Origin of the sequence: Chitinophaga sp. SYP-B3965 (genome assembly GCF_009647655.1) — a bacterium.
Lineage (GTDB): Bacteria > Bacteroidota > Bacteroidia > Chitinophagales > Chitinophagaceae > Chitinophaga.
In genome coordinates this window covers 1,845,487-1,903,157 of record NZ_WJFD01000001.1, presented here as the reverse complement: position 1 = coordinate 1,903,157, position 57,671 = coordinate 1,845,487, and the positions used below count along the sequence as shown (strand labels likewise).

Sequence of the window (57,671 nt, the reverse complement as noted above, 5' to 3'; positions counted from 1 at the left end):
GGTGGGAGATGTGAAGATCAGCCGGGCTATTGAAGCCCCGTTGTACCGTGCTGGTATCACCACACCGGAAGAATGGAAAACACAGCTGCAAAACAACAAAGCGCCCTGGGGAGAGCTGGCTACAGGAAAAGTAGTGCTCACCATTCCGGATTCCATTTTGCAACAGGTAACAGATCCTGCTTACGTGATGAAGATATGGGACCTGATCATAGGCGGAGAAGCAGAACTGGCCCAGATCCCGCAACCTTTCTACCGTCCGCAGCGCATGGTGATAGATGAACACATTGGCGGCGGATTCATGCACAGCGGGTATCCCGTGATGATCCATCATTCACCTACCCGCAGGTTATTGTCTGCCGATGTGATCGCTAACCCGCTGAAACTCATGGTGGGCAGTAAAGGCGGCGCTAACTGGGGTTTCTTCCATGAGATAGGCCATAACATGCAGAACCTGGATTGGGTATTTGGCGGCACCACAGAAGTGAGCTGTAATTTCTTTTCCCTCTATATGTTCGATCGTTTATTAGGCGGACGCGATGATGCACATACCGGTGTATCAAATAAAGAAACACAGGACATGATGAAGAAATATTTCAGTGAAGGCGCTGATTATGAAAAGTGGAAGTCCAGCCCCTTCCTGGGCCTGATCATGTTCCGCCAGTTGCAGGAAGCGTTTGGCTGGGAAACGTTTAAGAAGTTCTTCCGGGAATACCAGGCCCTGGCAGCCAAAGACCCGGATGGTGCCTATGCTAAAACAGATGTGCAGAAGCGGGACCTCTGGGCCAGTACCTTTTCCCGTGTTTCCGGCCGTAATGTGGCGCCTTTCTTTGAAAAGTGGGGTATACCCATCAGCGATGCCGTAGAGAAAGAACTGAGCAGTTTGCCGGAGTGGATGCCGTATAATTTCACCCCGCAGCAATAAGAATTAATTTGTATTTTGGAGCTATTCCACAAAAATGAAAACATGAAAAACTTTCTGACACTCATTATGTTTAGCTCTTTTCTTAACATCGCGGAAGCACAAACAAAAGATGAAACTGCCGTAGCGCAAGCTGTAGAATCATTGCGCAAGGCTATGATAGATGGAGACAAAGCAGGCCTTGAGAAGATCACCGCGCCCGCATTAAGTTACGGGCATTCCAGCGGAACGATCGAAGACCGTGCTACTTTCATCAGTAATATTTCCAGCGGCAAATCAGATTTCGTAACGATGGACCTCACGGCACAAACCATTTCCGTAACAGGGCATACAGCCATTGTACGGCATACGCTCAGTGCACAGACCAACGATAGTGGAAAGCCCGGTACGGTGAACCTCTATGTGATGCTGGTTTGGGGAAAGGAGGGCAGTCAGTGGAAACTGATAGGCCGCCAGGCAGTGAAGATCCCGGTCCCTGAGAATAAATAAAAACAAAAAAGGCATGAATTTCATGCCTTTTTTTATACAAAAAATGCAGAGATAATAAGCCTGGTGAAAGGGTGAACATTCTTTTGTTAATGTTAGGTATTGGGAAAGAACCCAAATAATTTATTACCTTATCGGGAAATTCAAATCGTTCTCTCTACTACCTACGTACATAAGGTCAATCAAACCAATCACTATGAAATGGATCTCTACACAACATCCAAAGATCGACAGTATTGCATGCGCCTGGCTTATCCTCCGTTTTATTGATCCCGAAGCAACGTTCCTGTTTGTTCCGGAAGAGGAAGTAACAGATAAGGCCGTTGCCCTGGAAGCTACACCCTTCAATGTTCCCGGCACAGAATTGATGGCTTATAAAGATCTCACCACCTACGATTACCTTTTATACGAATACAAATTGGCTGATCCTGCACTGGCTGAAATAGCCCGCATCATAAAAGGCGCAGATAAAGACCGGCACGACCTTGCTCCGGAAGCTGCAGGCCTCTGGGCCATCGCTTCAGGTATGGCTGCGAATATTAAGGACGACCAGGAATTGCTGCAACATAGCTTACGCATATACGATGGGTTATATACCTGGGCCAAACAACTGAAGCAGGTAAAACATACGTACGATTATTCTTCCCTGCGTTTAATGGAAGTTTTTCACCAGTTCCTCTCCCTGAAGTATAGTGAAAGGATGGAGCAGCCACAATGGTTGACAGAGATGAAATCAATTGTGCAGGACCAGGTAGATACCAACCTCACCATGGATGTAAAAGCTTTATCCCGCCACCTGGATGTGAATCCGGAACATCTCTCCCGGGAATTCTCTCATTACTGGGATGATCTCAAATTTGGCGAATACATGCGGAAGCTGCGCATAGAGAAAGCGCTGGCCCTGATCCATGAACAGAAATATACCTTAATAGAAATCGCTTACATGACGGGTTTTTCCGATCAGGGGCACTTTGGCCGCATTTTCAGGGACTATACCGGTAAAACCCCTTCCGGTTATCTGAAGACCCTGCCACAGCCATAATATCTGTTTCATTTCCTGAAAGATTTACATTATCTTGATTTGCAGACAATCGTTTGCATATTACAGACCACGTATGAAATCCCCTCAGGAATGCTCCAGATCAACAACTCATTACAGCCACATCAGCTGGCAGCTTTGCTGCAGCAATTCTGGCAACTATCCGCCAGCAAGATCCTTCACATTGAAAAGCACTACAACACAGCGTTGGGCGCTCCTGTATTTACCCGTGAGGGACAATACACCACAAGAGGATGGACGGAGTGGACGCAGGGCTTTCAGTATGGTTCAGCCATTCTCCAGTTTGATGCCACAGGAGATGATGCCTTCCTGGACATCGGCAGGCAGAAAACAGTAGCCGTAATGGCCCCGCATGTAAGCCATACCGGTGTACATGACCATGGCTTCAATAATGTGAGCACCTACGGCAACCTCCTGCGCCTGATGAAGGAAGAACGTATTCCGCATAATGAATGGGAACAAAACTTCTATGAACTGGCCCTGAAAGTTTCCGGCGCAACACAAGCTGCCCGGTGGACGCCCATCAAAAATGGAGGCTTTATTCATTCTTTCAACGGCCCGCATTCCTTATTTGTAGATACCATCCGCTCCTGCAGGATCCTGATGCTCAGCCACCGGCTAGGGCATGTATTACAGGGAGATAATGATGTGAGGACAGACCTCCTGCAACGTGCTATCCAGCACATGAAAGCTACGGCAGACTTTAATATTTATTATGGAGAAGGCAGGGATACCTATGATGTGGCCGGCCGCACAGCACATGAATGCATCTTCAATGTAAAGGATGGCAACTTCCGTTCTCCCAATGCACAACAGGGCTTCTCCGGTTTCACCACCTGGACGCGTGGTCTGGCATGGGCCATGCTGGGTTTTGCAGAAGAATTGGAATTCCTGGCAAAAGAACCTGCTGCACAGGAACACCTGCCCTGGATGGAGAAAGCGGCAAGAGCCACTTGTGATTTTTATATCGCCAACACACCAACGGATGGTGTTCCTTACTGGGATACCGGCGCACCACAGCTGGCACATTTTGAAGGTTATTTAAACCAGCCCTCCAATCCCTTTAATCCATTTGAACCGGTGGATAGTTCTGCTGCTGCCATTGCCGCACAGGGCCTCATCCGTTTAGGGAAATACCTGAAAGAAGATAAGTATTTCCAGGCAGGGCTTACGGTGTTGCACACACTGTTACAACCGCCTTATATCAGTATGGACCCGGAACACCAGGGCCTGTTGCTGCATGCCATTTATCATCAGCCTAACGGCTGGGACTACACACCTCCCGGCAGCAAGATACCTTACGGAGAATCCTGCATGTGGGGAGATTATCACATCCGCGAACTGGCCCTTACCGTACAGCGCCTGATCACGGCAGAACCTTATTACACGTTCTATAATGGTGTGTTATGAACTTAAGCCGACTATGTGTACATACGATCACAACAAAACCTTTAAGTATTGAAGATGCCGCTAAACTTTACAGCCGCGAAAACATTGCTGGCATAACGGTTTGGCGGGATGCGCTGGAAGGAAGGGACATACGCGCCACAGGTGATATGATCAGGGCAGAAGGATTGGAGATCGTTTCTTTATGCCGCGGTGGTTTTTTCCCGCAGCTAACGGCCGGCGCAAGAAAGGATGCTATAGACGATAACTTAAAAGCAATAGAAGAAGCCGCTGCATTAGGTGCACCCATGATCGTACTGGTATGCGGCGCAGCACCAGGGCAATTCCTGGAAACCTCCCGTGAGCAGATAAGAGAGGGTATTGCAGCTATCGAACCTTATGCAAAAGCAGCAGGTATAAAACTGGCGATAGAACCTTTACATCCCATGTATGCAGATACCCGCTCTGCCATCAATACACTGGCGCAGGCCAATGATCTTGCAGAAGCATTACATTCTCCATGGGTAGGCGTAGCGGTAGATGTATATCACCTCTGGTGGGATCCCACATTAGAACAGGAGATCAAACGCTGCGGTAGCAATCTGTTTGCATTTCATATCTGCGACTGGCGGGTGCCCACGCGTGATATTTTATTAGACCGGGGTTTAATGGGAGAAGGATGTATACCCATCGCAGAGATCCGTGGATGGGTACAGGAGACAGGGTTTAATGGCTTCGATGAAGTAGAAATATTTTCCACTGAATACTGGTCTGGCGATCAGGCATTGTTCCTGCAAAAGATCAAACAAGCATATCTAAATCTCTAACAAGATGACAAAGATCCATCGCATCGGTATTATCATGAACGGCGTCACAGGACGAATGGGTACGAATCAGCACCTGCTGCGTTCTATTGTACCCATCATACAGCAAGGTGGCGTAAAGATCAGCGATACGGAATACATTATGCCGGAACCATTGCTGGTAGGCCGCAATGCTGCGAAGCTGCAACAGCTGGCAGAGCGAACAGGTATTGCCTTAGCTTATACCACAGATCTGGACAGTGCGCTCAGCGATCCCAAATACAGCATTTATTTCGATGCGCAAACAACTGGCCGCCGCGCGGAAAGTATCCGTAAAGCCGTAGCGGCAGGTAAACATATTTATTGTGAAAAGCCAATAGCAGCAGACACGGCTACTGCTTTGTCGTTATATGAACTGTGCAAAAATGCCGGCATCAAACATGGCGTAGTGCAGGATAAATTATGGTTGCCGGGCATGTTGAAATTAAAGCGGTTGATGCAGCAGGGCTTCTTCGGACGCATCCTGTCTGTAAAAGGAGAATTTGGCTACTGGGTGTTTGAAGGACATTCCATTCCTGCACAACGCCCTTCCTGGAATTACCGTAAAGAAGATGAAGGTGGCATCATACTGGATATGCTTTGCCATTGGCGGTATGTGCTGGATCATCTCTTTGGTAAAGTGAAAGCCGTATCCTGCCTGGGCGCTACACATATCCCGGAAAGGATAGATGAACAGGGAAAAGCGTATAAATGCACAGCAGATGATGCAGCATACGCCACTTTTGAACTGGAAGGTGGTGTGATCGCACAATTTAATTCTTCCTGGGTAACACGCGTACGCCGTGATGACCTGCTGACGATACAGGTGGATGGCACACATGGTTCTGCCGTAGCCGGTTTGCGGGAATGTTATGTGCAGCATTACGGGCATACGCCCAAACCTGTATGGAACCCGGATATTGAACAACCCGTTAAGTTCTTCGATGGCTGGGCGAAAGTACCGGAACAGGAAGTGTTTGAAAATGCTTTCAAAGTACAGTGGGAACTTTTCCTCAAACACATTGTAACAGACACACCTTTTCCATGGGACCTGAAAGAAGGTGCGAAGGGAGTACAACTGGCAGAGAAAGGAATGGAAAGCTGGGCAAAACGTTGCTGGGTAAATATTGATCCGTTATGAAAAGAACAGCACTCATCACCGGCGGCAGCCGCGGTATTGGATTAGGCATAGCGCAACAGCTGGCACAACGTGGTTTTGATCTCGCCATCAATGGTGTGCGGGAGAAAGATGCAGTAGCGGATACGATCACACAGCTGAGATCATTTGGTGGTGATGTGATCTATTGCCGTGCAGATGTTGGTGATGCAACACAACGCGCTGCCATGTTGCAGCAGATACTGGATCATTATGGCACTTTGCATGTGCTGGTGAACAATGCAGGTGTGGCGCCGAAAGAAAGAAAAGATCTGCTGGAAACTACAGAAGAGAGTTACGACCGCTTAATGGATATGAACCTCAAAGGCGCTTTCTTCCTTACACAGGCGGTAGCGCATGTGATGATCAAACAGCAGGAGGGATGTATCATCAATGTATCGTCCATTTCTGCCACGATCGCTTCTGTTAACCGGGGAGAATATTGCATCTCGAAAGCAGGCCTCAGTATGATGACCCAGCTTTTTGCCGTACGCTTAGGTGAGTATGGCATACCGGTATACGAAGTAAGACCAGGTATCATAGCCACGGATATGACAGCTGGCGTAAAAGAAAAATACGACCAGCTGATCAGTAAAGGATTGCTGGTACAATCCCGCTGGGGATCACCGGAGGATGTTGGAAAAGCGGTAGCCATGCTGGCAACCGGAGACCTGCCTTATTCAACCGGGCAGGTGATCATGATAGACGGAGGACTGACCATTCCACGATTATAAAATAAATGTATGTCTGTTATACCTGAAAAGAATTCCACTGCAAAAGAATTGCTCCGCCTGCCCGTTATCATCGCCGCATTTGGCTATCTCGTTGATATGTATGACCTGTTCCTCTTCAGCGTAGTACGTGTGCCCAGTTTACAATCTCTTGGATTGCAGGATGATGAACTGTTACATAAGGGGGCTTTACTTCTCAATATGCAAATGGCCGGTCTGCTGATCGGCGGCATTATCTGGGGAGTACTGGGTGATAAGAAAGGGCGCTTATCTGTATTGTTCGGTTCCATCCTGATCTACTCACTGGCAAACATTGCCAATGGATTTGTGCAATCCGTACCGCAATATGCAGCGATGCGTTTTATTGCAGGCATTGGCCTGGCAGGTGAACTGGGAGCAGGTGTAACACTGGTAACAGAAGTGTTGCCCAAACGCATCAGGGGATATGGCACCACGCTGGTTGCCACACTGGGGGTAATAGGGGCTATTTTAGCGTACTTTATGGCTGATCTGTTCCAATGGCGTATCTCTTACTTTATAGGCGGCGGATTGGGCTTATTATTGCTTGTTATGCGGATCCGTGTTTTTGAATCGGGTATTTATCTCAGAACAAAAGTGATGCAGATCTCCAGAGGGAATTTCCTGTCCCTTTTTGCGAACAGGAAGAAATTATTAAAGTACCTGCAATGTATTGCCATCGGTTTACCGATCTGGTTTGTAGTGGGGATACTCATCACTTTCTCGCCGGAGTTTGGGAAGGCCATGGGGCTCTCGGGACCAGTGGTGGCAGGCAAAGCAGTGATGCTTGCATTTGCCGGGCAGGTGGTGGGAGATATTGCCAGTGGTTTATTCAGCCAGTTCTTTCACAGCAGGAAAAAGATCATTGGCCTGTTCATCGGGATGGTGGCCATCATGATCAGTGTATACCTTTTATTGCCTTTCCGGGAAGTGGGCAGCTTTTATCTTGTTTGTGTATTGCTGGGATTTTCCAATGGCTACTGGGCTTTGTTTGTAACGGTAGCGGCTGAATTATTCGGTACCAATCTCCGTGCAACCGTAGCCACTACGGTACCTAATTTTGTAAGGGGCGCCACTATTCCTTTAACGATGTTATTCCTCTGGCTGAAACCCCATTGGGGCATTGTTTACAGCGCAGGCGCCGTAGGATTGCTCACTGTAATGCTGGCAGTGGTTGCCTTATGGTGGATGGATGAAACTTTTGAAAAAGACCTTGATTACTTAGAGTGAAAAGTGTCCGTCTTCGAACATTCCTGTGCGGGATCGAACAGGAGAAGATAAAGACGTGTATTGATAATGAATTAGTTAATGATGAAAATGGACTGGCACCAAACTTGCCTGCTTCCAACACATTAACGTTAGCGAAATTTTAACACCCTGGCACCCCAAAAGATATTGCTACCGTCAGGGCTAAAATTGCAGAGACCACGCTTCGCGCGTGGTTTTATTTTTGGGTGAGTTCATTGCGCAGCATTTCCAATACTTCTTTTTCCCTGAAAGGTTTCAGGATATAACTGTTGATACCTGCATCCAGGTACCGGTCCAGGTCTTCCTTCACAGCATTGCCGGTGATAGCAATAATAGGGAGGTTCGCTTTATCCCTGTCCTTTAACAGCCGGATCTTGCGGGCAAGGGTAAGCCCGTCCATTTCAGGCATCTGGATATCTGTGAACACCAGGTCAAAATCATGTTGTTCCAGCAGGTGTAATGCTTCTACGCCATTTGTAGCAGAGTGAAAAGTAGTATTGATCTTCAGCAGGATCATTTCCAGTACTTTCCTGTTCATGTTATTATCATCTACCACCAGTATATTCATCATTCTTGGTAAAGGCTGATCAGCAGGTGTTACCGGGATATCATTACCGGTTGTTACGGCAGGCGTGTAAGGAATAGAAAAACTAAAAGTAGAACCCTTGCCCGGCACACTGTCCACATGCAGTTTGCCGCCATGCAGGTCTATAATGCTTTTCACGATAGTGAGGCCCAGACCTGATCCGTCTTCCCTGGCATGACTATCATTCGCAGAAGATACCTGTGTGAATTCATCGAAGATATGCCGGATATGTTGCTTGTCTATACCCGAGCCTGTATCTGTAATAGCAACAGACAGTTCCATTTTATCACCCTGCTTTTGCAGGCCTGCTTTGATGGTCACACTTCCTTCCGTGGTGAACTTGATGGCATTCCCTACAAGATTGAACAGTACTTGTTTCAGGCGGAATTCATCTCCTTCCACCATCACTGCTTTATCAAAACTGCATTGTGTTTCCAGTTTGATCTCTTTCCTGTAAGCCTGTATATACATGCCTTTGGCAATGTCTTCAATTATTTTCTTTGGTGAGAAGATGCTGTTGTCCAGTGTGAGTTTATTCTCTTCCAGTTTTGAAAAGTCCAGCACATTATTCACAACTGATAACAACATGTTGGCGGAGAGATTGATGGCATCCAGTATGTCTTCCTGTTCCTGGTTCAGTTTTGTTTTACCCAGTTGTTCTGAAAACCCGATGACAGAGCCAAGCGGTGTTCTGATCTCATGACTCATACTGGCCACGAAATCACTTTTCAGTTTGGAAAAACGAACGGCCTTGTTACGGGCCTGATCCAACTGTAATCCATTTCGGTAACTGTACCAGATCAAAACGAGGATGGCAATGGCCAGCAGGATGATCAGGAATGCGCCGTAACGCGTTTCCCAGTTTAGTTTATTGAGCAGGATACTGATATCATTGTTGAGGGCAGACCGTATCTGCATCGCAGCTTCCAGCCTTTCATGTTTTAATACATGCAGGTCTGCCAGCAGTGTTCTCAGCAGCTGATCGTTGGAGGCGATCATCTCATACTCCTTCTGATTGAGATTGGTATGGCCGGCGGTAATATTCCTGAAGAGGTTGCTGTAATATTCATTGATGTTTTCCAGCTGTTGCCGGTTGTTCCTGGCATCCGTCGAAATGGTCGTCTTCACAATAGCCGGGGCGATTTTATCCCGCTGTTTGTTGGAAATAGCATCTGCTACCCGCCCGAATAATTTTCTTTTCTTACCCGGTTTTCCTGCATCCGGGAAAACAGTGTCTATCTGCACCTGCTCTTTAAACTGTGCATAGGCGGGAGGGGAGAGTACTGCTCTTTCTTTCGTGGTGTCCCAATGCTGGTTCATAGCCAGCAGGGAATCTGTAGCCGCTTTAACCTTCATGAAAATACTGGCCTTGTTCTCTTTATCCAGCAGCATGTCTTTCAGGCGTTTGTCTTTCATACCTTCTGCTTCCAGCGTATCCAGGTCGGCAGACAGTTGTTGCAGCGCTTTGCTGTACCGGGCAAAGTGAACGTTCTGATAGGTAAGGGTGAAAAAGCGGAAGTAGTTCTCTGCTTCATACATGGTCTGAACGGCATGGTCTATCCGCTCCATATTGGTTTCTGTATGGGCCAGTTCATTAACGGAGGAATTCAGTTGTTTGATCCGCTGCTGTTTGAAGAATCCGAAGAGCACCACACTCACCAGTAAGATCACTAAAATAGCTAATAAGATATATCCATATCTAAGTCGTTGGCTCATTAGTAGGTGTTGTTTGTCGATTGAATGCCTGTCTGGTTAACCATGGGGGTGTGTTTCAAATATAGGGATTATGAAGAAAGAGAATTGTTAATGGGAGGAAGGCTAACAAGTGTAGAATTGTTAATAAAAAGGAGAGCAGCGGGTACTGCTCTCCTGATATCTTTAATGGTGACCTCCTTTGCCGCCTCCACCGCCGCTTTGCTGCAGGCGGAAGTTGAGGATATCCCGGTCAAACAGGTAAAGGCCGCTCTTGTCCTCACCGATCATTTCCAGCTTTTCATTGAGCGTACGGGCCAGTCTTTCTTCTTCGATCTGTTCCGAAACGTACCATTGCAGGAAATTATGGGTAGCATAATCTTTCTCCTGTAAGGACATATGTACAAGTTCGTTAATGCTTTCTGATACCTTGATCTCATGAGAGAGGAATTCCTCGAACACGCGTTTGATAGAGAGGAAGGTGATAATAGGCTGCCCCAGGTGAGGTACTACGCCAAAACCGCCGCGTTCATTGATGAACTTGATCAGCTTCAGCATATGCACACGCTCTTCATCAGATTGTTTGTAGAAGAATTCGGACACGCCGGGAAGGCCGGGTTGAATATCTGCCCAGGATGCCATGGCCAGGTATGCCTGTGAGGAGGCTGCTTCCAGCGCCACCTGTGCGTTCAGCGCTTCTTGAATTGTTTTACTTAACATATAGTTCGTTCTAGTTGATTTAAATATACGAATTATAAGGATAGATGACGGCTTTTCACCGCTTCTTCAAAGAAGATCCCCGCCTGTTTGTCGAAAGTCTCGGTATCGTCCGTGGTATAGAAAGTACGGCTGCTGCCGGTGCTGCATTTTGCGGCCATTTCCGGATGCCTTTCCAGGTAATCTACCAGGCTGTGGCTCAGGATGGGGCCCTGAGAAAGCAGTGTAACATTGGGAGGCAGGTGTTGCTGTATCTTATCCATCAGCAGAGGGTAGTGGGTGCATCCCAGCACGATGGTATCAATGTCCGGTGATTGCACCATCAGCTGGCGGATATACTTATTGATGAAATAATCCGCGCCCTCACTGCTATATTCATTGTTCTCCACCAAAGGCACCCACATCGGGCAGGCCTGCTGGTAAACGGTGATATCCGGGTAGAATTTTTCTATTTCGATAGGGTAACTCTGGGAAGTAATGGTACCATTAGTGCCCAGGATACCCACTTGTTTAGTTTGTGTATAATTGCCCACAATCTCTGTGGTAGGGCGTATGATGCCTAACACGCGGCGTTCCGGATCTATCTTTGGCAGATCGTTCTGCTGGATGGTGCGCAGTGCTTTTGCGGAAGCCGTGTTACAGGCCAGCACCACCAGGTGGCAGCCCATGTTGAATAAATGCTGCACACATTCCAGCGTGTAATGATAAACGGTTTCAAAAGAACGACCTCCATATGGCGCACGGCCATTATCTCCCAGGTAGATATAATCGTATTGCGGCAATTCTTTCACGATCTCCTTCAGCACCGTTAAACCGCCATATCCTGAATCAAATACGCCTATTGGTCCTTTCTTTTTATCCATGCCGCAAATTAAGTATTTTTTAGGCTACGGGCACCTCTGCTACTTTAGCTGCTTTCCGGGGCGAAAGGAAGAAGGCCGGAAACATGGCCAGCGCCAGTAATCCTGCCGCCACATAAAATCCATATTGCAGTGCCTGGTGTTCTGCTATTGCTTCCAGGTAACCTTTCCCCACAAAGTGTTCATGCACGCGCTGGTGTACAACGGATAAAATGGCCACGCCTACCGCGCCGCTTACCTGCAACACAAGGCTGTTCAGACTTGCGGCTTGTGTGACATCAGATGGCTTCACGGAATTCACCACAGATACGGTGAGCGGGGTTACCAGGCAGCCCAGGCCAATACCACGGATCAGCATGGCGGTGATGATAATGGCAGTGCTGCTGCCCAGGTCCAGCCTGCCGAAAAGGATCATGGTCGTGATCAGTAAAACGAGGCCCGTTACGATGATCGCACGTGGGTTATGATTATCTACCCATCTGCCGGAAAGGGGCATCATGATAGCCAGTGTTAAAGAGGCGGGCAGGAGCAGTAAACCGGCCTGCATTTCTTCATAACCCATATGGCGCTGGAGTAAAAAGGGCAGGAGGAACACACCACCGAATAAAGCGGCCGAGCGCGCGGAAGTAACCAGCAGCGCAGATACTAACTGCACATTGGCAAAGAGCCGGATATCGAAGATGCCGTTGCGGCGTTTCCTTTCCCAGATGATGAACCCGATAATAGATATTAACGCCACGGCAAAGTAGGCGATGAAACCCCAAAGCGTATCGCTGTCTTTTTGCAGCCTGGAAATACCCAGTTGCAGGGTGACCAGGAAAATAGTGAGCATGATAAAACCGGGGGTATCAAAAGGCAACTGTACTTTCTTTTGCGAACGCAGGAAACCCATGTACCGGAAGCTCATGCCAATGGCTGCCAAACCAATGGGCACATTGATGTAAAAGATGGAAGGCCATCCCAGGTGTTGGGTGAGGATGCCGCCCAATGTAGGACCTAATGCAGGGCCGAGTACAACACCGAGCCCCCACCATCCGAGCATCTTTCCTCTTTCATTGGCAGGGAATACAAAACTGAGTATAGCCATCACCGTGGGGGTGAGGGCGCCGCCGCCAATGGCTTGTATCACGCGGCTGATCACGAGCCATTCCAGGCTGGTGGATAAACTGCATAACAGGGAACCAAAGGTGAAAATGCTGAGGCTCATAACATACAGGGCAAAGAACCCAATACGGTCTTTGAGCCAGTTGGTGAGCGGCATGAATACAGAGAAAGCCATCATATAGGCGGTAACTACCCATTGTACTTCGTCCAGGCGGCAGTTGAACTGGTCCTGCATAACGGGGAGGGATATATTTACAATGCTGGAATCAATAGCTGCCATGATGGTTCCGAGCATGAGTGTGATCAGTATGCCTGCTTTTGATCTCATGATTGAAGCTTCCTCATTTTAATTAAGCAGATAAAGGTATAAAAAAGCCAGAGGGCAATGAGATGGAATAATTCCGGGAGGCGGTCTGAAATGTGTGCGCCTTGTTGTACGATACCCTGGTATAAGGAAAGAAAAGGTGTGATAGGCAGTATCCCGGAAACTACTTTCAAAGCATCCGGTAGTTGCTGAATAGGCCAGGTGTAACCGGTGATGAGGAAAATAGGATAAGTACTGAAAGCCATCAGCTGCGTGCATAATAGTTGTGAACGGAATAACAGGCCTATGAAGACGCCCATGGGGATGAGGGATAGCAGGAATAATGCGGTAACAATGGCAAGCTCCCATGGATTACCCAGGAGTTTGAGGTCCAGCACGCCAAAGTTGACGGTAAGGAAGAAGAAGGCGTAACAGCTGAAGAGGATGAAGTAGAAGAGGCCTTTGCCGTAGAGGGCTATGGAGAGGTTTTTTCCGGCAACCTGCATCCAAGTGCCCAGAGATGGGTTTTTTATTTTGGGAGGGGTTTTCTTTTCAAAAGAGGCCCCAGTTTTTTCCTGAAAAGAGGGCCCCTTTTTTTTCTCAAAAAAAACACCCCCTCTCTGCCTTTCCGCTGCAACTCCGCCAGCCAAACCCAATAACAAAGTCTGCTGCAAGATCATAGCCAATAACCCCGGCAGGAGAAAAGTCCCATAATCCGTTCTGTTATTAAAAAGCGGCCGGAAATCCGGCTTTACGGGCATCACTTCCTGCATAGAAGCCTCCGTATTCATCCCTTTCTTTTGCAGGTACTGCAAACGTACCCCAGCCCCCACAGTTAACCCCACCTGCGTAATAGTCCCCATCACATCACTGGAAGGCAGAAAGCGCGCAGCATTCACCGCTAATACCATATCCGCCTGCTGCAGGGACAGTACCTTTTTCTCCATCCCTTTCTGAATGTATAAAAACCCCTGCACCTCTCCACGCAACATCTTTTCCCTGGCACTGGAAAGATCAGTGATAGTAGCAACCTGCACCATCTGTGTATTATTGATCTGTTGGATCATTAAACGGGATAAGCCGGAGTGATCTTCATCCACTACAGCAATGGGCACTTCTTCCTCTGTTTTGTAGGAATAAATACTGCCGTAGAAGAAGGCGTATAGCAAAGGTGCAATGAGGAGTGTAAGCAGCAGGCTATGGTCTTTAGCCACCAGCTGCACCTCGCGGAGTAATAAAGATCTAAACTGCCGCATATCTCACTGATTTATTCAACCGTATCTGTAAAAAGAACACAGCAATGAAAAAAGTAAAGCCGATGAAAAGTAATAACCGCGTGATCTCCGGCATGGCATACCGCAAAGGCAACTCCATGAAATAGAGCTTAAAGAAAGCATCCAGGAAAGGCGTATAAGGCATCAGGCTGGCATAATACTGATCATACCAGGGCATCCCCCAGCGGGGAAATGTAAACCCACTGAACACGAATGCCGGCGAAGTATAGAACAACCCCGCATCCAGCGACAGCATCACATCACTCGCTATCACAGAAACCATCAGGCCAATACCGATGCAGGCCAGTGATAGTAAGTTGAATAACAGGAATAACTGCGGCAGCGTGCCCGGATGGCTTAAAGAAAAGAAGGGAAAGATCACCCCCGTCATCAACACAAAGTTCACCCAGGAGGTAGTAAGGTGTGCAATGGTTTTACCCGTAATGATCAACCCTGCGCTACCAGAAGCAGTAACCCGCAGGGATTCCATCGTACCTTCTTTCCATTCCTGGTTAATGATCAGCACCGCCACCATGATGATCATCATTTGCAACGCCACCGTGATCAGGCCGGGTACGAGGTAATGCTGGTAGTTATAAGTAGGATTGTATAATGGATATACGGTGAGGCTCACCGGCATAATAAGTGCCATGGCCTTCTCTGCAGGCATGCCGGTCTTCATGAACTTTTGCAGGTTCACGCCGGAGCCTGCCGTGATGATCACAGTAGAGGCATCTTTATAAATCAATTTCCCCGGCACAAGAGAAGCCGCATTGGTATAAATAGTAACACTCACAGGATGGCGACTTTTAATATCCCTTTCCATGCCTTTAGGAAAATGAATAGCGCCAATGATCTTTTGCTCTTGCATACGCTGCTCCAGTTCCGTCTGACTGCCTACCTGTTCCGTGATGTGAATACTGGCCGTTTGTTCCAGCAGAAAAGTGATCTGCCGGGAAATGGGGGAGTGGTCTTCATCCCAGATGGCAACGGGCAGATCTTCTGCCTGTTGTTTGTTGTAGATGAATGCATAGAAAAAGAAAAGGAGGGGAGGGATCACCAGCAGCACAAGGTTATGCTCCGGGCGGGTGAGAATGCGTTTCCATTCCCGCAGGGTGATCTGTGCGAGGGCCTTTATCATGGCATTATCAGGGCTGCGGTCATACCCGGCCGGAGGCCTTGTATAGCGGTTACATCAACAGGTTTGCATTCTACAGTGAAAGTGCGCAGTTCAAATTTCCCTTTCTCTTTCACCGGTACCCAGTTGGCAAATTCCAGGGAAGGCGCTACGGCGGAAACATATACTTCAAACTCTTCCGGCTGGCAGCCCGGTGCTTTCACGCGGGCTTTGGCACCCAGCGGTAAAGCACCGGCTTTATCCTGCCGGATATTGAAGCGGATGAAATAAGATAAGTTCTTCTGCAATGTCATCATGGGATAACCAATGCTCACGATCTCTCCTTCATGGATCACTAAGGAAGAAATGATACCATCTGCGGGTGCGTAGATGCGTGTGTTATCTGTGAGTGCTTTGGTGAGTTCATATCCTTGTTCCGCCTGTTTTAAGATAGCAGCGGCGGTTTGGATGATCTCCGGTTGCGTGCCTTTTTCCAGCATTTCCTGGTTGAGCCTGGCAATTTCCATTTCTTTTTTTGCAGCCTGGAATTTAAAATAGATGAGGTCTTTTTCTGTGCCGGATATCACGCTGTCGTTATACAGGCGTTCCATGCGCTGGTATGTTTTCTGTGCGAGGTTATATTGTTCCTGTGCAATGTTGTAGAGGTTGCCTGCATTTTTGATGATCTCCGGCCGCGCGCCCTTTTGCAATAATTTAACCTGTGAGGATGCGGCTTCTATAGCGGCCTCTGCCTGGCGGCGGATGGCATTGATCTCTGTGGTTCTTAATACGCCTAATAGCTGGCCTTGTTTTACCGTGTCGCCGCTTTCTACCAGCAGCGTATCCAGCCTGCCGGGGAATTCTGCGGCTACGTCTACATAGGAAGCATCCACCATACCCAGGAAAGTGTTCTCATTACTGGAAGGGTTGCGCATAAGGAACAGGAGCGCAATCAGCAGGATGATGACGGGGATGAGCAATGCCCAGTATTGTGAGAAGAATTTTTTCATTGTAGCAGCGTAGTGATTTGTTGAGGTGTTCCAAGAATGTTATAATATTCCGCAGCTGCCAGCAGGTAGCCGAACAGCGCGGTGTAATAAGCTTTGCCTATTTCTTCTTCTAAAAGCAGCGCATCATTTACATCTTTCACGGAAGAGAGCTGGTTGGATAATCTTTCCTGTATCTGTGCTGTGGTGAGCTGTGCCTGTTCTCTGGCCTGTGAGAGGGATTGCATATCCCTTTCCAATACTGTTACTTTATTCCTTACTACTGCGGCGCCTGCTTCCAGCATAGCCTGTGTATTATCCGTGGCGATCTTTACTTCGTCTACCAGTAACTGCGTGGCCTTTACTTTTTTCTGATGAGAGAATCCGCTGAACAGCGTCCATTGCATTTCCACGCCTACCAGCCAGGGCGGTGTGGTGATGGGAAGATCGCGTTGATAAAGATTGAGGCTGGCAATACCAAAGATATTGGGCAGTGAAAGTGATTTGCTGGCTTTCACCGTACTTTCTGCAAGCGCCGTTTTACTGGCTACTGCTTTGTAAGTAGGATTGCCTTTATAGAATTCAGCCGGAGGAAAGATAGCATTCAGTTGTTTATAATGCAGTGTATCCGTGATGGTGAGTACCGTATCCTGTGGTAATTGCATGAGGCGTTTCAGTTCCACCATGGAATTGATCTTTTCCAATGCGAGGTTTTGATGGCGGGAGCGTGCGAAAGTAAGTGCAACAGTAGCCCAGTTCCTTTGATAAGGCGGTATGATCTCATTATCCACCAGTGAAGTAGCAAAACGTTCATTGCGTTCCATGGAGGCCACGATCCTTTCCTGGGAAAGTAATACCGCATTGAGATATAACACACGTATGTAAGCGGCAGCCAATAAGAAGTCCATTTGCTTTTCCACCAGTTCCACATTCACGATGCCGGATTCATATTCTGCTTTTGCAATATCACGGGCGGTGGCGAGTTTGCCGCCGAGATAAATGGGCTGCCGCAAACCCAATGCGGCGGTGAAGTATTGCTGTTTGCTGAGCGGTGGATTATAATTGGGATAAACCGTATTGATGATGCCTTTGGTAGTATTATAGATCCCTTCCTGCACAGGTTGGGGAAGCGGATTGCCGGTGATCTGCTGGTACACGGAATTGGCGGTGGATACGCTTTGTTGTGATGATCCTTCTACAATACCATTCTTCACCTGTTGCAGGTTGATCTCGATGGGCCTGCTGAGATAATTATACCCTGCCAGCAGATCAACTTTCGGGAAGTAGGTGCTTTGCTCTGATTTGAGCTGGTACTGCCTGGCCTGCAGGGAGCGTCGGGCCTGCTCTACCGCGAGATTCTTATTCCTGGCTATGCGGAAACAATCAGCCAGGCTCAGTTCTCCGGATTGTGCAATAGCCGGGGTACAGGCTATTAAACATGTTAGTAGGATATATGGGTTCATATTCAGGATATTAACGTCCCCCCGGCGGAATTGTTCGTCTAATTCACATATTTATGTGAGTGGCGTAACATGCAGATACACGTAATTTTGCCAATTAAACCCCATTCTGATGTTTAGGAAATTATGCCTGTTTTTAGTCATTTTTACAGCCTGCAAAAAAGACCCCGCAAAGCCCAAATTACTCTCTGGTACCTGGCAGGGCAGATACGGTAATATAAATTCACCTGATCCGGGCGATACCGCATTCGGTCCGCTCACTGCCATGTATACGATCGATTTTAGAGATAACGGTACCATGACCGTATACGACGGCCGTAAGGAAGATGCATCATTAATGGCGCATGGTATCTATAGCCTGAAGAACGGGGAACTGTTTGGTGAATATACCTATGTGCGTGGCTCTACCAGCACTTTTTCCTTACAGGCAATCCTGCACAAGCCGGACAGCTTAGCCGGCATCTGGCGTATAGGTTCCTGGGGATCTACAGGCGGTAAGTTCTTTCTGAAAAAATAAAGAAGAAGCATTGGTTAAACCAATGCTTCATATAATATTTCAACCGGGTGTTTTGCTTTTGCACCGGTACCATCTTTGATCTGATGCCTGCAACTGGTGCCCGGTGCTGCTATCAGCGTTCCCTCTTCAGCACTGCGCACTGCAGGGAATAATACCAGTTCCCCGATCTGGGCAGAGATCTCGAAATGTTCTTTCTCATACCCGAAAGATCCCGCCATGCCACAGCATCCGGAAGGGATCACTTCTACGGTATAACCCTCCGGCAGGCTCAGCATCTTTTTGCTGTGCAGTACACTGGATAATGCTTTCTGCTGGCAATGTCCATGCAGTTTAATATGTTGTTTGCTGCCTTTGAACATATCTTTTTTGATATGCCCCAGGTCAATCTCTTTGGAAATAAATTCATCGATCAGCAGTACGTTCTTCGCCAGCATCTTAGCGGTATCGCGCAGATTTTCTCCTACAAGGTCCGGGTATTCATCCCTGAAACTTAAGATGGCGGAAGGCTCTATACCTATCAAAGGCGCTTCTCCTGTAATGATGTTACTGAATAAACGCACGTTCTTTTCCGCGATCACTTTCGCTTTTCTTAAGAATCCTTTAGAAAGCAAGGCCCGCGCACTTTCCGGATGTTCCACCGGGATCACTTCATATCCTAATTTGCGCAACAGGTTCACCGCTTTGATACCAACATAGGTATCATTGTAATTGGTGAACTCATCCACGAAGAGATGTACTTTCCGTGTTTGCACACCCTGTTGCGGATTTTCACGCAGCCACTTCCGCAATGTTTTCTTTTCCAGCGTAGGCATGGAACGATCTGGTGCAAAGCCAATGATCTTTTTGATCAGTTTGGAAGTGAACGGTGTTGTAACAAGCCAGTTGTAAATGCCGGGTGTAATGGCAGCGAGGCTGGTCATCATCCGGAAGTTACCGATCAGCCAGGTACGCATGGGCACGCCATTCGCATCATGATAATGCTGCAGGAACTCCATCTTCAGTTTAGCCACATCCACATTGGAAGGACATTCTGATTTGCAGCCCTTGCAAGCCAGGCAGAGATCTAATACTTCATAGATCTCTTTATGATCAAACTTATTTTCTTTAGTAGAATGTGTGAGGAATTCACGGAGGATGTTAGCCCTTGCACGGGTAGTATCCTTTTCATTGCGGGTGGCCATGTAACTCGGGCACATGGTGCCGCCGCTCAGTTCTGTTTTGCGGCAATCCCCGGAACCGTTGCATTGCTCTGCGTGTTGCAGGATGGTCTGCTGCGGAAAATGGAATACCGTTTTCAGGTCCGGCGCTTTCTTGCCTGGTTCGTAACGCAGGAAGCTGTTCATGGAAGGCGTATCTACGATCTTGTGCGGATTGAAGATATTCTCCGGGTCCCAGGTATATTTTACTTCCCTTAATAACTGGTAGTTCTTTTCACCGATCATCTGCTGAATGAACTCACCACGCAAACGGCCATCTCCATGTTCTCCGCTGAGGGAGCCATGGTACTTCTTTACGAGGATGGCTATCTCTTCCGCAATAGTCCTGAATAACTGGTTGCCTTCTACTGTTTTCAGGTTGATGATTGGGCGAAGGTGAATTTCCCCACTACCTGCATGCGCGTAATGCACAGCGTACAGGTTATGTTTCTTCAATACTTCATTGAAGTCTGCAATAAAATCAGGCAGGTCTTCCACCGCTACCGCAGTATCTTCAATAACCGGCACTGCCTTTTCATCGCCGGGCAGGTTGCTGAGTAATCCTAAACCTGCTTTACGCAGCGTCCAGATCTTTTTGGTATCGTCACCAAACAGCAGGGGGAAGTGATAGCCTAAACCGGCTTCTTCCATGGCTGCTTTCATCTGGTTGGCAATAGCCGTGATCTCTTCCCGGTTATCCCTGCAAAACTCTACCACGAGGATAGCGCCGGGATCACCGAGTACAAAGAAGCGGTTTTTGCTTTGTTCGATATTATCTTTTGTGCATTCCAGTATGTAATGATCTATCAACTCGCTGGCGCTGGGTTTAAAGCGCATGGCAATGATATTGGCCCGCAGGGATTCGTCGATGGAGTTGAAATGTACACACATCAATCCTGTTTCCTTTGGCGGCAGCGGGGATATATTCAGTTTGATCTCTGTCAGAAATGCGAGGGTGCCTTCTGAACCTGCTATCAGTTTGCAGAAGTTAAAGTCTTCCTGGCCAGCCGTGAAAGGAGCGCTTTCCAGCAGCATATCCACCGCATAACCTGTATTCCGGCGCAGGATGGAAGGTTTGGGGAATTGCCTGCGGATCTCACTTTGGTTATCCGCATTGCCCAGTGTTCTCCTGATCTGCCGGTAAATGGTGGTTTCCAGGCTATCGTCTGTTGCTTCACATTTTGCATGGAATGCATCCGGGGAAAGGGTAGAGAAAGTAGCTTCAGACCCATCGCTCAGGATGGTGTTCACGGAAAGCAGATGCTCCCGGGTACTGCCATATACCACAGAATTGGAACCGCAGGAGTTATTCCCTACCATCCCGCCGATCATAGCGCGGTTGGCGGTAGATGTTTCCGGTCCAAAATAAAAGCCGTATGGTTTCAGGAAGTAATTGAGTTCATCGCGGATCACGCCGGGTTGCACCCGTACCCAATGTTCCTCTGTATTGATCTCCAGGATGGACGTGAATTTCCTCGATACGTCCACAATGATCCCATTTCCAACCACCTGACCGGCCAGCGAGGTACCCGCTGTTCTCGGGATCAGGGAAGTCTTATGTTCCCGGGCAAACCGGATAAGGGTCTTGATATCGTCAGTATCCTCCGGGATAGCTACTGCCAAAGGCATTTCGCGGTAAGCAGAAGCATCAGTGGCATAAAGGGTACGCATTGTATCATCCAGGTACAGCTCACCCCGTAATTCCCGGCTCAGCTGTACCAGCTTTTCACGCTTGATCATAATGGTGCGAAAATAATATTTAAACGCGTGACTTAAAAGAGTGTATTATCCCGGTGAATAACAGGTTTAGTCAGTTTAAGCCCGGAAGCCGCTTCCAGCTTGCTTGCGAGATAAATGCTCATTTCCGGGACTGCCACATCATCATGCATGTGCAGGAAGAAATAGATCTCTTCCAGCCCGTTTTCCAGCCAGAAGTGCAGGCGGTTCACCCAATCATCTGCCCGTACATAATCTGTAGGATGTAAACCATTGCCCACAAAACGGATGAATGCTTTAGGAATGGGGAGGTGCATATGCGCACAATCCCTCCGCCCGGCGGTATCTGTGATCACCAGGCCAATACTCAGCTGCCGGAGCGTATTGTATAGTTCCACCGGGTTGATGAACCATTCCGGGTGGCGCAGTTCCACAAAGAAGGTAAGATCGGTGGGAAGGGAAGCCAGGTAATTAAAGAGCTGATCTTTGCGGGCAGGAGAGAACTGCTCGCCTACCTGTAAAAAGATAGGCCCCAGGTGTTCTTCAAAAGCGGCAACGCCTTCCAGGAAAGCCGTGGTAGGTTCTTTAGTATTCACCAGGTTGCTGTAATGACTAATACTTTGCGGGAATTTGGGGCAGAAGCGGAAATCACGGCCCTTTACTTTCTCTGCCCATTTGCGGATAGTTTCCGGCGGATAGATCTTATAATGCGTGGCATTTAACTCCACGCTGTTATAATGTTTGGCATATACTTCCAGGAAATCCTTTTCTTTGGTGCCTTTTGGAAAAACACTGCCTACCCAGTCTTTCCGGTTCCAGCTGGTGGCGCCGAGATGAAAGGAAGGCTTCAATGCCGGCTTGCCGGACAGCACACCCTGGTTGAAAACCGGTTCTGCAGGGAGTTTGAAGTCGATGTCGTTTAATAAGGCCAGGTCTAAGCGTCCGAATTGCATGTTGTTAAAGTATTATATTTTCACCAACTGAGAGTGTACCATTTGATCTTTGTTTATCAATATTTTAGCCATCCCTTTGTAATCTGGCTTTTCCGGTTTAAATTATAAACGAATATTAAAAGCATGGAGATCTTACACGTAAGCGCGGAGTGTTATCCGGTGGCAAAAGTAGGTGGTTTGGGCGATGTAGTGGGCGCCCTGCCCAAATATCAGCAGGAGGCAGGAACAATTGCCAAAGTAGTGATGCCCGCATACCGCACGGCGTTCCGGGAAGCACATACTTATGAACTGGTGCACCAGGGCGGTTTATGGCTGGGGCATGCATGGTTTCATTTCAATGTATGGAAAGAAGACTCCAATGAACTGGGCTTTGATCTTTACCAGGTGGATATCCCGGGTTTACTGGATACCCCCGGTGTGTATGGATACATGAATGACACAGAACGTTTCCTGGCATTCCAGGTAGCGGTGCTGGACTGGCTCAATGAATGGCAGCATCAACCGGATGTGATCCATTGCCACGATCATCATGCCGGCCTGATCCCTTTCCTCGTCCGCTTCGGTTACAAATACAGCAGGCTGCGGGATATTGCTACTGTGATCACCATTCACAATGCACAATACCAGGGCCAGTTTGGATGGGATAAACTATTCCTCATTCCTTCCTTCGACCTCTGGAAGAGCGGCATGCTGGACTGGGGCGGCAGTATCAACCCACTGGCCTCTGCTATCAAATGCGCCTGGCGGGTAAATACCGTTTCGCCCAGTTATATGGAAGAACTCTTCCATAGTGCCAACGGACTGGAAGCACTGCTAAGCACAGAAAGGAGTAAAGCCACAGGGATTCTGAACGGCATTGACGACAAAGTATGGAACCCCGGCAAAGACACCATGATCGCGGCAAAGTACACCACGAGCACCCAGCTGAAAGGAAAGAAGGCAAATAAGCAGCATTTATGCGAAACCTTCAAACTGGATCCTGAACTGCCTTTGTTCGTATTCATTGGCAGGCTGGTAGGTGATAAAGGAGCAGACCTGCTGCCGGAGATCATCGGCCGTTCCCTGTTTGAAAACCCCGGTGCATTAAATTTTCTGATCTTAGGCAGCGGAGATGCACATACGGAATGGATGTTGCAGCAAACAAGGCAATATGCCGGCGAAAACTTTAACGTTTACATTGGTTATAATGAGACGTTGTCTCATCAGCTATATGCAGGAGCCGACTTTTTACTGATGCCTTCCCGCGTGGAACCCTGCGGCCTCAACCAGATGTACGCCATGCGGTACGGCACAATACCCATTGTACGTACTACAGGCGGCCTGAAAGATACCGTCATCGACTTTGGCGATGAAGATGGTTTTGGGATCCGTTTTTATCATGCCAGCGTGGGGGATGTGTGTCACGCTATCAGCAGGGCGTTGGAATTATTCCACACCAAAACCAAATTTTCAAAGATCAGGAAAACGATCATGCAGCTGGATCATTCCTGGGATAAAGCAGCGCAACAATACTTAGATCTATATACCAGCCTAAAATAAAATATACGTTATGTCTAACGCAGTGATCTCAATCATCCTTGGGGGAGGAGCCGGTACGCGGCTGTACCCGCTGACCCGCAGCCGTTCCAAGCCCGCAGTACCCGTAGCAGGGAAGTACCGCCTCGTGGATATCCCCATTTCAAATTGCCTGAATGCCGATCTGCATCGTATCTTCGTGCTGACGCAATTCAATTCTGCTTCGCTCAACAAGCATATCAAAAACACTTATCAGTTCTCTCATTTCAGTAAAGCTTTTGTAGATATCCTGGCTGCAGAACAGACGCCTGACAACCCTACGTGGTTCCAGGGCACTGCGGATGCTGTACGCCAGACCCTGCGCCACCTGGAGAATTTTGAGTTTGAATATGCGCTGATCCTCTCCGGGGACCAGCTATACCAGATGGACTTCCGGGAAATGATCAAGCACCATATTGATAATGGCGCAGATATTTCCATTGCCACCATCCCGGTGAATGCAAAGGATGCTACGGACTTTGGCATCCTGAAAACAAATGAGGAGAACTTCATCACTTCATTTATAGAGAAGCCAAAGAAGGAACTTTTGCCGGACTGGTCATCTGTTGTAAGCCCGGAAATGCAAAGAGAAGGAAGGGAGTACCTGGCTTCCATGGGTATTTACATCTTTAACAAACAGTTATTATTTGACCTGTTGGCCGCTTCGCCGGAAGCATCAGATTTTGGCAAAGAGATCATCCCTAATTCTATTGACGAGCACAAGGTGCTCAGTTTCCAATATGAAGGTTACTGGACAGATATCGGGAACATTTCTTCCTTCTTTGAAGCCAATCTTGGCCTCACAGACGATATCCCGCAGTTCAACCTGTTTGATGACCATAAAACGATCTTCTCCCGCGCCCGTATGTTACCACCAGCCAAGATCTCCGGTACTACATTGGAGAAAACGGTGATAGCAGATGGCTGCATCATTAATGCCAGTCGTTTGGAGCGTTGTGTAGTGGGCATCCGTACCCGTATTGGCAAAGGCACTACCATCAGTAACAGTTACCTGATGGGGAATGATATTTACCAGACGCTGGATGAGATCAATAACGCACGGAGTAAAGGCCGCCCGCCTATCGGCATTGGGGACCGCTGTTTTATTAATAATACCATCATTGATAAAAATGCCTGCATTGGAAACGACGTAAGGATCAATGGCGGCAAGCATATGGCAGATGGAGATTTTGAAAAGTACACCGTGAAAGATGGCATTGTAGTTGTGAAGAAAGGTGCGGTACTCCCGGATGGTTTTGAATGCCTCGCATAGGCCACCGGGTTGATTTGTTATTGATTAAACCAAGTATATGCGATTATCTATCGAAAGACAGGCAACAAAGATCACCCCGGACCTTAAACGCGTGGTAGCACGGTTTTTTTTTAACGGGGATGCAAGAGCGAAAGGAATTATTTTGAAGGTTTTGGAAATGTCTGAAGTAGAAGTAGATATTACCATTACGCCTATACTAAGGGATTTCTCCAAACGTCATCGTAACATCACCCGCATTTTTGAACGGCATGCAGAGAAGCTGCGTAATCTCTTCCTGGCGTTGAACATTGATTACAGCACAGTAGAATATAAAAAGAAACTGCTGATCGGTTCCTTCTTCACCAATGAATTCTCTATTGAATCCGCCGCTTTCTTTAATCCTTCCATTGTGGAGGATGTGGATCAGAGCGGACTGGAAGATGGCGAAAAACGGGTGATCATGAGTTTCCGCGCAGTAGGGGAAGGGCACGTTTCTTCCATTGTTTTCCGCCGTGGCCTGATAGACAGGAACAACGATGTAACCTTTGTGCCAGCCGGTAATTATGTGGATGAACCAGAGATCATCCGTAATGCTGTTTACCACAAGGAAACGTTTTTCCAGAATGCTGTTTCCATCAGGCTGCCGGATTCTGTGCTCAGCGAGATCAAGAGCATGTTGCAGGATACCTTTGAGTATGTGGCCCTGAAACAGGCCATCCGGGAAATGCAGCAACGTTACCAGGTGGATCATTTGCTGAAAAGGAACCTGGAACGGCTGTTATGGCTGGGAGATTCTTACTACGACATTAACTTTTCACTGGATACCGATATTTCTGACCGGGTGATCTTCCCTTATTCCGAAGCAGAAAGCAGGGGGATAGAAGATGCACGGTTTGTGAAGTACACCGGGGATACAAGCGGGGTTACCTATTATGCTACTTACACAGCATTTGATGGTATTACCATTCAGCCCAAACTGCTGCAAACGCGTGACTTTTACAGTTTCAAGATCATGCCGCTGTATGGAGAAGGCGCACAGAATAAGAACCTGGCGCTGTTCCCGCGTAAGATCAATGGCAAATACGCCATGGTATCCCGCATAGACGGGATCAACAATTACATCATGTATTCCGATAAGATAAATGTATGGGAGAACCCGCAGATCCTGCAAACACCTAAGTATCCCTGGGAGTTTGTGCAGATAGGGAATTGCGGCTCTCCGATAGAAACACCGGAAGGATGGTTGCTGCTCACACACGGTGTGGGGCCCATGCGTACTTACTGCCTGGGTATGACGCTGCTGGATCTGGAAAACCCGACCATTGAACTGGGCCGGTTGAAGGAACCGCTGATCGTTCCCAATAAGGATGAGAGAGAAGGGTATGTACCCAATGTACTGTATTCCTGCGGCTCACTGATCCATAATGATGAATTGATCATCCCTTATGGTTTATCTGATTACGCCTCTTCTTTTGCTACGGTAAACCTGGCCAAACTGCTGGAAAAGATCAAAGAAGGTTAAGCGATTCATAGATCCGCACATAATCCTTCACCATCTTTTGCATACTGAATTGTTCCATAGACCATTTTCTACACGCTGCCCGGCTTATTTCGGGCAGCGTTTTTATTTTCTCCGCTGCCTCATTCAGGTCATTCACCAGGTAACCGGTTTCTCCGTTGATGATCAGTTCCGGCATAGAACCCCTGCGGTAAGCGATCACGGGTGTGCCGCACATCATGGCCTCTGCCACACTTAAACCAAACGGCTCCTCAAAATAGATAGGATGCAACAATGCTTTCGCTTTTCCCAATAAAGCATTACGCTCTGCCGGGCCTGCGGGGCCAATGTACTTTATCTGCTCGCCATCTAAATGCGGCGCTATTTTCTCTTTAAAGTATCCTTCGTCCTGTACTATACCGGCAATGACTAAACGATGACCTGTTTTCTTTGCTAGCGTGATAGCATCATGCGCACCCTTATGCGGATGGATGCGGCCGAAGAACAGGAGGTAATCATCCGGTGTTTCGTTATAATCAAAACCCGCCGGGTTGATGCCATTGTATACCGTACCTGCATAATTCAGTTCCGCATGGCGGTCTGAATTGCTGATGGATACATAATGATTGATGTCGTTATACCGCTTGTACACCGGGATGATCTGCTCAGAAGAAAAGCCGTGAATGGTGGTGACCATGGGCGTTTTGATCAGCCGGGAATAGGTGAGGGGCAGAAAATCAAAATGATTGTGAATGATGTCGTAATCAGCCGCCTGTTCCATCAGGTAACTGATATGCATACACTCCATTACTTTGGCGTCCTGTGTTTTGTCTTCTTCATATCCTGTAGCACAAATGGCCTTCAACGTACCTTTGGTCTGCGAGTTGCCCGTGGCAAAGAGTGTTACGTCCCAACCATGGTCTACCAGCCCTTCCGCTACGTTAGAGGCCATTTGCTCCCAGGGACCGTAGTGCTCCGGCGGAGTACGCCAGGCTACGGGGGAGAGTATTGCAATCTTCATATCTACTGTCTAAATGATCTTACTTACCATTCCTGCTGAAATAACAGCCGTTTTGATGATCTTCTCTGGTTTGGGTATGGCTTCACAGCTCTTCAGTACACTGAGGTGTGAAATGAAATAAGCTAATGTGCTTTCTGCACCCTGGTTGCGGTTGAGACCTCTTGCTTCCAGCCCGTCGCAGCAACCATGTGTTTCCGTATCATATAAAGAGAGGCGTAGTGCATTGTCTCCCAGGAACCATTTGTAACAGGTGTACATCCTTTGCAGGTATGTTCTGTTGCCGGTTACAGCATGGGCCTGCTGATACAAAAGCACCATGGCCATTGTTTCAATTGCCTGCTGATCAAACAAAGGGCAGTCCCCGCCTTCGCAATGCCAGCCTTCATTACCCACAGGTGTAAAGTAACCGTGGCTCATAGTGAGATTTTCCAGGAAGGTGAGACTTTGCAAACCAACCTCTTTCCAGGTTTCATTACCTGTGATCTCTGCTGCCTGCAGTAATGCCAGCGGCAGGATCCCGTTATCGTAGGTCATATCTTTTTCAAACCACTGCCATTGGTCATTGCTATTCTTTGCCCAGCCATCCATCAAAGGCTGGATGAGGGTTTGCAATGCCACAAACAGTCTTTCGTCTGAAGGATGATAATGCAGGTAATGGCAAACACCGATGATCGCATTGGCGCGGCCGCGGAAATGTTCCAGGTCTTTAAAATGCCGTGTAGCGGAATGGAACATCTCCTGCGCAAATTCCCGGTAGGAATTATTAGGCGCAAAGCGGATCAGGTATCCCAGTGCCCAGATGGTACGGCCAAAGGAATCTTCAGACCCTACTTCATCCAGGTATTGGCGGCTGAAGCTGAGGAAGTTCCGGAAGTTGCCATCCGGCAATTGCATATAATGGATGAAGCTGAGATAGATAGGCAAGAGGTCCAGGATCTCTTTGCTCGGGCGGTGCGGGTGAGCCATAAGGGTCATCATCAGCGCGCGGGCATTATCATCCAGGCAATAACCTTCTTTCAGATTGGGGATGCCGAACTTGGCGTGTTGTATGATCCCCGTATCATCCGTTAAACGGCGGATATGGGTGAGATTTAAATGCTGCAACATAGATGGATCCGGCAGATTACGTGTGGTCATCACCGTTGGTGGCGGATTGCTCAGTCTTCTGCGTGCTACCTGGCGGTAACGGGCACCCATTCTGCTCCATTGCAATCCCTTTCCAAAATTCAATGAACGTTCACGCAGACCTTCCAGCAGCTCTCTGTTATCCAGTAACTCTGTAATGATATTGCCCAGTTCTATATGCTGGGAAAAACCGAAGAGACGGCCACGGCCTTCTGCCAGTAATTCTTTTGCATACCAGTAAGGAGTAGATAATACAGCGGCGCCTGCACCCATCGCATAAGTGAGCGTACCACTGGTGATCTGCGCTTCGGTCAGGTACGGTGTGATATAAATATCACTGTGCACCAGGTAAGCAAACAGGTCATCTTCCGTTAGGAACTTATCAATGAACATCACATGATCTTCAAGACCAAGTTCTGTAATAAGGCTTTTTAAATAATCCCGGTATTCTTCACCGGCATGGCGCAACACGCCGGGATGGGTTTTACCTGCCACTACATATAATACATCAGGATGTTTGCTGATCACAGCGGGGAGCGCCTGTATCACCGTCTCTATTCCTTTATTCCTGCTCAGCAGACCGAAGGTGAAGAGTACTTTGCGTTCACGTAACACCTTCGGAAGAATGGCAGCATCGATCGTTAACTTTTCAAAATCAGGTACGCCATGCGGGATCATCAGCACCTTGTCTTCTTCTATATCGTAAAGGTTCACCAGGAAATTAATGGCGAGGTTACTCATCACTATCACTTTCGTGGCATGTTGTGCAATTTCTTTCACCACCATCCTTTGCATGAAAGAAGATTCTTTCAGTACAGTATGGAAAGTAACGAGGTAAGGAACCTTTAAACGGTGAAGGAACGGGAGCAGATACACGCCGCTTTCGCCACCGAAAATACCAAACTCATGTTGTACCATCACGAAATCCACTCCGCTTTCATTCACATGATCCGCTGCATCCAGGTAATCCTGCATGTGTTGCTGGCGGATGGTGAACGTAACTTCCGGAGGATAATCATACGTTTGCCCCTCATCGTTCATCGCGATTACAGATACTTCCGGTGCTGTTGAGTCCTGTTCATTAGAGATCGCACGAATGAGATGCTCAGTGAACGTTGCTATTCCGCATTCCCGCGGAAAATACGAGGCTATATAGGCTATCTTCATAATGAGATAATATTATTTACAAACGCTAAACAAAAAAGAGATATAGGGGAGGAAGAGCAGTTATGTGCTTTCAAGGACATATATCATTTTACAAATTCGCTGCCAGATTTACCAGCCATCCGTTGTAGAACCTCGTCAACAAGTTTCTAAAAGCGGGTGCATCAAATTCCCTAAATTCGTGCATCCAAATTTCGAAGAGTTGATCAATCATATACAACCGGTAATATGTCATCATTACCTGCCATTTACGGAAACGGGGTTCTGCAGTCCGATCATTGCGGATTTTTTGACAGGCCGCGCACCACTGCGCTCTTTTTACGAGTATATACAGGTGAATCCTGATTTCGATAAAGCCATGCATGCGAAATCCATGCAGCCATTGCGCAGGGATATATTGGCCGAAGCCTTATATAAACAGTACCAAGGGGTAGAAATTCGGGAGGAAGTAAGGGCGAATATAGGCCTGCTACAGGCCACCAATACTTTTACGATCTGTACGGCTCATCAGCCTAATATCTTTACAGGGTATCTCTATTTCGTCTACAAGATACTACAAACTATCAAGCTTTCCCGGGACCTGGCCATAAAGTACCCTAAGAACCACTTCGTTCCGGTCTATTATATGGGCAGTGAAGATGCGGATCTGGACGAACTGGGATCCATCCAGCTGGGGGGTAAAACCCTTACCTGGGATACGGATCAGAAAGGCGCCGTAGGCAGGATGAACACAACCGGACTGGCCGAAATGATCAAACAAATAGCAGATTCCATAGGATTTGAGCCCCATGGCCCTAATCTGGTGGCTATGCTGGAAAAGGCCTATCTGGGTCATAAAACCATCCAGGAAGCTACCCTCAGCCTGGTAAATGACCTTTTCGGCTGTTACGGGCTGGTAGTGCTGATACCTGACAATCCGGCATTTAAGCAACAGCTGATTCCGGTGATGGAGCAGGAGCTATGGGAGCAAAGTTCTGCTTCGATCGTAGGCAAAACCATCGAAAAATTAGCAGAACATTATAAAGTTCAGGCGACCCCGAGGGAAATAAATCTTTTTTATCTCATTGAGGATAAGCGTGAAAGGATTGTTAAAGATGGGGAAGTGTGGAAGATACTACACACATCGTTGTCGTTTACCGGGGAAGAATTAAAGCAGGAATTGTATACACATCCGGAGCGTTTCAGCCCAAATGTGATCCTTCGTGGCATATTACAGGAAACCATTTTACCGAATATTGCCTTCATTGGCGGTGGCGGAGAGGTAGCCTACTGGTTAGAGCTAAAAGCGCTCTTCCAGCACCATAAAGTACCATACCCCGTAATCCTGTTACGCAACTCTTTCCTCTGGATCAAAAAGGACCTGCATGACCGTCAGCGGAAGCTGGGCATCAGCACAGAAGGCCTGTTTGAGGATACAGAGCTGCTGGTGAACAAGTTCGTGCACGAACACACCAACGCAGCCTTAGTACTTCGGGAAGAATATGCAGCAGTAGAAAAGCTGTTCAATGAACTCGAAGAAAAAGCAAAGACCATAGATGTTACTTTAATAGCCACCGTAAACGGAGAGCGCACCCGCGCCCTAAAATCCATTGGCAAACTAGAGCATAAATTCCTGCGGGCCGAGAAGAAGAAGTTTGCCTGGCAGACAGAGCAGATCCGCCAGTTAAAGGAGCGGTTGTTCCCTGGCAATTCCCTCCAGGAGCGTAAAGAGAACTTTATGCCCTACTACGCCCAATACGGCCCCGGATGGTTTGATATGGTACTAAAAGCCCTGAAGCCGGTAACGGATCAGTTTGGGGTGATTTCGGAGGAGTAAAGCTTTTGCCGCGCAACAAAGGGCGGAGTTCTTTTTCTTATTTCATTTAGTGCCTTTTATATAAGGATTCAATTCACCATCTTCAAAAAAGGTGCTTCCTATAAAGGGGACACCCCTAAAATAAAAAACAACGGCCTTTGCTGAATAGCAAAGGCCGTTGTTTTTCTCTATAGAAAAAAATACCAATTCACATCTTCAAAAAAGGTGCTTTCTAAATAAAGGAAACTCCTCTAAAACAAAAAACAACCGCCCTTTGCTGCGCGGCAAACGCCCTGCAAAAAATCACCCCTCCACAATCTCCGCTCCATGCACCGCCGCCTTCTTCATATCCTTCAAAACAGTAAACAACGCCTGAAACTGATCCCTGACATGTTTGATCTCCAGCATCTCTTCTCTCTCAATTGTATGCCCCTGCCCATCATTGATCTGCTGCTGCCTCACCTCCAACAGATGCTCCAGCCTCTCTTCCAGGCGTTGAAAAGCAGCCGGCGTTTCCGGGTCAGCCATAATAGCACCTATGGCTACATACTGCTCTATCTGATCCATAATGGTAAGAAGGAAGAGGAGAATATCCTTGTATTCCGGCCTTTTATATTCCAGATGATGTTGCAGTGCATATGCAGATAATTGCGCAATATGCGATGATAATGAATGACTTAGTACTACGAAATGATAAAGCTCTGAACCATGTTTCTGTTTGCTCTTCGGCTCCGATAGCATCCGCTGAAAAGCAGCAGTAAGGTTGGCTGTGTTTACATGTACATCCTTGCGAGCCAGTTTATAAGCCCCAAGACTAAAGGGTTTATCTGTGTAGAGATTGGTCACCTGCTGCAGGTACTGTTTATTGGCAGTAATAGCCTTGATCATATATTCCGGCAAGAACTTGTACTCCCAGCTAGGCCAGAAGGCATAGTTGAACACGAAAGCAATAGTACCACCGATCACCGTATCAATCACCCTGTTCGTCAGATTATCGAAATCCGCCGGATGCAGAAAATGCAGCAGGAAAATGATAAAGGGTGTCATGAACACCACGCTGGTGATGTAATGGTAGGTCTGAAAGCTGTAAGCACCGAGGATACAAACCAGCATCACGCAGAAGATAACCGTATCATCTTTCGTGAGATAGAGGATACCCGCCGCAAAGAAAGCCCCGATCAAAGTACCAATGATCCGCTGAAAACTCCGCGTTTTAGTAAGACTGAACCCAGGTTTCATGATCACCATAATGGTGAGCAGGATCCAGTAAGTCCTGCTGAGCTGAAGCGCCTGGCCCAAAAGCAACCCCGCCACCATGGCTGCCGCTGTTCTAACAGCATGCCGGAAGATATGGGAATTGAAAGTAAGGTTATTACGGAACGTAGTGATATCGTATGATTGCCGCGTAGTGAATTTAGAAAGCTCCAGCTGATGATCGAAGTTCGCCTCCTTCACTCTTTCCAGCCGGGTAAGGCGATGCATGTTATACATCCGCTGGGTAATATGCTGCAGGTTATCGAAGATGCTTTCAAAAGGGATGAGGTCTGCCCGTTCCTTCAGGGAGGGCAGGCTGGCCTGATAGGCCTTGAATTCCTTACGCGCCTTCTCCAGTTCCAGTTTTAAATTCACTTTAGGCATAGAGCGCAAACCAGCTGATACTGCGATGCCTATGTTGTCCAGTTCTTCTGAGAATTGCAGGATGGTATGGTGCAGTTGAGCGATCACCGTAGTGCCGGCAAAGCGTTTTTGCAGGGAGGTATAATCGATCTGGGAGGCCATGATCTGTTCGTACATATCCACCAGGTCCAGGAAGATGAGTACCATGCTTTTGCTGATACTGGTAGTGCCTTGTTGAGCGGAACGCATTTTAAGCAACAGCTCCCGCACCGCTTCCTGTTTTTCATTCACGAGCACCTGCTGGGCAAATACATCCTTATAGGTTTCCGTGAGATCGAGGTCTGTTTCGTAGAAATTAGCCCTTTTGCGGAGGTAACTGGCTGTTTGCTGAATGCAATCCCCTAAAGTCTGCTGTACGGTCAAATACGGCCTGATCTGCCAGAATAATAGGGCAAGCAGGGCATACCATATACTGCCACTGAGGGTAAGCAGGGAAATTTGCACCGCCATTTGCCAGGAAGTGTACTGTTCCGCCATGATACTCACCATCACCAGCAAACCCCCGATGCCTATATTCCCACCCCGGTTGCCATAGATCAGCAGCATAGAGCAAAAGAAACTGCAAAACGCTACATGGATCGTCAGCAGGGGCATGTAAGGCAGCAGAATGCCCGTTCCCAAAGCGATCAGGAAGATCAGCACGGTGCTGATGATCAATCCATTCCGTTTATGAATGATAGTACCGGGAACATCCGCAAGGGCAGTACATAAGGCACCCATCGATATCGCTATCCCGGTGCTCAGCTGCCCTATGGCGGCAAAAATAACAGAGGGGACAACAACGCTCAAGGTTGTACGAAGGCCGTTGCTGAAATGGTAACTGAAAATAAAGGCTTTTGCTTCTTTGAGCCAACGTTCTTGCATCGTGTGCAAAATTACAATATATGAACCAGAGATTTTTTGCTTGTTATCCACGGCCTCGTGTAAGCCTTGTTACGGCCTTTAGAGGCCTCGTACTAGCCTCTTATCAGCCTTGAATCAGCCTTGCATTAGCCTTTATCGGCCTTACATCAGCATCTCACCCTTGGAGCTTTATAATCAGGTAAATATCGAAATAAACATAATAAAATATTAATAACCAATTAATTAACTTCATTCAATTTAAAAGAATGTGAAAAATTTATCCCCACCTGTGTATAAGTAAATACAAAATATTATGTGTTCTCCGGTAACTTACCAAACGATTCAGCATCATTGAATTTACGTGTGAGTGTGACCATATCTAAGTACCGCTGTCCCGAAGCGGTAACCCCCATGATGCTGATATCAACTTAATTCTATTATCTTTGGCGGCTCATAAAAAGGCTCATAAAAAGGAGGTGTTGTGCGTTTAAAAACACTAGAGATCAAAGGGTTTAAAAGTTTTGCGGACAAAACGGTATTACACTTCGATGAAGGTGTAACTGGCGTTATTGGTCCCAATGGCTGCGGAAAGAGTAATATCATCGACTCTATCCGCTGGGTGATCGGCGAACATAAGATCAGCAACCTGCGTTCAGATAACCAGGCTGGCCTTGTATTCAACGGATCCCGTTCCCGTTCCGCCAGCGGCATGGCAGAAGTAAGTCTTACGTTCGAGAACAATAAGGGCGTATTGCCTACGGAGTTCACCACAGTTACCGTTACCCGTAAGTTCTACAAGAATGGAGACAGCGAATATCGTTTGAACGATGTGATCTGCCGCCTCAAGGATATTCATAACCTGTTCATGGACACGGGGATAAGTACGGATTCGTATGCTATCATCGAGTTGGGCATGGTGGATGATATTATCAAGGACAAGGAGAACAGCCGCCGCCGGATGCTGGAACAAGCTGCCGGTATTTCCATTTACAAAACCCGGAAAAAAGAAGCCAAATCCAAACTGGACGCCACTGAAGGCGACCTGAACCGGATCGAAGACCTCCTTTTCGAGATCAATAATAACCTCAAGACCCTCGAGAGCCAGGCCCGCAAAGCGGAACGTTTCTACGAGATCAAGAAAGAATATAAAGAAGTCAGCATTGAACTGGCCAAAGCTTCACTGGAAGGTTTTAACAACACCTTTAAAGACCTCACAGAGCAGCAGCAACAGGAAACAGACAGGAAGTTTGCACTGGAAGCGGAGATCTCTACAGACGAGGCCGCCGTGGAACAGGATAAACTGCACTTTGTTGCGAAAGAAAGAGAACTGCAGGTAATGCAGCGTTCTTTCAACGAACTCGTGTCTACCATCCGCACCAAAGAGAATGATAAGAACCTCGCTTCACAGCAACTGACCTACTTAAAGGAAAGAGAAAAGAGCCTCACGGACTTCCTCAATAATGCAGAAGGCCAGGCAAAAGGACTCACAGATTCCATCGCCTTTACCGAAACGCAGGTAACAGACGAACAGGAAGTGTTTGACTCCATGCAGGATGAACTGGAAACCCTCCACGAAATGGTGGATGAGAAGAAAGATCATTTCTCTGAGAAGAAACTCAACCTGGAAAACCTCCGTAAAGACCAGCAGCAATGGCAACGCCAGCAGTTTGAAGCGGAAAAGAAAGTGGCCATCGCCGATACTTCCGTGCAGAACCTGCAACGCGGCATCCAGCAATTACAGGAAGAAAAGACCAACCGCTTAACGCAGATCCAGCAACTGGAAGATGAGAAGAGCGGTTTGCAGGAAGTGCTGGAAAGCAGCAAGGACGAGCTGGAAGAAATGGTGAACTTCCAGGAAGAAACAAAAGGCAAGATCCTCGCCACACAAGGAGAGATAGAAGGCCTGCGTGACAGACTGGTAGATGAGAACCGTAAACTGGATTCCAAAAAGAACGAATACGATCTGTTGAAATCCCTCGTGGACAGCCTGGAAGGTTACCCCGAGAGTATCAAGTTCCTCAAAAAGAACACAGACTGGAATAATAAAGCACCCATCCTCAGCGATATTTTCTTTTGCCAGGAAGCTTACCGCACCTGTATAGAAAACCTGCTGGAACCTTACCTGAACTTCTATGTAGTGAACAACGCAGAAGAAGCTATTCAGGCCATCCAACTGCTGGACCTTCATAAAAAAGGTAAGGCCAACTTCTTCATCCTGGATCAGTTCAACCACCAGGCAGGCACTTTGTTTGCGCCTCCCGGTACTATTTCCGCACTGGAAGTAGTGGAGATCGATGAGAAGTACAAAGGGCTGGGTAATTACCTGCTGGGCAAAGTGTTCATCGCTAACGACCTCACTGCCATGAACTTCGCCGAACTGCCTGATCAGGATGTACTGATCACAGAAAAGAGCGGCCGCGTTCACCGTGGTAAGTACAGTATGAATGGTGGTTCTGTTGGTTTGTTCGAAGGAAAGAAACTGGGCCGCGCCAAGAACCTGGAGAAGCTGGATCAGGAGATCAAAGACCTGGAAACAGTATGCAGCAGTCTTAAAGTTCAATTGCAGGCCAAGCACGACGAAGTGTTGGGTTACAACAGTCAGTTGAATGAAAATAAGATCAATGCTTTAAAGGAAAAAGTGAACCAGCTGAACAATCAGCTCTTCGGTTTGCAGAACAGGATAGAGAACTTCCATCACCTGATAGAAACCGGCAGCAAGCGCCTCACAGAAATGGAGCAGCAGCTGGAAGCAAATGAACAAAGCATTGCTACCGTAAAGGATGAACTGGATGGCCTCAATGAAAGAGTGCACAACCTGCACGACAGCATCCTGGCAGCAGACCGTGCCGCACAGGAAGCAGAGCAGCAGTTCAACCAGGCAAGCGTACAGTTCAATAACCAGAACCTGCAACATACCCGTCAGCACAGTAAAGTGCAGGGCCTGAAACAGGAACTGGATTTCAAACGGAAACAACTCAGTGACCTGCATGTGCAGGTGACCAGTAATAAAACACAACTGGAAGATACAGCGGGTAACATCGAAGCTGCTGAAGACAGGCTGGCTTCTTCTGAAGACGGCCTGGTAGACCTGTTCCGCCGCCGTGAAGAAGAAGAGAAGAGTGTGAATGAGAAGGACCAGGAGTACTACAACTTCCGTAACCACCTGCAGGAACTGGAAAGCACCCTGCGTTCCAAACAGAAAACGCGGGACCTGCTGGATCAGAACCTGAACGCGATCAAGGATAAAGTGAATGAACTCAAACTGCAATTGTCTTCCATGAAGGAAAGGCTGAGCGTGGAGTTCAAGATCAACCTGGATGAGATCCTGGATGAAGACCGTACCGGCGGTCAGTCTGTAGAAGACCTGCAAGGCAATGCAGAGCGCCTCAAGAAAAGGCTGGAGAACATGGGTGAGATCAACCCTACCGCCATTGAAGCGTACACAGAAATGAAAAAACGGTACGAGTTCATCTTAGAGCAGAAAAACGACCTGGTGACCGCTAAGGAATCATTACTGGCTACTATCCAGGAAGTGGAAACTACGGCCAACCAGAAGTTCCTGGATACCTTTAACCAGGTGAAAGAGAACTTCATCCGCGTGTTCAAAGCTTTGTTCACGGAAGAAGATCAGTGTGATATGATCCTGAACGATCCTTCCAACCTGGCAGATACCGGTATTGAGATCATTGCTAAACCAAAAGGGAAACGCCCGGCGGCTATTACACAATTGTCCGGTGGAGAAAAAACCCTCACGGCAACCGCCCTGCTCTTCGCTATTTATCTGATCAAACCAGCACCATTCTGTATCCTGGATGAGGTGGATGCACCATTGGATGATGCCAACGTAGGCAAGTTCACCAATATGATCCGCAAGTTCTCCGATAACTCCCAGTTCATCATCGTTACGCACAACAAGCAAACGATGGCGGCAGTGGATGTGATCTACGGGGTAACCATGCAGGAAGCAGGTGTGAGCAAACTGGTGCCGGTGGATTTCAGAAGTCTGAACTAATTACTACATCAACTTTTTATACAGGTGCATTGTTAAAACAGTGCACCTTTTTTTTATGGTACAATGATTGCCCATCAACCTCGAAAAAACATTTGTAATGGATCTGAAGCCAAGTCAGTCACTCACAGAAACAGATGTAAACAGGGGGTTGAAACTGGTCATAGGAGATGGGTTGGCTTCTGAGGCCATGACCACTTTAACAGGCGGTGCTTTCATTGTGGCCATGGCTATCCTGCTGGGCGCTAATAACCTGCAACTGGGTTTAATAGCCGCGTTGCCTACACTTGTGAACCTGTTCCAGCTGATCTCTATCTGGCTGGTACGGCGTTATAACAACCGCCGTGCTGTTACCGTGATCTGTGCTTTCCTGGCTCGCTTTCCTTTGATCATCATTGGTATCTTCCCGCTGCTCTGGCCGCAATGGACCACCATCGAACTGATCATCCCCATTCTTTTCTTCTACTATCTTTCCGGTGCTATTGCCGGCGCCAGCTGGAATTCATGGATGAAAGACCTGGTGCCCGGTAACCAGCTGGGCGCTTATTTTGCCAAACGCAGCAGTTATATGCAAACGCTGAATGCCGTGCTGAGCCTGATGCTGGCATTAGGCGTGGATTACATCCGGGATCACCAGCCGCTGATGGAGTTGAATGTATATGGCTGGATGTTCATTGCCGCAGGCGTCATTGGCTTGTCCGGCACCATCTTCCTGTCCAAAACCCCGGAGCCGCAAACGTACATGACCAAGGAGAACATCTTCCTGTTATTACGCCGCACCCTGAAGGACAGTAACTTCAGGCGTTTACTGATCTTTAATTCCGCCTGGGTGTTTGCCGTAAATATTGCAGCACCCTTCTTTACCGTTTTTATGATGAAGAGCATGGGGCTGGGGCTTTCTTACATCATTGGCCTCACCATCCTCAGCCAGGTGTCCAGTATCCTCACTATCCGGCTCTGGGGCCTGTTTGCAGACCGATACAGTAATAAAACCATCATTGCCATTGGCGCGCCTTTATATATCCTCTGCCTGGTAGGCTGGTGTTTTGTAGGGATCTATTCCCAGCTATGGCCTAACCTGGTGTTGCTCACCTGTATCCATATCGTGATGGGGTTTGCCAACGCAGGGATCAATCTTTCGCTCACCAATATTGGCTTGAAGCTGGCGCCGCAGTCGGATGCCATTTATTACCTGGCCACCAAAAACATTGTTACGGCGGTGTTCTCTTCACTGGCCCCACTGGCCGGTGGTTACCTGGCGGATTACTTCACCGGCCGCCACCTGAAGATAGATGCAGAGTGGGGAAGCCCTAACTGGACAAAAGCCTTTCACCTGGTAGAGTTGCATGAGTGGAACTTCCTGTTTGCTTTCGGGGCTATCCTGGCCTTGCTGGCGGTGAACCGTTTGGGCAGGGTAAAGGAAACGGGAGAGGTGGAAAAGGATATGGTGGTGCGTATCATGCGCAGTACCGTGCGGCAAAACCTCAAGAACAGTTTCCTGATCGGCAATCTCATGAACGGTTATTCTACCATAAAGAATGTATTCAGGCGACGGTTCCATTAACCGGTTATCACAATTAGTGCAGGAGGATTTGAATATTAACGGAAGCGTAGTATTTTGGAAGCTATATCTTTTAGGGCTATGATGAGTAAATTGATCGGATGTACTATTGCGGGGCTGGCGCTGATGAGTTGTGGTAACCAGGGGAGATCCCCCCAGGCTGATTCCATCGCTATGCGCAAACAATACGCGGAATCCCCGGTACTAACAGCAGAACAATCCCTCCAACATTTAAAGGCAGAAGACGGATCCAGCATACAGCTGATTGCTGCGGAACCGCAGGTGATCGTACCCGTGGCCATGACCTTTGACGAAAAAGGACGGCTCTGGGTAGCAGAGATGACCGGTTACATGCCGGATACATCTGGTACGGGTGAGAACGCAACCAACGGCAAGATCGTGATCCTGGAAGATACCACGGGAGACGGCGCAATAGATAAACGCACCGTGTTCCTGGACTCGCTCATATTACCCCGCGCTTTATGCCTCATAGAGAACGGCCTCCTGGTGGCTGAACCTCCGCGGCTCTGGTACGTGGAAATTAACGGCGATAAAGCCGGTAAACGCACACTGGTAGATTCCATGTACACAGAAGGCGGGAATGTGGAACACCAGCCTAATGGCTTGTTACGCGCCATGGATAACTGGATCTACAACGCTAAATCCAACAAGAGATATCGTAAAGAAGGCAACCGCTGGTTAAAGGAGGAAACACATTTCCGTGGCCAGTGGGGCATTACCCAGGATAATTATGGCCGGTTGTTCTACAACAATAATTCTGAAAACCTGCTGGGTGACTATTTCTCACCAGGTTTAGGAGCTGCCAATCCGCATCAGCGGAATGTGAAAGGATATGATGAGAACATTGTACCGGATAACAATGTATACCCTGCACGGCCAACGCCCGGTGTAAACCGCGGTTACATGAAAAAGGTACTGGATGATAGTCTCCGCCTGCGTCAATTCACTGCTGCCTGCGGGCCGGTGATCTACCGGGGTGGGCTATACGGCAATGCTTATGAAGGCAATGCTTTTGTAGCGGAACCTTCTGCCAACCTGATAAAAAGGAATATCCTGGCAGACAGCGGTTACCAGGTGAAAGGGAAACAGGCTTACCAGGGCCGGGAATTCCTGGCCAGTACAGATGAACGTTTCCGTCCTGTGAACCTGAACGTAGGCCCTGATGGCGCGTTGTACATATTAGATATGTACCGCGGCATCATTCAGCATAAAACATTCCTCACGCCTTATCTTAAAAAAGAAATTGCTACCCGCCACCTCACGGATCCATTGAACTGCGGACGTATTTACCGTATGTTCCCCACCGGCTCAAAGCCAGTACCGTTCAAGCTTACCACAGATCCGGCACAACTGGTGGTTGCACTTGATCACCCTAATGGCTGGGTGCGGGATAAAGCACAGCAAATGCTGGTGGATGGAAAATACCCGGCCGCTATTCCTTTATTAAGACAACGCCTCGCTGACGTAACGAAGCCATTAGGATTGATCCATGCGCTTTGGACATTAGAAGGATTACATGCCTTAACGATAGAAGATGTAAAAGCATTGGCAGCACAAGGGGATGCAGTGATCCGGCGGCAGGCCTTATCCGTTCTGCCATCTGTTATTACGCCTGCAAATGAAGAATTGGCCATTGCCATACTGAATGGTTTTGTAGATATGCCGCAATTTGCACCTGATGTAGCATTGGTGCTTCCTGCTTTGAAGAACACCAACTTAGTACAGCAACTTTATCAGCATTTCCCTAATGATCCATATGTAGCAGATGCATTGATCAGCAATGCAAAAGATAACGAAGCCGCTTTACTGAAAGAGATCATCACTTGGAATCCTGATACCAACCTGGTGATCCGCCGGAATTTGCAAAAGGTATTAAGGGATATCGCCAATCAGCGGAAAGCAAGCCAGGGTGATGTGCTGGGAAAAGAATTCCCGCGCGGCAGCCTGATCTTTAAAACCGTTTGCCAAACCTGCCATGGTGCAGATGGGGAAGGCATTCAATCCCTTGCACCGCCGTTGAACCATTCTGAAATTGTAACCGGCAAAAAGGAAAGGCTGATAGCCATCGTACTATACGGACTAACAGGACCGGTGGAAGTGAATGGTAAGGCATATAAATTAGCCGCAGATATGCCCGGTATTGGCAGTAGTGATGAATTCTCCAACGGAGATATTGCACAGCTGATGAGTTACATCCGCAATGCCTGGGGCAATAAAGCGGAAAAGGTAACGGAGAAGGATGTATTAGCTATCAGAGAAAAATATAAAGGACGTCAGAAGTCATTTACCATAGAGGAATTTAAGTAAAAACAATAGGAACCACCGAAAGCATAAAAAAAACACAATCACCGGAAGCTTGAAATAAAAAACAGGAACCACCGAAAGCATAAAAAAAACACAATCACCGGAAGCTTGAAATAAAAAACAGGAACCACCGAAAGCATTGAGAAAACACAATCACCGGAAGCTTGAAATAAAAAACAGGAACCACCGAAAGCATTGAGAAAACACAATCACCGGAAGCTTGAAATAAAAAAACAAGAACCACTGAAAGCATTGAAATAAAAAACACAAGCGCCCAAAGCATTCAAATAAAATAGACACCAACCAACATGTCCACCGCCTTTGGCGGTGGGCATGTTGGTTTATTTTTTAGAATAAAAAAACAGTACGGGGCCTTCAATAATCCGCTTCCAAAATAAAAAAACAGTACAGACGCCCTCAATAACCACACTTCCAAAATAAAAAAACCGGTACTGCCTCAACAGTACCGGTACATACACCTCAATAACCACGCTTATTTCGAATTCAATTGATTGATCAATGTGAGCAGCGCTGTCTCAGAGACTTCCTGCGGATCAAACGTTACACCAGTATATGTTTTGCCTGCCAGAGGTGCCGCAATCGTTACATCTTTCATCTCTGCATAGAACTTGCCATTCACTGCACTGATGGCCAGGAAAGTACCTTCCAGCCCAATGGGGATAGATGTTTGATAACTATGGAATCCTTTTTTACCAGCCGGTGCATTCAGGATCACATTATAAAGTTTAACCAGTGAGTTCTCATTCTTAGGTTTGAAGAACAGCATGCTGGGTTGTTCACCGCCATATTCAGCACCGGTTTCCTCATTAAAGTTGTTGGCGAAGTAACCCATCACCGTAGTTTTTGTACCGGGATAGCTATACAGCACATCACAATTCCGCCAGTTCAGCAAAGAGTCCAGTCTGAAATCCAGGGTACCGGTAGTGTTATTGAAGAGTGCATAACCAGCTGCCTGTGTCCATTGGATCCCCCTGTTCACGCTGTATTGCTGGGTAATGGTCACCGTCGTATTTTCATGGTCATAACCGGTAGAAGTGTAAGTGGTCAGAGAGTCTCCATCCCATAAAGGCATTTCCCTGATCTGAGCCGCAGGTTTAGCGATCACCTGTACCAGTACAGCAGAGTCCTTTTTCAATTGTAACTGGTTATTATTCTGGGAAGCTTTTACAAAGAATTCACCGTAGGATACCAGGATCTCACCATTTGCAGTGGTGGAAGGCTTGTTGCCCAGGAGCATTTCACTCACTTTGGTGATCTCCTTCACATCTACCAGCACGTTACCTGTAACGGGTTGTCCGGAAGCAGTTACAAATGCACCTGCAGGTATTTTATATTTGGTGCCCTTGGCGGTACTGATCACACCACCGGCGGCAGCATCTACAGTGAAGCGCTCTACGGCAGGGCCATTTTTAGCGAAGAATTCGGTGATTAAGGCAGCATCTTTGCTCTGCGGCGTTTCCGGCGCATCACTTTTCTTACAGGAAATAATACTGATGGCTGCGAGGGCGGAAAGGAACAGAGGCTTTAAGGATAATGTTTTCATACTTGCTTTTTTTGGTTTGTTTGCAAGTAGATCAGCCGATGTTCCCTTTTGTTACCCCCTTATTTTAAAATTTTGTAAAAGCGATCTTATCGCCATACTTCACCTTGTATTTATCCGCGAAGCCGGCATTGGTTTCCACTACATATTTAGCCTTTTTGAAGGAGGGGAGGCTCTCTTCTGATAAAGGAGTGGCATATTTCTGGATGGATACGATCTCCTGCTCTGCACCTACATACATGATATCCAGTGAAATATAGGTGTTCTTCATCCAGAAGGATTGTTCTTCCGCCTGGGCAAAGATGAAGAGCATGCCTTGTTCGTCCGTCATGGATTTGCGGTCCATCAGGCCTTTGGCCCTTTCTTCGTCCGTTTCGGCAATTTCAATATTGATCGTCTTAATAGTATCGCCTTTTTCCTTGCCAATAAAAGAAAGCACACCTTCCTTTTTGAACACCGGGCCATTGTCTGCTACGGGTGCCGGAGCGGTTACAGTAGAAACGGCGGATGGATCTGCCTGGCTGCTGGTTGGTTTATTCTGGCAGGAAGCCATATACAAGCTACCCCATGCAGCGAGTATGATGATCTTAAAATTCATAAATATGATTAGTTGAGTAATTCTTCGTCTGTGAATACAACATCCCCGTAGTCTTTGATCTCGTTATATATCGTATCCCTTTCTACCGGTGTTCTGCCCGCCTGTTTGATCAGCATGGCCAGTTGTGCGGTATTCATGGAAGGGGTCTGTTCTTCAGAGCCTGCCATGGAATAGATCTTGGTGGTATCGTCAATGGTACCATCCAGGTCATTCACACCAAAGGAAAGGGTGAGCTGTGCCGTGTTCCTTCCCAGCATAGGCCAGTAGGCCTTCAGGTGCGGGAAGTTATCCATGTACAGCCTGGCTACGGAATACATCTTCAGGTCTCCCACAATAGTGGATTCCGGGATGTTAGACATATCGTTCTGCTTGTTGCGGAATTTCAGGGGAATGAAAGTATTGAATCCGCCTGTTTCATCCTGTAACTGGCGCAGGCGTTCCATATGGTCTACACGGTGCCAGTATTCTTCAATATGGCCATAGAGCATGGTAGCGTTGGAATGCATGCCCAGTTTATGTGCTATGCGGTGAATTTCCAGCCAGCCGTCTCCGTCTACTTTATCATGGCAGATCTGGGTGCGGATATCAGGATGGAAGATCTCCGCGCCGCCACCCGGTAAGGATTGCAGACCGGCTTCATGCATTTTGCGCATGCCTTCTTCCGTCGTTAATTTTGCTTTGCGGAACATATAATCCAGTTCCACCGGTGTAAAACCTTTCACATGCAGGTCCGGGCGATGTGCCTTGATCTTTTGCATGAGCTCAATAAAGAAATCGAGGTTCATTTTAGGATGTACACCGCCTACGATGTGTACTTCCGTAACAGGTTGGCCGTCATACTTCTTTACAATGTCCAGCATCTCGTCGATACTGAGTTCCCAGCCTTCTTCGCGGTTCTTGTATAATCTGGAATAAGAGCAGAATTTGCAGGTAAAAACGCAAACGTTGGTAGGCTCTATATGAAAATTACGGTTGAAGTAAGTTTTGTTGCCGTGTTTCCTTTCTCTTACATGGTTGGCCAGTGCGCCGAGTACACCAATATCTCCTTTTTCAAACAGCGTTACACCGTCTTCCTGCGTAAGCCTTTCCTGTTGCAAAACTTTGTCAGCGATCCGGCGTATATCCTTATCCAGGGAAGAGGCGTTGAGCATGGTCAGTAATCCGGGCTGTGTTGCTATGGTCGTCGTCATTTTGCTTTCACTATTTTATAAGTCCTCACCTGTTGCGTGTAAAACAACTTCACAAAGTAAACACCATTTGCCCCATTTACCAAATCAATTGTAACCCTGTTACCCACGTGGGTTACCGGTTGCTGCTGATAAACAAGCCTTCCGGCGGCGTCAAAAATAGCGATGCCCACAAGGTCTTCCGGCCAGGTGCTGAACTCAACAAAGAATTGACGGCTGAATGGATTTGGCCATATCAGGATACCCTTATCGCGGAGGGTACTGTTCACATCCTTTTTGGTGATATTGATCTCGTCTATATATACATTGTTCTCGTAGTTCGTGGTGTTACGGAAAGCCACCCTGAACTTTTTATTGCGCACAAGAGGAGTGAGGTCCACTGTTTCAGTACGCCATTCACCCGGTATTGGAATGAATTCCTCCGTAGTAGGCGTTGGTTTGGTGGCCAGTGCCGCGCCCCATTTTTTGTAACCCGTAGGAATGAATGTTTTACCACAGTCCGTTGTAAGCAATACTTCCAGCGTATCCCATGGATTGCCAGTGCTGCCGGCCGGACTGGCAATGGCAGCAGCCAGGTCAAAGGTGAGGAAAACGGAGTCTGCATTGGCGGCATCTACCACAGGGCCCAGGAGGTCATCTGTTTCATTATTGCGGGCATACCCAAGGTTGCGCATCAATGCGGAGCCAGGAGTGCCTTTGCTGCCAACTGCTGCGTGTTCCCAGGTAAAGCTGCGGTCCGGGTTCACGATGGTGAATCCTTCAGGCGGGAAGGCCGCATTGTCGAACGTTTCTTTAAAAGGTATGCTCAGTTCGCTGCGGTAATTGTAATCAACAATTGCCGTATCGTTTCCGGGTTGGTCGTCTGCCGCGCCATTGGGCAGCAGGGTATAAGCTTTGAAGGTAGAGGTGCCTTGTCCCGCCGTGAGGGCAGGCAGGGTTACTTCTGTTTGCTGAAGGCTGCTGAGGTTGCCCGTCCAGCTATAATTTACAGGCGCGCTGCCATTGATGGTGTAACGGATGGTTACACTGGTGAGTGCAGCGGAGCCCCGGTTCTTTAAAGTTACAACAGGTGTTTGCCCGGCTTCGCAAAGATAACCCAGTGGCTGGGATACGGCGGTAATGCCGGCGTCTCTCGTTTGCAGGTTCACGGGGGTGCAGCCGTTGGAAGTGATCAGGGATGCCCTTTGCGCATCTATCGCATTGCGCATGCGGTCTGTTTGCCCTGATGTGAAAAGGTACATGCAGGCATCATTCACATAGTCCATGTAATTCATGAACATAATACCCGGTGCTGCGGGACTGCAATTATCCGTAAAAGGGAAAGTAGGGCAGTTGTAGGTGTGGTCTCCCTGCAAAGGCGTATCGCTCACACCATCATCCTGCGTACAGCCACCGTTATCATCTGCCCACACATGTTTCAGTCCAAAGAAGTGGCCTATTTCATGCGTCAGGGTACGGCCGAGGTTAAAAGGCGTCTGTGCGGTACCTGTTCTGCCAAAAGCCCTGAAATCCACTACTACGCCATCCTCTGCGGCCGGAAATATATTGCCGGGAGGGGTGGCTACCCCCAGGTAATCATTGGCCAGGTCACATACCCAGATGTTCAGGTAGCGGGTATTGTCCCATCCACGGGCACCGCCGGAAAATGGATATTTCACATCACTGGCACTGTTATCTACAGAGAAGGCGCCATGGTTGGTGGTGGTGCGGGTGATACCGGAAGAAGGGTCTCCGTCCGGCGTACGTACGGCCAGGCAGAACTGGATCTCCGGATTGCCTATAATGGCTTGCCATACGGCGGGTACTTTATTGATATCTGTATTGGTAGCTATGTAATCAAGGTTGAGGGCTGCCAGCTGGTCATAGATCTGCTGGTCTGTTACCTGTGCAGGGTTGGAAAGTACCACGTGTACTACCACCGGGATGTTGATACGGGGATTGATGCGTAAAAGCCTGTTATCGGGTCTTTTCCTCTGAAGGTCCAGCTCTATGGCTTCCATCTTTTTCACCAGTTTGGGCTGTGCCAGGAGTTTTTGCGCCAGCACTTCGGCAGTACCACATTTGCGTTGGGCAAAGCTTCCAAAACCAAAGAAAACGAGTAAGGAGATCAGGGTAAATTTACGCAAGTTGTGTTCATTATAGGTGATAGTGAATAGTATATGCAAACGGTGCACGGTTTTCCTTATTGTAAATGTACTTACACCTGATGAAAACTGGATTATTTTTCGATTAATCCCCCACTTTTCGGGTTGAATGGTCAGGATAAAGCGCCCGCAATGCAACCGCACATCAAACACGCTATCGTACCACCTATAAGGGCCCTTACGCCCAGTTCCGTGAGGTTCTTCCGCTGGTTGGGCGCCAGCTGGCTGATCCCCCCGATCTGGATACCGATGGAAGCAAAGTTGGCGAAACCGCAAAGGGCATAGGTAGCTATCAGCAGGGACTTGGGATCCGTGATCAGGTTGGCAGCTTTCATCTCTCCTAAAGACTTATAAGCCAGGAATTCATTCAGGATGGTTTTTTCCCCTAACAACTGGCCTATGCTCAGCATGTCCTGCGAGGGCACACCGATGATCCAGGCCACGGGAGAGAACACGTATCCCAATATCAGCTGAAGGGATAATTCCTTATATCTTCCACCGCTGATCTGATTGATCTCTGCATTCAGGTTAGTTTGATCGCCTACCCATCCCAGCATGGCATTCAGCACATACATCATCGCCGTAAAAACGATGAGCATGGCGCCTACGTTCACTGCGAGTTTCAACCCGTCTGTAGTACCCAGGGAAAGGGCATCCAGGAAGTTATCACCCAGTTTTTCCTTTGGTATTTTCAACTCCTTGGAGATCAGGTGTTCCTTGGTTTCCGGGAATAATATCTTGGAGCAAACAATAGCAGCGGGTGCGCTCATAATGCTCTGGCTGAGCATATGCAGGGCAAAGTATTCCTGCTGTGTTACATCTGTTCCACCCAGCATACCCACATAGGCCGCCATCACACTGCCCGCCGTATTCGCCATGCCACCTATCATGATACAGAGGATCTCTGAACGGCTCATGCCTTCCAGGTAGGGGCGGATCATCAGCGGCGCTTCCGTTTGGCCCAGGAAGATGTTGGCGGCAGTAGATAAACTTTCTGCTCCGGAGATCTTTAATTTATTAAGTAAGTATGCAAAAACATACACCACTTTTTGCAGGATGCCCAGGTAATATAAGATAGAAGAAAGTGCCGCAAAAAAGATGATGTTGGGCAATACCTGTACGGCAAAAATATAAGCCCAGTTACCACTGGCATCTGCCAATGCACCGAACATGAATTCAGTACCGGCATGACTGTTATTGATCAGCGCCACAAAGGAACTGGATACAGAAGATAATACGCTGCGGAATATTTCAGGATTGCATAAACGCGTGAATACAGAAACAGACAACAAGATGCAGGCAGCGAGGATGGTCCACTTCAGCAATTCCAGCTGGCGTTTCTGCAACACTTTGATCATGGCCACGATCGGCACTAATCCTGTTACAAATGAAATGGCGGGAAATGCATACTGATGACTGCGAATGATGCCGAAATAGAAACCTGCAAGCCCTGCTAACGCCAGCAGCCAGCTCACGGCATCCTTTGGCAGATCAAATCCTTCCTGTTGCTTTCTGCGGAACCGGTTAACGGTGAAGATCAGCACCATAATGATGAAGAGTTCCCAGAAAACAGGTTGCCCGCCCGCCTGGATGTTCAGTACACCCATGGCAAACATTACCTGGGCAAAGATGCCCAGCCCTACCAACTTCCAGTTAATGGCTTTACGATTATTACTCAGCAGGTAACAAACCAGGATTAGAAAGAACATTCCCAAAAATCCACGGAGAAGATTTTCCCAATGTAGCATGCATTAACAGGTTTGGTTGAAGAGGTTGTGCATTAATAAGGCAAAATAAGGGAAAGTAGCCATATGAAGAGAAAAGGAAGGTTATTTTATTTGATAATGCGTGTGTTATATGAAAATTAATATTATATGGTTAACTTGCTGCCAGTTTTGACTCAATTTCGCGTGGCCTTTACCCTTACCTTGTATGTTCAGATTCAACCGTTTGTTTATTTACCTGCTGGTATTTTCTATTCCTCAGATAGCAGTTGCACAAACTGCAAGTTTCGTGGCCCCGGATACGGTTTGCGTCAATGAACCTATAAATATTCAAAATACTTCTACGGGTGTAACCAATTACTTATGGAACTTTTGTTCCGGTACTGTATACAGCACGCCTGAAATGGTAAACCTTGGCGATCCCGGTAACAATTTCACGGATCCGGTATTCTCTACCATTGCCAAAGAAGGGAATAACTACTACGTGTTTGTGGTCAATAATACGCACCCGGACCTGGTAAGACTTAATTTCGGTAACAGTTTATTGAATACGCCTACATCCACCCGGCTCCCCAACCTGGTACCGCCCAGCGGGGAAGGTATCCAGATCGTGCAGGATGCCACCGGCTGGCATGCGATCATTGTGGGGGGAACTGTGGCGCAGGGTTCAAGGATCGTGCGGGTAGATTTTGGGGCTTCCCTTGCCAACAACGCGCCTACTGTTACCAACTGGGGAAACATAGGGGGCATGGCCTATCCTACAGACCTGTTTATTTTCCAGGAAGGAGGCAGGTATTATGGCTTCACCAATAACTTTGAGAATTCAACGATCACCCGGCTGGATTTTGGAACTGATTTTAGCAACCCGCCAACGGGTGTTAATATGACCAGCTTTGGTGGTTTGCTGAACAGGCCTTCAGGTATTTTTGCCGTACAGGAAAATGGCAACTGGTATATCATGGTAACAAATGAGGGCAGTAATAAACTGGTACGGTTAAACTTCGGACCTTCCCTCCTGAATAATGCTCCCACCACCACAGACCTTGGTAATCCGGGTGGTGTATTTAACCATCCCAGGGATATCAGCATCGTGAAAGAATGTGGACAGACGATGGCGGTAGTCGTGAATGGCATCCTCGGTGGTCCGTCTTCTATTAACCGGTTGAACTTTGCAGGTGGGGTAGCCGGAACGGCGAGCGGTACTAACCTTGGTAATCCGGGCGGTACGCTGTCTTTCCCTGCTTCTATATCTTCTGTATTCAGGGTAGGTAATGAATTGTATGCATTCGTTCCGAATGTGGATAATGGTGGCAGCCTGGCCCGTATGGCTTTTAAAAGTTGTACAGATGCCAGCATTCCCAACGCCACCACTTCAACACCACCTTCTTATCATTATACTTCACCCGGGCATTACACCGTGAACCTGATCACTGATGAAGGCACTGCTTTTCAGCAAACCTTTTGTAAGAACATCGTGGTATTGAATCCGCCCACTGTAGCGCTGGGAACTGATATCATCGTTTGTAACGGTGCCACGGTGAACCTGACTGCCGGCGGAGGTTTCAGCCGCTATTCCTGGAGTACGGGCGCTAATACGCAGCAGATATCTGTTACCACAACCGGCTTGTATGATGTAACCGTAGATAACGGAGGATGTACAGCAACGGACCAGATACAGGTAACCTTTAATAATATCATGACCATTAATCCGGTTGCCACGGATATTGATTGCACGCATCCCACAGGCACTGCCACGATCGGTGTTAGCGGCGGTACTGCGCCTTACCAGTACACAATGGACAACGGTACGGAAATTTCCAGCAATGTTTTTACCGGTCTGGCCCAGGGAAATCACTTCATCAGTGTAAGGGATGCAGCAGGATGTGTTACTACACAAACTTTTGCTGTGAATGTCGATAATACGAAGATCATCCGCTTCACAGCCTCCGGACAAAATCCTACCTGTTTCGGCGTATCAGATGGTACTATTTCAGCGCTGGTAACACAGGGTATTCCTCCTTTTGAATTTGCGCTGGCAGGCCCGGCACCAATTTTCCAGACACTACCTGATTTTACAGGATTAGCAGCAGGTACTTACAAAGTATATGCAAGGAACGGCGTTTGTCTGGATAGTCAGATGGTGACCCTTTTAACGCCCGTGCAATTGGTGGCAATCGTAGCAACGCTGGATGAGATCTGCAGCAGGGGAGATGGTTCTGCGAGGATCACACTCACCGGCGGCACAGCGCCCTACGACATCACATGGAGTAACGGCGTAACAGCCAGCACCGTGATCACAGACTTGTCTGCAGGTGATTACAGCGTGTCCGTAGCTGACGCAAATAATTGCCCCGCTGATGTGGATTTCAGCATCGCCAATAACCAGGCAGACCGGGTAAATATCATCAACGGTGATACCACCATCAATATCGGTGATGAGATCATCCTGAGAGCAGAAAATGCACCTGATTATGCATGGGAACCAATAGACGGTTTTCTGAGCTGTTTAACCTGCGCTGTTACAACTGCGCGGCCGGTAAGGGATACGCGTTATATTGTGCGTACGCTCACAGGGCTTAACTGCATCACTTCAGATACCGTAAATGTGCGGCTTACCTATAACAGGTCCTTCCAGATGCCCACTGCATTTTCTCCCAATAATGATGGCGCGAATGATCTGTTCCGCCCAAGAGCGCAAGGATTGATAGTATTCCATATGGTGATCTATAACCGGTGGGGCCAGCTGCTGCACCAGACAACCGATCACCGGAAAGGCTGGGATGGCAAAATGAATGGGAAAACGCTGGATATAGGCACTTATGTATACGTGGTGAACTATGGTTTCTGGGATGATACAGGAAAAATAACGATGGAAAAAAAACAGGGAACATTCACCCTGATCAAGTAATAAAAAAGGGGTTGTATCAAAAATAAAAGATAGCCCGGAGAATTGCATAAATAATGGCACGCCTCCATCAGGTACCCGAATAAAAAGGGGCCGCATCATACTTTTGATACGGCCCCTTTTACTTTTATGCTATCTCTAAAGATTAGAGGTTTGCCTGAATTTTCTTTTCCAGTACTGATCTTGGAACTGCACCCACTTGCTTGTCTACCACCTGGCCATTTTTGATGAACAGGATAGCAGGAATGCTGGTGATGCCATAGTTCATAGAGATCTGGGGATTGTTATCCACATTCACTTTACCCACATTCACTTTACCATCGTAATCCTTAGACAGCTCTTCAATTACTGGTCCGATTGCGCGGCAGGGACCACACCATTCTGCCCAAAAGTCTACCACGGTCAGTTTGTCCGAGTTTAATACGGTAGTTTGAAAGTTCGCGTCTGTGAATTCTAAAGCCATTTTTATAGATTTAAAAGTTTATAATTTTCTGATTGGTTTTCTTCTTTTCGCTACGCAATATATGCAAAAACTAAACCGATGTAAAAGTACTGCTTTTTTGACAGCCTACTTATTAGTAATATCGATATAGATATCAATATCCGGCTGTTTGAGTAAGAACTGCGCCAGTTCGTCATTCATCTCAATATGGCGGTTAAAAGTGTGTAGTTTTACCGTCAGATCCTCCTGCCTGTCTATCAACTGCATGTATATTTCCGTTTTACCCGGGTTTTTAGCCGCATTATCCACCAGGAAGTCGATTATTTCCGGTGTAATGTGCTGCGGCATGGTCACGAGCCCTAATTTCCTCGTATGGGCCCTTTTTACCTCCTGTAGGAGGTGCATGCCCTGGATCTTGAACTCGTACTCATTTTCGTTAAAACGCTTGGATTTGAAGGCCCCATTCACGTATAAGCAGAGCCCTGCCTTGAAATGGGTGGTGAATTTCAGGAAATCCTCACTCCAGAGGGCAAATTCAAATTTCCCGGTCATATCCTCCAACGTCATGATCCCGAACTGTTTATTGTTCCGGGAGATCCTTTCCACCGCGCTGGTCACAAAAACAGCCATGCGGAAAGAGCGTTCCCGGCCTTTATTGTTATCAGAAGCCACAGAGATCAGGTTCTGGTAGTCCAGGATCTCCTGGATGGTGTTCATGTTGTAATACTTCATTTCAAACTTATAATCGTCCAGCGGATGCCCGGAGATATAGATCCCCGTCACATCCCGTTCGTTATTGAGTTTGATGGTCAGCGGCCAGTGGTCGCAACCGGGTATTTTGGGTGGCTGGATGTCCAGCATCATATCGTCTCCAAAAAGGCCGCCGGAAGATGAGCTGCCAGCCTGTACCTGCTGCCCGAACTTCACGATCTTATCCAGTCCGGTGCTATTATCGCCATCTCCTTTGTGGAAATACTGTGCCCGGTGCAGTTCCGGGAAGCAATCGAAGGCGCCGGACATGGCCAGGGCTTCCATAGACTTCTTGTTCACTGCACGTTGGTTCACCCGTTTCACCATGTCAAAAATGGTGGCGTAAGGGCCCTCTTTTTCCCGTTCCTCAATAATGCTTTCAATCGCTGCTTCACCCACACCTTTCAGGCCGGCCAGTCCAAAACGTACTTGGCCTCTTTTATTTACCGCAAAACCTTTGTAAGATTCATTCACATCCGGTGGTAATACATCCAGGCCCATCCGTTTACACTCTTCCATAAAGAAGGTGATCTTTTCCAGGTTACTGGCGTTATTCAGTACCGCTGCCATGTATTCGGCAGGGTAGTGGGCTTTCAGGTAAGCCGTCTGATACGCCACGAAAGCGTAACAGGTAGAGTGGGATTTGTTGAACGCGTAGGACGCGAATGCTTCCCAGTCCGTCCATACCTTATCACACATTTTCAGATCATGGCCGTTCTCTTTACATCCCGCCATGAACTGCGCTTTCATTTTATCCAGTACAGCCTTCTGTTTCTTACCCATGGCCTTCCGCAGTACGTCCGCATCTCCTTTGGAGAAGTTGGCCATCTTCTGGCTGAGCAACATCACCTGTTCCTGGTATACGTTGATCCCGTAGGTTTCTGCAAGATATTCTTCCATGATGGGCACGTCGTATATCACCGGCTCCAATCCGTGCTTACGGCGGATAAAAGTAGGGATGTACTCCAGCGGGCCCGGGCGGTACAAGGCGTTCATGGCAATAAGGTCAGCAAATTTATCCGGCTTCAGCTCCCGGAGGTACTTCTGCATCCCCGGACTTTCAAACTGGAACGTACCGTTGGTTTCTGCTTTCTGGTATAACTCATAAGTGAGTACATCATCCAGCGGAATATCATCTATCACAATGTCTATACCATGGTTCTTTTTAATAAGCTGCAGGGCATTCTTAATAATGGTGAGGGTCTTCAGACCCAAAAAGTCCATCTTGATTACACCGGCGCTCTCAATGATATTTCCTTCAAACTGCGTGACCAGCAGATCAGAATCTTTTGCTACCGCCACGGGGATCAGTTCAGAAAGATCCTGCGGTGCAATGATGATACCTGCTGCGTGGATACCCGTGTTCCGTACGGAACCTTCCAGTACGCAGGCTTCCCGCAGTACTTCCGCCTGCAGGTCATTGCCTTTGATGAGCTCACGCAATTTCTTTACGTTCTCAATATCTTCACCGGCAAGGCCTTCTTTTTCCTGCAAACTTTTATCTCCTTCCAGTGGCGCATTGAAAATGCGGGAGAGCTGAATACCGGGTTTATCCGGCACCATTTTGGCGAGGATGTTGGATTCCATGAGCGGCAGGTCCATTACACGCGCCACATCCTTGATACTCATTTTGGCAGCCATCGTACCATAGGTGATGATCTGCGCTACCTGGTTCTTGCCATATTTCTGAACAACGTAATCAATTACTTTCTGACGGCCTTCATCATCGAAGTCCGTATCAATATCCGGCATGCTCTTACGTTCCGGGTTAAGGAAACGCTCAAACAGCAGGTCGTATTTAATAGGGTCAATATTCGTGATGCCAATGCAATAAGCTACAGCAGATCCTGCCGCAGAACCACGGCCCGGGCCGATGAACACACCCAGATCACGTCCCGCTTTAATAAAGTCAGATACAATGAGGAAGTATCCCGCAAATCCCATCTTTTCAATTACATCCAGCTCAAAGTTGATGCGTTCTTCAATGTCCGCCGTCATCTCTGCATAACGCTGGTGTGCGCCTTCCATGGTGATGTGGCGGAGGTATTGGTCCTGTGTGAAAAAGTTGGCAGGAATAGGGAAGTTGGGCAGGAGGATGTCCCGCTTCAGGTCCAGCAGTTCTATCTTATCAACGATCTCATTCGTATTGTCAATGGCCTGCGGAAGGTCCCCGAATAATTTCGTCATTTCATCCGTGGTCTTGAAAAAGAACTCATCGTTATAAAATGCGAAACGTTTATTCTTGCTCATTACATCATCATCAGAAAAGTCCTTCATCGTAGGTGTACTTTTCTTTTCTCCGGTGTTGATGCAAAGCAGGATGTCGTGCGCGTTGGCGTCTTTTTTATCTACGTAGTGGGAATCGTTGGAGGCAATGATCTTCACATTGTATTTATGTGCAAATCTCACCAGCACTTCATTCACCGTGATCTGTTCAGGAATACCGTGGCGTTGTAATTCCACATAGAAGTCTTCTCCAAAAAGGTCCAGCCACCATTTAAATTCTTTTTCTCCTGCTTCTTCTCCTTTTTTCAGGATCGTTCTGGGTACAGAAGCACCAAGGCAGCAGGTGGTAGCGATCAGTCCTTTGTGATATTGGAGGATCAGTTCTTTATCAATACGCGGATATTTACCATAGAGGCCTTCTGTAAATCCAAGTGAACAAAGTTTAATGAGGTTGCGGTAACCTTCATCATTTTTCGCAAGCATCACCTGGTGATAACGCGCATCTTTTTCCTCCCTTGTAAACTGGCGCTTGTGGCGGTTCTCCACCACATAAAATTCGCAGCCCACAATAGGCTTCACTTTCAGACGTTTATCTTTTGGGTCCTCCGGATTTAATTTGTTATTATACGCTTCTGCAACAAATTGAAATGCACCGAACATGTTGCCATGATCAGTGATAGCAAGGGCGGGCATGTTATCCGCCATTGATTTCTTGTAAAGCGACTTAATATCGGCCGCTCCGTCCAGCAGTGAGAACTGCGTATGCACGTGCAGGTGAGAAAATTTCATATATCAGATTGTAAGGAGCAGAGTAAACGACAAAAATCGACATTTTTTTTATATTGCAGACTTTTAAACTGGTGTTCATGATGAGAAGAACGGGGAAAATGTATCTGATATTGCCACTGTGCGCATTTCTATTGGGAAGTTGCGCTTTGCTGAAACCTCAGCAGCAAACGGCAAAAGAGAAAACGGAAAAGCCTGCAAATGAAAATTTAGTATTTATTGACGGCATTGCCACTCCCCGGACAGGAAAAACTTCTGAACACCGCAGCAAAACACGGAATACTTCCATTTCTGCCGTACCTACCGGTGTGAACAGCATTGAAGAAGCCCGGTCATGGCAGTTTAAGTATGCCCAGCTGCTGGACCTGCCCGTAGAAAATGTAGTAAATGAAAAACTCTTCAACTTTATAGAAGACTGGTGGGGAACACCTTACCAGATGGGCGGAAGTTCCAAAAACGGGATAGACTGCTCCAATTTTGTGCATACTTTAATGGCTTCCGTTTTCCAGATCTCCCTGATAGGCAATTCCATCCAGCTCTATAGCCAGGTAAAAAAGATTAAGAAACACAGTGATCTGCAGTTAGGCGACCTGGTGTTCTTTGCCATCAACCGGAAAAAGCGCATATCTCATGTGGGCATCTACCTGGAGAATGACCGTTTTGTACATGCCTCATCCAGTGCAGGAGTGATGATCAGCGACCTGAGAGAAACTTATTGGGTAAGGTATTACGCCGGTGCCGGGAGGATCAATTAACGGTTGTTTTTCATATTATCATTAAATGCAGGTTGACTTTTGTATTTTTGACCCGTTTTAAAGCAATCTGATCTTTATGGGTTTTGATATTTCTGCGGTTAATTTCCTGTTCTTTGCCAAAAAGAAGAACGTCAACTTTACAAAAACACTCATGCTGGGGCGCCATAGCTACCAGTTGAATGCCGCCGATCTGCAGAAATGCCTGGAAAAGAATGGCCGGCCAGCCGGCGAAGCTGCCGCCTTGCTCAAAGAAGATCCGGAGTATGTGGAACCGTTCCTCCGGTCCCTTGGTGCGCAAACCGTACACAGCATGGATGCCTCCACATACGAAAATGCCACCCTCGTACATGACCTGAACAAGCCCATCCCGGACGAATGGCAGCAGCAATATGACCTGGTGGTAGATGCCGGTACGCTGGAACATGTGTTTAATTTCCCACA

General features: G+C 47.6%; 39 protein-coding genes (2 of these 39 only partly in view). 19 read left to right on the top strand and 20 right to left on the bottom strand.

Translation table 11 applies throughout. The features are described 5' to 3' along the window. From GFS24_RS07360 to GFS24_RS07325, 8 genes are all read left to right on the top strand, one after another. A protein-coding gene (locus tag GFS24_RS07360) for a M60 family metallopeptidase (RefSeq protein WP_153658927.1) crosses the window boundary here: on the top strand, positions 1-922 show its 3' portion. 593 nt of this gene lie to the left of the window's left edge; 922 of the gene's 1,515 nt are visible here — the last part of the coding sequence; its start codon lies off the left edge, out of view; it ends in the stop codon at positions 920-922. A gap of 42 nt (positions 923-964) precedes the next feature. Then, the gene (locus tag GFS24_RS07355) at positions 965-1,408 is read left to right on the top strand and encodes a nuclear transport factor 2 family protein (protein WP_153658926.1); all 444 of its coding nucleotides are present in this window, start codon (positions 965-967) and stop codon (positions 1,406-1,408) included. Between the two features lie 193 nt (positions 1,409-1,601). Then, positions 1,602-2,447, top strand: coding sequence for a chromate resistance protein ChrB domain-containing protein (locus GFS24_RS07350; protein WP_153658925.1), 846 nt, complete (start codon positions 1,602-1,604; stop codon positions 2,445-2,447). A gap of 90 nt (positions 2,448-2,537) precedes the next feature. Continuing rightward, on the top strand, positions 2,538-3,875 hold the full coding sequence (locus GFS24_RS07345; protein ID WP_153658924.1) for a glycoside hydrolase family 88 protein: 1,338 nt from the start codon (positions 2,538-2,540) through the stop codon (positions 3,873-3,875). Continuing rightward, a complete protein-coding gene (locus GFS24_RS07340; RefSeq protein WP_153658923.1) occupies positions 3,872-4,678 on the top strand; it encodes a sugar phosphate isomerase/epimerase in 807 nt (268 codons plus the stop codon). Before GFS24_RS07345 ends, GFS24_RS07340 begins: the two co-directional genes overlap by 4 nt. Before the next feature lie 4 nt (positions 4,679-4,682). After that, positions 4,683-5,834 (top strand): Gfo/Idh/MocA family protein, encoded by a 1,152-nt coding sequence (locus tag GFS24_RS07335; protein WP_153658922.1) that lies wholly within the window; start codon positions 4,683-4,685, stop codon positions 5,832-5,834. Further along, positions 5,831-6,583 carry a 3-ketoacyl-ACP reductase gene (locus GFS24_RS07330; RefSeq protein ID WP_153658921.1) on the top strand — a complete coding sequence of 251 codons (753 nt, stop codon included), beginning with the start codon at positions 5,831-5,833 and terminating at the stop codon, positions 6,581-6,583. Before GFS24_RS07335 ends, GFS24_RS07330 begins: the two co-directional genes overlap by 4 nt. Before the next feature lie 9 nt (positions 6,584-6,592). Further along, the gene (locus tag GFS24_RS07325; protein ID WP_153658920.1) at positions 6,593-7,828 is read left to right on the top strand and encodes an MFS transporter; all 1,236 of its coding nucleotides are present in this window, start codon (positions 6,593-6,595) and stop codon (positions 7,826-7,828) included. Between the two features lie 214 nt (positions 7,829-8,042). On the opposite strand, the gene GFS24_RS07320 is transcribed toward GFS24_RS07325, so the two are convergent. The 8 genes from GFS24_RS07320 to GFS24_RS07285 all read right to left on the bottom strand — a co-directional run bounded on the left by GFS24_RS07320 (position 8,043) and on the right by GFS24_RS07285 (position 17,949). Next, positions 8,043-10,148 (bottom strand): ATP-binding protein, encoded by a 2,106-nt coding sequence (locus GFS24_RS07320; protein ID WP_153658919.1) that lies wholly within the window; start codon positions 10,146-10,148, stop codon positions 8,043-8,045. Between the two features lie 162 nt (positions 10,149-10,310). Then, complete coding sequence (locus GFS24_RS07315) at positions 10,311-10,844, bottom strand: ferritin (protein ID WP_153658918.1); 534 nt, start codon at positions 10,842-10,844, stop codon at positions 10,311-10,313. Between the two features lie 32 nt (positions 10,845-10,876). Then, the gene (gene murI / locus GFS24_RS07310) at positions 10,877-11,704 is read right to left on the bottom strand and encodes a glutamate racemase (protein WP_153658917.1); all 828 of its coding nucleotides are present in this window, start codon (positions 11,702-11,704) and stop codon (positions 10,877-10,879) included. A 19-nt stretch (positions 11,705-11,723) separates the two neighbouring features. Continuing rightward, positions 11,724-13,133, bottom strand: a complete 1,410-nt coding sequence (locus GFS24_RS07305) for a DHA2 family efflux MFS transporter permease subunit (protein WP_153658916.1) — start codon at positions 13,131-13,133, stop codon at positions 11,724-11,726. After that, positions 13,130-14,365: an ABC transporter permease gene (locus GFS24_RS07300; RefSeq protein ID WP_153658915.1), complete on the bottom strand. Its 1,236-nt coding sequence runs from the start codon at positions 14,363-14,365 to the stop codon at positions 13,130-13,132. Before GFS24_RS07300 ends, GFS24_RS07305 begins: the two co-directional genes overlap by 4 nt. Next, positions 14,352-15,524 carry an ABC transporter permease gene (locus GFS24_RS07295; protein ID WP_153658914.1) on the bottom strand — a complete coding sequence of 391 codons (1,173 nt, stop codon included), beginning with the start codon at positions 15,522-15,524 and terminating at the stop codon, positions 14,352-14,354. The genes GFS24_RS07300 and GFS24_RS07295 overlap by 14 nt, the downstream gene beginning before the upstream one ends. Next, the gene (locus GFS24_RS07290) at positions 15,521-16,510 is read right to left on the bottom strand and encodes an HlyD family secretion protein (RefSeq protein WP_153658913.1); all 990 of its coding nucleotides are present in this window, start codon (positions 16,508-16,510) and stop codon (positions 15,521-15,523) included. The genes GFS24_RS07295 and GFS24_RS07290 overlap by 4 nt, the downstream gene beginning before the upstream one ends. Continuing rightward, positions 16,507-17,949, bottom strand: a complete 1,443-nt coding sequence (locus GFS24_RS07285; protein WP_153658912.1) for a TolC family protein — start codon at positions 17,947-17,949, stop codon at positions 16,507-16,509. The genes GFS24_RS07290 and GFS24_RS07285 overlap by 4 nt, the downstream gene beginning before the upstream one ends. Before the next feature lie 109 nt (positions 17,950-18,058). On the opposite strand from GFS24_RS07285, the gene GFS24_RS07280 reads away from it, so the two are divergent. Next, positions 18,059-18,463, top strand: a complete 405-nt coding sequence (locus GFS24_RS07280) for a hypothetical protein (protein ID WP_153658911.1) — start codon at positions 18,059-18,061, stop codon at positions 18,461-18,463. A 14-nt stretch (positions 18,464-18,477) separates the two neighbouring features. Here GFS24_RS07280 and GFS24_RS07275 read toward each other — a convergent pair whose 3' ends face one another. Together GFS24_RS07275 and GFS24_RS07270 are read right to left on the bottom strand one after the other, a co-directional pair. Beyond that, positions 18,478-21,399, bottom strand: a complete 2,922-nt coding sequence (locus GFS24_RS07275) for an FAD-binding and (Fe-S)-binding domain-containing protein (RefSeq protein WP_153658910.1) — start codon at positions 21,397-21,399, stop codon at positions 18,478-18,480. 32 nt (positions 21,400-21,431) lie between these two features. Further along, a complete protein-coding gene (locus tag GFS24_RS07270) occupies positions 21,432-22,328 on the bottom strand; it encodes a DUF72 domain-containing protein (RefSeq protein ID WP_153658909.1) in 897 nt (298 codons plus the stop codon). A gap of 123 nt (positions 22,329-22,451) precedes the next feature. On the opposite strand from GFS24_RS07270, the gene GFS24_RS07265 reads away from it, so the two are divergent. Genes GFS24_RS07265 through GFS24_RS07255 form a run of 3 tightly spaced genes read left to right on the top strand, consistent with a single transcriptional unit; the run spans position 22,452 to position 26,656 of the window. After that, positions 22,452-23,867 carry a glycogen synthase gene (locus GFS24_RS07265; RefSeq protein ID WP_153658908.1) on the top strand — a complete coding sequence of 472 codons (1,416 nt, stop codon included), beginning with the start codon at positions 22,452-22,454 and terminating at the stop codon, positions 23,865-23,867. A 10-nt stretch (positions 23,868-23,877) separates the two neighbouring features. Beyond that, a complete protein-coding gene (locus GFS24_RS07260; RefSeq protein WP_153658907.1) occupies positions 23,878-25,155 on the top strand; it encodes a glucose-1-phosphate adenylyltransferase in 1,278 nt (425 codons plus the stop codon). 37 nt (positions 25,156-25,192) lie between these two features. After that, entirely contained in the window at positions 25,193-26,656 is a 1,464-nt protein-coding gene (locus GFS24_RS07255; RefSeq protein WP_153658906.1) for a glycoside hydrolase family 130 protein, read from the top strand. On the opposite strand, the gene GFS24_RS07250 is transcribed toward GFS24_RS07255, so the two are convergent. Together GFS24_RS07250 and GFS24_RS07245 are read right to left on the bottom strand one after the other, a co-directional pair. Continuing rightward, on the bottom strand, positions 26,643-27,653 hold the full coding sequence (locus GFS24_RS07250) for a glycosyltransferase family 4 protein (protein WP_153658905.1): 1,011 nt from the start codon (positions 27,651-27,653) through the stop codon (positions 26,643-26,645). The two genes, GFS24_RS07255 and GFS24_RS07250, sit on opposite strands and share 14 nt — an antisense overlap. A gap of 9 nt (positions 27,654-27,662) precedes the next feature. Beyond that, positions 27,663-29,945 carry a glycosyltransferase family 4 protein gene (locus GFS24_RS07245; protein ID WP_153658904.1) on the bottom strand — a complete coding sequence of 761 codons (2,283 nt, stop codon included), beginning with the start codon at positions 29,943-29,945 and terminating at the stop codon, positions 27,663-27,665. Positions 29,946-30,123: 178 nt separating this feature from the next. Here GFS24_RS07245 and bshC point away from each other — a divergent pair, with 178 nt between their 5' ends. After that, a complete protein-coding gene (gene bshC, locus GFS24_RS07240) occupies positions 30,124-31,758 on the top strand; it encodes a bacillithiol biosynthesis cysteine-adding enzyme BshC (RefSeq protein WP_153658903.1) in 1,635 nt (544 codons plus the stop codon). A gap of 282 nt (positions 31,759-32,040) precedes the next feature. On the opposite strand, the gene GFS24_RS07235 is transcribed toward bshC, so the two are convergent. Beyond that, positions 32,041-34,278, bottom strand: coding sequence for an FUSC family membrane protein (locus GFS24_RS07235; RefSeq protein ID WP_153658902.1), 2,238 nt, complete (start codon positions 34,276-34,278; stop codon positions 32,041-32,043). Positions 34,279-34,738: 460 nt separating this feature from the next. Here GFS24_RS07235 and smc point away from each other — a divergent pair, with 460 nt between their 5' ends. The 3 genes from smc to GFS24_RS07220 all read left to right on the top strand — a co-directional run bounded on the left by smc (position 34,739) and on the right by GFS24_RS07220 (position 42,155). Continuing rightward, positions 34,739-38,269: a chromosome segregation protein SMC gene (gene smc / locus GFS24_RS07230; RefSeq protein WP_371730050.1), complete on the top strand. Its 3,531-nt coding sequence runs from the start codon at positions 34,739-34,741 to the stop codon at positions 38,267-38,269. Positions 38,270-38,366: 97 nt separating this feature from the next. Next, complete coding sequence (locus GFS24_RS07225; protein WP_153658901.1) at positions 38,367-39,830, top strand: MFS transporter; 1,464 nt, start codon at positions 38,367-38,369, stop codon at positions 39,828-39,830. Between the two features lie 78 nt (positions 39,831-39,908). After that, on the top strand, positions 39,909-42,155 hold the full coding sequence (locus GFS24_RS07220) for a c-type cytochrome (RefSeq protein ID WP_153658900.1): 2,247 nt from the start codon (positions 39,909-39,911) through the stop codon (positions 42,153-42,155). Between the two features lie 490 nt (positions 42,156-42,645). On the opposite strand, the gene GFS24_RS07215 is transcribed toward GFS24_RS07220, so the two are convergent. From GFS24_RS07215 to GFS24_RS07195, 5 genes are all read right to left on the bottom strand, one after another. Beyond that, the gene (locus GFS24_RS07215) at positions 42,646-43,716 is read right to left on the bottom strand and encodes a hypothetical protein (RefSeq protein WP_153658899.1); all 1,071 of its coding nucleotides are present in this window, start codon (positions 43,714-43,716) and stop codon (positions 42,646-42,648) included. Positions 43,717-43,780: 64 nt separating this feature from the next. After that, positions 43,781-44,311 (bottom strand): DUF192 domain-containing protein, encoded by a 531-nt coding sequence (locus GFS24_RS07210; RefSeq protein WP_153658898.1) that lies wholly within the window; start codon positions 44,309-44,311, stop codon positions 43,781-43,783. 8 nt (positions 44,312-44,319) lie between these two features. After that, complete coding sequence (gene mqnE, locus GFS24_RS07205; protein WP_173003003.1) at positions 44,320-45,501, bottom strand: aminofutalosine synthase MqnE; 1,182 nt, start codon at positions 45,499-45,501, stop codon at positions 44,320-44,322. Next, positions 45,498-47,663, bottom strand: coding sequence for a M43 family zinc metalloprotease (locus tag GFS24_RS07200; protein ID WP_153658897.1), 2,166 nt, complete (start codon positions 47,661-47,663; stop codon positions 45,498-45,500). Before GFS24_RS07200 ends, mqnE begins: the two co-directional genes overlap by 4 nt. A gap of 92 nt (positions 47,664-47,755) precedes the next feature. Then, the gene (locus tag GFS24_RS07195; protein WP_153658896.1) at positions 47,756-49,390 is read right to left on the bottom strand and encodes a NupC/NupG family nucleoside CNT transporter; all 1,635 of its coding nucleotides are present in this window, start codon (positions 49,388-49,390) and stop codon (positions 47,756-47,758) included. A 184-nt stretch (positions 49,391-49,574) separates the two neighbouring features. Between GFS24_RS07195 and GFS24_RS07190 the strand changes: the two genes are divergently transcribed. Next, complete coding sequence (locus GFS24_RS07190; RefSeq protein WP_153658895.1) at positions 49,575-52,274, top strand: T9SS type B sorting domain-containing protein; 2,700 nt, start codon at positions 49,575-49,577, stop codon at positions 52,272-52,274. Positions 52,275-52,416: 142 nt separating this feature from the next. Here the strand turns inward: GFS24_RS07190 and trxA are convergent, their stop codons facing one another. Then, positions 52,417-52,734: a thioredoxin gene (gene trxA / locus GFS24_RS07185; protein ID WP_153658894.1), complete on the bottom strand. Its 318-nt coding sequence runs from the start codon at positions 52,732-52,734 to the stop codon at positions 52,417-52,419. 105 nt (positions 52,735-52,839) lie between these two features. Further along, the gene (gene dnaE, locus GFS24_RS07180; RefSeq protein ID WP_153658893.1) at positions 52,840-56,478 is read right to left on the bottom strand and encodes a DNA polymerase III subunit alpha; all 3,639 of its coding nucleotides are present in this window, start codon (positions 56,476-56,478) and stop codon (positions 52,840-52,842) included. A 77-nt stretch (positions 56,479-56,555) separates the two neighbouring features. Here dnaE and GFS24_RS07175 point away from each other — a divergent pair, with 77 nt between their 5' ends. Together GFS24_RS07175 and GFS24_RS07170 are read left to right on the top strand one after the other, a co-directional pair. Beyond that, positions 56,556-57,230, top strand: coding sequence for a C40 family peptidase (locus GFS24_RS07175; RefSeq protein WP_153658892.1), 675 nt, complete (start codon positions 56,556-56,558; stop codon positions 57,228-57,230). A gap of 76 nt (positions 57,231-57,306) precedes the next feature. Next, positions 57,307-57,671, top strand: the beginning of a protein-coding gene (locus GFS24_RS07170; protein WP_153658891.1) for a class I SAM-dependent methyltransferase. 526 nt of this gene lie beyond the right edge of the window; the window shows 365 of its 891 coding nt (coding positions 1-365); its start codon is at positions 57,307-57,309; its stop codon lies off the right edge, out of view.

Bases quoted from the DNA above. Each gene is read 5' to 3' on its own strand.
- GFS24_RS07355 (WP_153658926.1), top strand. From the start codon at position 965: ATGAAAAACTTTCTGACACTCATTATGTTTAGCTCTTTTCTTAACATC.
- GFS24_RS07350 (WP_153658925.1), top strand. From the start codon at position 1,602: ATGAAATGGATCTCTACACAACATCCAAAGATCGACAGTATTGCATGC.
- GFS24_RS07345 (WP_153658924.1), top strand. From the start codon at position 2,538: ATGCTCCAGATCAACAACTCATTACAGCCACATCAGCTGGCAGCTTTG.
- GFS24_RS07340 (WP_153658923.1), top strand. From the start codon at position 3,872: ATGAACTTAAGCCGACTATGTGTACATACGATCACAACAAAACCTTTA.
- GFS24_RS07335 (WP_153658922.1), top strand. From the start codon at position 4,683: ATGACAAAGATCCATCGCATCGGTATTATCATGAACGGCGTCACAGGA.
- GFS24_RS07330 (WP_153658921.1), top strand. From the start codon at position 5,831: ATGAAAAGAACAGCACTCATCACCGGCGGCAGCCGCGGTATTGGATTA.
- GFS24_RS07325 (WP_153658920.1), top strand. From the start codon at position 6,593: ATGTCTGTTATACCTGAAAAGAATTCCACTGCAAAAGAATTGCTCCGC.
- GFS24_RS07320 (WP_153658919.1), bottom strand. From the start codon at position 10,148: ATGAGCCAACGACTTAGATATGGATATATCTTATTAGCTATTTTAGTG.
- GFS24_RS07315 (WP_153658918.1), bottom strand. From the start codon at position 10,844: ATGTTAAGTAAAACAATTCAAGAAGCGCTGAACGCACAGGTGGCGCTG.
- murI (WP_153658917.1), bottom strand. From the start codon at position 11,704: ATGGATAAAAAGAAAGGACCAATAGGCGTATTTGATTCAGGATATGGC.
- GFS24_RS07305 (WP_153658916.1), bottom strand. From the start codon at position 13,133: ATGAGATCAAAAGCAGGCATACTGATCACACTCATGCTCGGAACCATC.
- GFS24_RS07300 (WP_153658915.1), bottom strand. From the start codon at position 14,365: ATGCGGCAGTTTAGATCTTTATTACTCCGCGAGGTGCAGCTGGTGGCT.
- GFS24_RS07295 (WP_153658914.1), bottom strand. From the start codon at position 15,524: ATGATAAAGGCCCTCGCACAGATCACCCTGCGGGAATGGAAACGCATT.
- GFS24_RS07290 (WP_153658913.1), bottom strand. From the start codon at position 16,510: ATGAAAAAATTCTTCTCACAATACTGGGCATTGCTCATCCCCGTCATC.
- GFS24_RS07285 (WP_153658912.1), bottom strand. From the start codon at position 17,949: ATGAACCCATATATCCTACTAACATGTTTAATAGCCTGTACCCCGGCT.
- GFS24_RS07280 (WP_153658911.1), top strand. From the start codon at position 18,059: ATGTTTAGGAAATTATGCCTGTTTTTAGTCATTTTTACAGCCTGCAAA.
- GFS24_RS07275 (WP_153658910.1), bottom strand. From the start codon at position 21,399: ATGATCAAGCGTGAAAAGCTGGTACAGCTGAGCCGGGAATTACGGGGT.
- GFS24_RS07270 (WP_153658909.1), bottom strand. From the start codon at position 22,328: ATGCAATTCGGACGCTTAGACCTGGCCTTATTAAACGACATCGACTTC.
- GFS24_RS07265 (WP_153658908.1), top strand. From the start codon at position 22,452: ATGGAGATCTTACACGTAAGCGCGGAGTGTTATCCGGTGGCAAAAGTA.
- GFS24_RS07260 (WP_153658907.1), top strand. From the start codon at position 23,878: ATGTCTAACGCAGTGATCTCAATCATCCTTGGGGGAGGAGCCGGTACG.
- GFS24_RS07255 (WP_153658906.1), top strand. From the start codon at position 25,193: ATGCGATTATCTATCGAAAGACAGGCAACAAAGATCACCCCGGACCTT.
- GFS24_RS07250 (WP_153658905.1), bottom strand. From the start codon at position 27,653: ATGAAGATTGCAATACTCTCCCCCGTAGCCTGGCGTACTCCGCCGGAG.
- GFS24_RS07245 (WP_153658904.1), bottom strand. From the start codon at position 29,945: ATGAAGATAGCCTATATAGCCTCGTATTTTCCGCGGGAATGCGGAATA.
- GFS24_RS07235 (WP_153658902.1), bottom strand. From the start codon at position 34,278: ATGCAAGAACGTTGGCTCAAAGAAGCAAAAGCCTTTATTTTCAGTTAC.
- GFS24_RS07225 (WP_153658901.1), top strand. From the start codon at position 38,367: ATGGATCTGAAGCCAAGTCAGTCACTCACAGAAACAGATGTAAACAGG.
- GFS24_RS07220 (WP_153658900.1), top strand. From the start codon at position 39,909: ATGATGAGTAAATTGATCGGATGTACTATTGCGGGGCTGGCGCTGATG.
- GFS24_RS07215 (WP_153658899.1), bottom strand. From the start codon at position 43,716: ATGAAAACATTATCCTTAAAGCCTCTGTTCCTTTCCGCCCTCGCAGCC.
- GFS24_RS07210 (WP_153658898.1), bottom strand. From the start codon at position 44,311: ATGAATTTTAAGATCATCATACTCGCTGCATGGGGTAGCTTGTATATG.
- mqnE (WP_173003003.1), bottom strand. From the start codon at position 45,501: ATGACGACGACCATAGCAACACAGCCCGGATTACTGACCATGCTCAAC.
- GFS24_RS07195 (WP_153658896.1), bottom strand. From the start codon at position 49,390: ATGCTACATTGGGAAAATCTTCTCCGTGGATTTTTGGGAATGTTCTTT.
- GFS24_RS07190 (WP_153658895.1), top strand. From the start codon at position 49,575: ATGTTCAGATTCAACCGTTTGTTTATTTACCTGCTGGTATTTTCTATT.
- trxA (WP_153658894.1), bottom strand. From the start codon at position 52,734: ATGGCTTTAGAATTCACAGACGCGAACTTTCAAACTACCGTATTAAAC.
- dnaE (WP_153658893.1), bottom strand. From the start codon at position 56,478: ATGAAATTTTCTCACCTGCACGTGCATACGCAGTTCTCACTGCTGGAC.
- GFS24_RS07175 (WP_153658892.1), top strand. From the start codon at position 56,556: ATGATGAGAAGAACGGGGAAAATGTATCTGATATTGCCACTGTGCGCA.